Annotated in this window: 53 protein-coding genes and 2 pseudogenes (1 of these 55 running past the window's edge); 14 read left to right on the forward strand and 41 right to left on the reverse strand. The window is 56.7% G+C overall.

The annotated features are described in order from the left end of the window. Nucleotides 1-1028: 1028 nt before the first annotated feature. Both HQN82_RS13625 and HQN82_RS13630 read right to left on the reverse strand, forming a co-directional pair. A complete protein-coding gene (locus tag HQN82_RS13625) occupies nucleotides 1029-1217 on the reverse strand; it encodes a hypothetical protein (protein WP_173615025.1) in 189 nt (62 codons plus the stop codon). A 32-nt stretch (nucleotides 1218-1249) separates the two neighbouring features. Then, nucleotides 1250-2020, reverse strand: a complete 771-nt coding sequence (locus HQN82_RS13630) for a DUF1963 domain-containing protein (RefSeq protein ID WP_173615026.1) — start codon at nucleotides 2018-2020, stop codon at nucleotides 1250-1252. A 279-nt stretch (nucleotides 2021-2299) separates the two neighbouring features. Between HQN82_RS13630 and HQN82_RS13635 the strand changes: the two genes are divergently transcribed. Beyond that, on the forward strand, nucleotides 2300-2959 hold the full coding sequence (locus HQN82_RS13635) for a DUF6892 domain-containing protein (protein WP_173615027.1): 660 nt from the start codon (nucleotides 2300-2302) through the stop codon (nucleotides 2957-2959). A 56-nt stretch (nucleotides 2960-3015) separates the two neighbouring features. Here HQN82_RS13635 and HQN82_RS13640 read toward each other — a convergent pair whose 3' ends face one another. The 9 genes and pseudogenes from HQN82_RS13640 to HQN82_RS13680 form a co-directional block, all read right to left on the reverse strand. Then, entirely contained in the window at nucleotides 3016-3369 is a 354-nt protein-coding gene (locus HQN82_RS13640; RefSeq protein WP_234904896.1) for a hypothetical protein, read from the reverse strand. A 41-nt stretch (nucleotides 3370-3410) separates the two neighbouring features. Then, nucleotides 3411-3845: a hypothetical protein gene (locus HQN82_RS13645; RefSeq protein ID WP_173615028.1), complete on the reverse strand. Its 435-nt coding sequence runs from the start codon at nucleotides 3843-3845 to the stop codon at nucleotides 3411-3413. 61 nt (nucleotides 3846-3906) lie between these two features. Continuing rightward, a pseudogene (locus HQN82_RS13650) lies at nucleotides 3907-4085 on the reverse strand (transposase domain-containing protein); the annotation flags it as partial. Nucleotides 4086-4107: 22 nt separating this feature from the next. Then, nucleotides 4108-4770: a GAD-like domain-containing protein gene (locus HQN82_RS13655; RefSeq protein ID WP_173615029.1), complete on the reverse strand. Its 663-nt coding sequence runs from the start codon at nucleotides 4768-4770 to the stop codon at nucleotides 4108-4110. 140 nt (nucleotides 4771-4910) lie between these two features. Then, nucleotides 4911-5438: an SMI1/KNR4 family protein gene (locus HQN82_RS13660; RefSeq protein ID WP_173615030.1), complete on the reverse strand. Its 528-nt coding sequence runs from the start codon at nucleotides 5436-5438 to the stop codon at nucleotides 4911-4913. Nucleotides 5439-5656: 218 nt separating this feature from the next. Next, a complete protein-coding gene (locus tag HQN82_RS13665) occupies nucleotides 5657-7222 on the reverse strand; it encodes a DUF1963 domain-containing protein (RefSeq protein WP_173615031.1) in 1566 nt (521 codons plus the stop codon). Between the two features lie 354 nt (nucleotides 7223-7576). Beyond that, nucleotides 7577-8248, reverse strand: coding sequence for a hypothetical protein (locus tag HQN82_RS13670; RefSeq protein ID WP_173615032.1), 672 nt, complete (start codon nucleotides 8246-8248; stop codon nucleotides 7577-7579). A gap of 885 nt (nucleotides 8249-9133) precedes the next feature. Next, nucleotides 9134-9583, reverse strand: coding sequence for a hypothetical protein (locus tag HQN82_RS13675; RefSeq protein WP_173615033.1), 450 nt, complete (start codon nucleotides 9581-9583; stop codon nucleotides 9134-9136). 55 nt (nucleotides 9584-9638) lie between these two features. Next, the gene (locus tag HQN82_RS13680) at nucleotides 9639-10277 is read right to left on the reverse strand and encodes a hypothetical protein (protein WP_173615034.1); all 639 of its coding nucleotides are present in this window, start codon (nucleotides 10275-10277) and stop codon (nucleotides 9639-9641) included. Between the two features lie 347 nt (nucleotides 10278-10624). On the opposite strand from HQN82_RS13680, the gene HQN82_RS13685 reads away from it, so the two are divergent. Next, nucleotides 10625-10903, forward strand: coding sequence for a hypothetical protein (locus HQN82_RS13685; protein ID WP_173615035.1), 279 nt, complete (start codon nucleotides 10625-10627; stop codon nucleotides 10901-10903). Nucleotides 10904-11140: 237 nt separating this feature from the next. Here HQN82_RS13685 and HQN82_RS13690 read toward each other — a convergent pair whose 3' ends face one another. The 4 genes from HQN82_RS13690 to HQN82_RS13705 form a co-directional block, all read right to left on the reverse strand. After that, entirely contained in the window at nucleotides 11141-11599 is a 459-nt protein-coding gene (locus HQN82_RS13690; RefSeq protein WP_234904897.1) for a hypothetical protein, read from the reverse strand. Between the two features lie 94 nt (nucleotides 11600-11693). Continuing rightward, nucleotides 11694-12287, reverse strand: a complete 594-nt coding sequence (locus HQN82_RS13695; RefSeq protein WP_173615036.1) for a hypothetical protein — start codon at nucleotides 12285-12287, stop codon at nucleotides 11694-11696. A gap of 202 nt (nucleotides 12288-12489) precedes the next feature. Then, nucleotides 12490-13185, reverse strand: coding sequence for an MOSC domain-containing protein (locus tag HQN82_RS13700; protein WP_173615037.1), 696 nt, complete (start codon nucleotides 13183-13185; stop codon nucleotides 12490-12492). 85 nt (nucleotides 13186-13270) lie between these two features. Continuing rightward, nucleotides 13271-14956 (reverse strand): FAD/NAD(P)-binding protein, encoded by a 1686-nt coding sequence (locus HQN82_RS13705; RefSeq protein WP_173615038.1) that lies wholly within the window; start codon nucleotides 14954-14956, stop codon nucleotides 13271-13273. Between the two features lie 387 nt (nucleotides 14957-15343). Here HQN82_RS13705 and HQN82_RS13710 point away from each other — a divergent pair, with 387 nt between their 5' ends. Then, nucleotides 15344-15526 carry a hypothetical protein gene (locus HQN82_RS13710; protein WP_173615023.1) on the forward strand — a complete coding sequence of 61 codons (183 nt, stop codon included), beginning with the start codon at nucleotides 15344-15346 and terminating at the stop codon, nucleotides 15524-15526. 259 nt (nucleotides 15527-15785) lie between these two features. Here the strand turns inward: HQN82_RS13710 and HQN82_RS13715 are convergent, their stop codons facing one another. From HQN82_RS13715 to HQN82_RS13750, 8 genes are all read right to left on the reverse strand, one after another. Beyond that, the gene (locus HQN82_RS13715; protein WP_173615039.1) at nucleotides 15786-18182 is read right to left on the reverse strand and encodes an aldehyde dehydrogenase family protein; all 2397 of its coding nucleotides are present in this window, start codon (nucleotides 18180-18182) and stop codon (nucleotides 15786-15788) included. An 11-nt stretch (nucleotides 18183-18193) separates the two neighbouring features. Next, nucleotides 18194-19153, reverse strand: coding sequence for a deoxyribose-phosphate aldolase (gene deoC, locus HQN82_RS13720; protein ID WP_173615040.1), 960 nt, complete (start codon nucleotides 19151-19153; stop codon nucleotides 18194-18196). Nucleotides 19154-19172: 19 nt separating this feature from the next. Beyond that, nucleotides 19173-20111: a ribokinase gene (gene rbsK, locus HQN82_RS13725; RefSeq protein ID WP_173615041.1), complete on the reverse strand. Its 939-nt coding sequence runs from the start codon at nucleotides 20109-20111 to the stop codon at nucleotides 19173-19175. A 24-nt stretch (nucleotides 20112-20135) separates the two neighbouring features. Then, a complete protein-coding gene (locus HQN82_RS13730) occupies nucleotides 20136-21218 on the reverse strand; it encodes an aldose 1-epimerase family protein (RefSeq protein ID WP_173615042.1) in 1083 nt (360 codons plus the stop codon). A gap of 4 nt (nucleotides 21219-21222) precedes the next feature. After that, nucleotides 21223-22221 carry an ABC transporter permease gene (locus HQN82_RS13735; protein ID WP_173615043.1) on the reverse strand — a complete coding sequence of 333 codons (999 nt, stop codon included), beginning with the start codon at nucleotides 22219-22221 and terminating at the stop codon, nucleotides 21223-21225. Between the two features lie 14 nt (nucleotides 22222-22235). Further along, nucleotides 22236-23213 carry an ABC transporter permease gene (locus HQN82_RS13740; protein WP_173615044.1) on the reverse strand — a complete coding sequence of 326 codons (978 nt, stop codon included), beginning with the start codon at nucleotides 23211-23213 and terminating at the stop codon, nucleotides 22236-22238. A gap of 13 nt (nucleotides 23214-23226) precedes the next feature. After that, the gene (locus HQN82_RS13745) at nucleotides 23227-24726 is read right to left on the reverse strand and encodes a sugar ABC transporter ATP-binding protein (protein WP_173615045.1); all 1500 of its coding nucleotides are present in this window, start codon (nucleotides 24724-24726) and stop codon (nucleotides 23227-23229) included. 71 nt (nucleotides 24727-24797) lie between these two features. Next, nucleotides 24798-25844, reverse strand: coding sequence for an autoinducer 2 ABC transporter substrate-binding protein (locus HQN82_RS13750; protein WP_045531774.1), 1047 nt, complete (start codon nucleotides 25842-25844; stop codon nucleotides 24798-24800). 336 nt (nucleotides 25845-26180) lie between these two features. On the opposite strand from HQN82_RS13750, the gene HQN82_RS13755 reads away from it, so the two are divergent. Further along, the gene (locus tag HQN82_RS13755) at nucleotides 26181-26912 is read left to right on the forward strand and encodes a DeoR/GlpR family DNA-binding transcription regulator (RefSeq protein WP_173615046.1); all 732 of its coding nucleotides are present in this window, start codon (nucleotides 26181-26183) and stop codon (nucleotides 26910-26912) included. Nucleotides 26913-27457: 545 nt separating this feature from the next. Here HQN82_RS13755 and HQN82_RS13760 read toward each other — a convergent pair. The 5 genes and pseudogenes from HQN82_RS13760 to HQN82_RS13780 form a co-directional block, all read right to left on the reverse strand. Next, nucleotides 27458-28136 (reverse strand): annotated as a pseudogene (locus HQN82_RS13760) (ROK family protein). Between the two features lie 31 nt (nucleotides 28137-28167). Next, complete coding sequence (gene zwf, locus HQN82_RS13765) at nucleotides 28168-29553, reverse strand: glucose-6-phosphate dehydrogenase (RefSeq protein ID WP_173615047.1); 1386 nt, start codon at nucleotides 29551-29553, stop codon at nucleotides 28168-28170. Beyond that, nucleotides 29550-30554, reverse strand: coding sequence for a phosphogluconate dehydrogenase (NAD(+)-dependent, decarboxylating) (gnd, locus tag HQN82_RS13770; RefSeq protein ID WP_173615048.1), 1005 nt, complete (start codon nucleotides 30552-30554; stop codon nucleotides 29550-29552). The genes zwf and gnd overlap by 4 nt, the downstream gene beginning before the upstream one ends. 36 nt (nucleotides 30555-30590) lie before the next feature. Then, nucleotides 30591-32993, reverse strand: a complete 2403-nt coding sequence (locus HQN82_RS13775) for a glucan 1,4-alpha-glucosidase (protein ID WP_173615049.1) — start codon at nucleotides 32991-32993, stop codon at nucleotides 30591-30593. 672 nt (nucleotides 32994-33665) lie between these two features. Then, a protein-coding gene (locus HQN82_RS13780) for an IS3 family transposase (protein WP_113344534.1) occupies nucleotides 33666-34879 on the reverse strand; the annotation gives its coding sequence in 2 pieces (ribosomal slippage) (nucleotides 33666-34543 and nucleotides 34543-34879; 1215 coding nt in all). 110 nt (nucleotides 34880-34989) lie between these two features. On the opposite strand from HQN82_RS13780, the gene HQN82_RS13785 reads away from it, so the two are divergent. Beyond that, nucleotides 34990-36039, forward strand: coding sequence for a hypothetical protein (locus HQN82_RS13785; RefSeq protein ID WP_234904898.1), 1050 nt, complete (start codon nucleotides 34990-34992; stop codon nucleotides 36037-36039). Between the two features lie 65 nt (nucleotides 36040-36104). Continuing rightward, entirely contained in the window at nucleotides 36105-38039 is a 1935-nt protein-coding gene (locus HQN82_RS13790; RefSeq protein ID WP_234904899.1) for a DKNYY domain-containing protein, read from the forward strand. A 40-nt stretch (nucleotides 38040-38079) separates the two neighbouring features. Here the strand turns inward: HQN82_RS13790 and HQN82_RS13795 are convergent, their stop codons facing one another. Then, nucleotides 38080-38880 (reverse strand): hypothetical protein, encoded by an 801-nt coding sequence (locus tag HQN82_RS13795; protein WP_234904900.1) that lies wholly within the window; start codon nucleotides 38878-38880, stop codon nucleotides 38080-38082. A gap of 393 nt (nucleotides 38881-39273) precedes the next feature. On the opposite strand from HQN82_RS13795, the gene HQN82_RS13800 reads away from it, so the two are divergent. Continuing rightward, the gene (locus tag HQN82_RS13800) at nucleotides 39274-39552 is read left to right on the forward strand and encodes a hypothetical protein (RefSeq protein ID WP_173615052.1); all 279 of its coding nucleotides are present in this window, start codon (nucleotides 39274-39276) and stop codon (nucleotides 39550-39552) included. A 430-nt stretch (nucleotides 39553-39982) separates the two neighbouring features. Here HQN82_RS13800 and HQN82_RS13805 read toward each other — a convergent pair whose 3' ends face one another. From HQN82_RS13805 to tssH, 12 genes are all read right to left on the reverse strand, one after another. Continuing rightward, nucleotides 39983-40432, reverse strand: a complete 450-nt coding sequence (locus tag HQN82_RS13805; RefSeq protein ID WP_173615053.1) for a hypothetical protein — start codon at nucleotides 40430-40432, stop codon at nucleotides 39983-39985. Nucleotides 40433-40434: 2 nt separating this feature from the next. Continuing rightward, complete coding sequence (locus HQN82_RS13810; protein WP_173615054.1) at nucleotides 40435-40983, reverse strand: hypothetical protein; 549 nt, start codon at nucleotides 40981-40983, stop codon at nucleotides 40435-40437. Next, the gene (locus HQN82_RS13815) at nucleotides 40980-42197 is read right to left on the reverse strand and encodes a hypothetical protein (protein WP_234904901.1); all 1218 of its coding nucleotides are present in this window, start codon (nucleotides 42195-42197) and stop codon (nucleotides 40980-40982) included. Before HQN82_RS13815 ends, HQN82_RS13810 begins: the two co-directional genes overlap by 4 nt. 1 nt (nucleotide 42198) lies before the next feature. Beyond that, nucleotides 42199-42576 (reverse strand): PAAR domain-containing protein, encoded by a 378-nt coding sequence (locus tag HQN82_RS13820; protein WP_173615056.1) that lies wholly within the window; start codon nucleotides 42574-42576, stop codon nucleotides 42199-42201. A gap of 16 nt (nucleotides 42577-42592) precedes the next feature. Next, on the reverse strand, nucleotides 42593-43126 hold the full coding sequence (locus HQN82_RS13825; RefSeq protein WP_234904902.1) for a hypothetical protein: 534 nt from the start codon (nucleotides 43124-43126) through the stop codon (nucleotides 42593-42595). Between the two features lie 5 nt (nucleotides 43127-43131). Beyond that, nucleotides 43132-44097 carry a hypothetical protein gene (locus HQN82_RS13830; RefSeq protein WP_173615057.1) on the reverse strand — a complete coding sequence of 322 codons (966 nt, stop codon included), beginning with the start codon at nucleotides 44095-44097 and terminating at the stop codon, nucleotides 43132-43134. Next, nucleotides 44094-44570: a hypothetical protein gene (locus HQN82_RS13835; RefSeq protein WP_173615058.1), complete on the reverse strand. Its 477-nt coding sequence runs from the start codon at nucleotides 44568-44570 to the stop codon at nucleotides 44094-44096. Before HQN82_RS13835 ends, HQN82_RS13830 begins: the two co-directional genes overlap by 4 nt. Next, nucleotides 44567-46720, reverse strand: a complete 2154-nt coding sequence (gene tssI, locus HQN82_RS13840) for a type VI secretion system tip protein TssI/VgrG (protein WP_173615059.1) — start codon at nucleotides 46718-46720, stop codon at nucleotides 44567-44569. Before tssI ends, HQN82_RS13835 begins: the two co-directional genes overlap by 4 nt. Before the next feature lie 13 nt (nucleotides 46721-46733). Next, on the reverse strand, nucleotides 46734-47234 hold the full coding sequence (locus tag HQN82_RS13845) for a type VI secretion system amidase effector protein Tae4 (protein WP_045531759.1): 501 nt from the start codon (nucleotides 47232-47234) through the stop codon (nucleotides 46734-46736). Nucleotides 47235-47245: 11 nt separating this feature from the next. Next, complete coding sequence (locus HQN82_RS13850; protein ID WP_173615060.1) at nucleotides 47246-47635, reverse strand: Rap1a/Tai family immunity protein; 390 nt, start codon at nucleotides 47633-47635, stop codon at nucleotides 47246-47248. Between the two features lie 108 nt (nucleotides 47636-47743). Beyond that, nucleotides 47744-48220, reverse strand: a complete 477-nt coding sequence (locus HQN82_RS13855) for an Hcp family type VI secretion system effector (protein ID WP_004431488.1) — start codon at nucleotides 48218-48220, stop codon at nucleotides 47744-47746. A 57-nt stretch (nucleotides 48221-48277) separates the two neighbouring features. Beyond that, nucleotides 48278-50947, reverse strand: coding sequence for a type VI secretion system ATPase TssH (gene tssH / locus HQN82_RS13860; RefSeq protein WP_173615061.1), 2670 nt, complete (start codon nucleotides 50945-50947; stop codon nucleotides 48278-48280). A gap of 221 nt (nucleotides 50948-51168) precedes the next feature. Here tssH and tssA point away from each other — a divergent pair, with 221 nt between their 5' ends. The 7 genes from tssA to tssF all read left to right on the forward strand — a co-directional run. Beyond that, complete coding sequence (tssA, locus tag HQN82_RS13865) at nucleotides 51169-52224, forward strand: type VI secretion system protein TssA (protein WP_173615062.1); 1056 nt, start codon at nucleotides 51169-51171, stop codon at nucleotides 52222-52224. Nucleotides 52225-52289: 65 nt separating this feature from the next. Continuing rightward, nucleotides 52290-52799 carry a type VI secretion system contractile sheath small subunit gene (gene tssB, locus HQN82_RS13870; RefSeq protein WP_010973761.1) on the forward strand — a complete coding sequence of 170 codons (510 nt, stop codon included), beginning with the start codon at nucleotides 52290-52292 and terminating at the stop codon, nucleotides 52797-52799. Between the two features lie 96 nt (nucleotides 52800-52895). After that, nucleotides 52896-54377, forward strand: a complete 1482-nt coding sequence (gene tssC / locus HQN82_RS13875) for a type VI secretion system contractile sheath large subunit (RefSeq protein WP_173615063.1) — start codon at nucleotides 52896-52898, stop codon at nucleotides 54375-54377. Nucleotides 54378-54433: 56 nt separating this feature from the next. Continuing rightward, nucleotides 54434-55828: a type VI secretion system contractile sheath large subunit gene (gene tssC, locus HQN82_RS13880; RefSeq protein WP_173615064.1), complete on the forward strand. Its 1395-nt coding sequence runs from the start codon at nucleotides 54434-54436 to the stop codon at nucleotides 55826-55828. Beyond that, nucleotides 55825-56646 (forward strand): type VI secretion system accessory protein TagJ, encoded by an 822-nt coding sequence (locus HQN82_RS13885; RefSeq protein ID WP_173615065.1) that lies wholly within the window; start codon nucleotides 55825-55827, stop codon nucleotides 56644-56646. Before tssC (HQN82_RS13880) ends, HQN82_RS13885 begins: the two co-directional genes overlap by 4 nt. Continuing rightward, complete coding sequence (gene tssE, locus HQN82_RS13890) at nucleotides 56639-57148, forward strand: type VI secretion system baseplate subunit TssE (protein ID WP_173615066.1); 510 nt, start codon at nucleotides 56639-56641, stop codon at nucleotides 57146-57148. Before HQN82_RS13885 ends, tssE begins: the two co-directional genes overlap by 8 nt. Then, on the forward strand, nucleotides 57141-57671 hold the 5' portion of the coding sequence (gene tssF, locus HQN82_RS13895) for a type VI secretion system baseplate subunit TssF (RefSeq protein WP_173615067.1). The gene runs 1251 nt beyond the window's last position; only the first 531 of its 1782 coding nucleotides appear in the window; its start codon is at nucleotides 57141-57143; the stop codon falls past the right edge of the window. The genes tssE and tssF overlap by 8 nt, the downstream gene beginning before the upstream one ends.

Genomic DNA, 57671 nt, shown 5'->3' on the forward strand with positions numbered 1-57671 from the left:
TCCGTAAAATCAGTCTTACTCGCAGATTCTCATCCGCACTCAGACAAAAGCACACAATCCATCATCGCATATATTTTATATGTTTTGCGTCGGTTATTGTATAAATATATGTTATGGAAGCCACCAGGATTGTAAAGTCCCTGCTCTCTTTCTATCCGTCGCCGAATCAGAACTCTCCTTCTGGTTGCGTAAATATTGCTTCTTGAGCTTCCGATTTCGAAGCTTTGTCCTGGCATAAACAGATCGTGCCAGCCTCCTCCTCATCAGGGCGGTATCTGCACGAGTAGCAATGACGTACATTTCATAGACATTCATGTGAACACACCTTTCCTGTCACGCGACGCAGTTGCGACCGTGTTGTAAGCTTCATCTCTTTTCCATCAGCCTTTCAGCTTGATGGGCATTGCAAGGGGCACTGAAAATTGCCGCCTGTGGAAAATAAAGACACTTATCAGTGCCCCGCATCAGCGGTTTATACCTGTGAGAGCTTGTCCTTCAGCCAACGCGTTTCGGAGAAATAAAAAGGCCCACCACAAACCGGATTCTATCTCTCCTCCAGTCATTGCAAGAGGGCTTTGCCTGTCAGACCCCGAAACATGAGAGTGACGTCTTTCTCTCACAGCCGGCGCTGGTTCCGCTTCAAAACCGGAACGTTTCCCGTTCATCGCGCAACAGGGTCAGTATAAGTCAGCCAAACAGGGTGGGGATGAAAGGGGAAACAAAAATCTTTCCCAAAAGCTAAAGAAGCTAGAGGAACAGCGTCAATTCGTTGAAAACACACATCCTTTCAAATCGAAATATGCAGGCGGCAACCACCGCAGCCAGTTAAAACAATTTTTCACTTTAGCTTCATCATCAAGCTTAGCTTGATAATGTCCACTTATGGCCCAAAGCAGTCAGTACGCCATCACAGATGGTGTTCGGTAGGATCATGCCTCTTTATCACAATTGGCAAGAGTGCCCGACGTTCATCACCAAGCCACCAGTCTGACGTGTTAGAGGCGCTCTTTTCAGTAGAGTGGGTGTTCTCAGGTGAACTGCGAGGTTCCTACCGCTTGACCAAAGCGGCGAGCTTCGAGTTCACTTTCATCCACGAATATGAACATTGCGCCGTCACCCCATGTCGGCATGAGCCGCCAGAGGTAGGTCTCGGCGTTGATTGTCAGGACATGCCGCCAGCGCTCCCCGGTGGAAAGGACGCTCTCGGCGTGAGCCAATCCGCTGTCTGCTTGACCGCTGGAGATCAATTCTACTTCGCCATGCATTTTTTGTTGAATCGTTGCTCCCATCCCCCAAGCTGATCACCGCCGCCCTCCTTCATCTCGAAGCGCTCATCCGCAAGATCGATATTGACGTACCGGCTGAAACGCGGACTGACCGACCAGCCAGAAACGGGGAGGAGCGGCTCGGACTGGACATCCGCCTCCCAGGGTTCTGACATCAAAGAGCCGTAATCGCTCACGCCCTTCTGCCAGGCGTCTCGCACGACCCGCGGTGTTGCCCGTCTGTCCAATCCACCCTCTTCACTCCACAAAAGAGAAATGCCCCCGCTGGGCGATTGCGCACCATACCAGTCGGCGAAGGGATCATTGAACGCCCACAACATACCGTGATCGGGCAGGGAAGGATCGAAGCCGGGTTCGCGCGCCATGTCCGAAAGATTCACCTGCGCGAGAAAGGCCATGGGTGTCTCATACGCCAGATGCTCGATGATGAATTCCACGCAAGACGCCACGTTTTCATTGCCTCCGCGGTCTGCGAGTATCTTACGGAGCCTCTTCGCAGTGCCATCGGGGTCAGCCAGTGCGGGCCGCATCGGCCAAGCGATTCCCGGCGGGAGATCAGGCTCGCCTCCTACTTTACTTGCCCCAACGCTAAGCGCGGCATCGTCCACCGGATCACCGTGGCGGAGCCAGATTGTCGGGCGGGCAGTATTGACAAGCGCACGCGCCAACGAGGTGTCAAGGTTTAAAGTATTGCAGGCGCGCTGGATGGAGAGGATATCAGCGAATGCGGTCATGTTCCATTCTCTTTCGACGTTCCACGACGATTGCAGAGTAAGGAGTTTTGTCGCAACCGCAATGTCCGCAATTGGCGCTTCAGGGCCATGACGGCCGTCGGCCCATTCCGGGCACCGATCTTGCGCTGGGTCAGTGTAGGCTACTTTCGGTAAACCTGATATTGAAGCAGGTCAGCACGTCAAAACGGCTCAATTTCATGGAGATATGGCACACTTATGCTGAAACGACGTGATTTCGTGGCCGCGGGAGGTATTTTCGCAACTCTTGGATGGTCGCGGATGGCTACTGCATCACGCTACCCTGCGCCTGGAGATATCTCGGGTGCGCCGTTCGGTGATCCTAATCTAAAGCTTGCGATCCTATCCAGCCTCATTGACAAACAACTAATCGATCTCGGGACCCCACAACAGCTTGCCGAGCATGTTCTCGGGCGGCCCGTCGATCTTGAGAACGAAGGCTACAAGCCCATTCCCGCAGTTCGTGCCTACCTGGATCGCTATCCTCTTTCGACCGACCTTTTGAATGAGATCGACGAGCTTGTTCTGGATGGAGGCAGTTCCATCTATCGATATGTCTGGTTCTTCTGGGATGGAGAGGACGATATCTTTGACATCAACAGCCTTGCCGGGATCAAGCACTGCCCGAATATCAAGAGTCTTGATCTGACGTCGATGATCGGGACTGTGGACCCTCGTGACCTCCTGCCGCCATTCAAGATCGAGACCATCAATGCAGGGATTGCGTTAGAGAACATCCCGGCTCTGCTCGACATGCCCAGTCTACGAAGCGTCCGTGTCCTCGACGACCAGCTTTACGCAGATGTCACGACGCCGGGGCATCCCAATCGACAGGTGATGGAAGCGTTGAAGGCCAGGGGAGTCTCTGTCTGGGTCCATTGGGTGTCCAGTTACGATGAGAACCGCGCCGCATACCAATAACTGTGATCGTGGGTGCGCTTTCGAAAATTGACGCCTAAGGACGATTGGCACGGCGTTTATTTGACCACACCATCGAGATAGAGGTCTTCAACTCGTTGCAGCGGCGTGAAAGTGAAGTTGTCTTTTTTGAGAAAGCGGTCGAACCAGCCCAAAAGATCCTCTTGGGTCGCAGAGTTGCGGTATCCGATCAGCTTGACGGTCAAGGGAGCACTGAAGGCTGTATCAAAGGCAGTGTCGAACTGAGAGGTGCCAGAAAGCTGAACCGAAAACGTGCCACCACCGTCGTGACGAATGGAGATTGCCACAAGGGCGAAGAATTCATCGCTGTAGGTGGTGATAAGGGTAAGCGCTGTTTGCCGGGCACCTTGACCACGACACGTTTTGCCGTTTCGAACGACTTCTGCTGCCAAGGCATATGGCAACAATGCGTCAATTGCAGCGATCAGTGAGCTTATTCGACGATCAGAAAAATTTGCCCAATTTTGATCCTGGGCCTTAACACCGGCTTTATCTCAACGAGGTTCTCTGCCCCGCGAAAAATATCGAATTTTCGTTCGCTCTGGAAAGTGACCTTCGACAGACCCGATGTGAACGAGCACCCCTTTGGGCACTGAATAGTCAAATCTGCCGATTCGACTGTCCCCCGGCGACGCCAGTTAACATTCACTTTGACGCCTGATCCTAAAGCAGAAATGATCTCGCACCTTTTATCGACCCGGCAATGGGCTTCACCGACGATGGGCTCTGCCAGTCCATCCAACATGACAGCGACTTGGATACGCCGCTCATCGGATGCAGCAATTTGAGCGGAAGCGCTAGTCGTTGACTGGGCAACGCACGCCATTGCCCAAAAAACGAAAATATACGACTTTAAGTATGTGGCCATCGCTCCGGCTCCGCCCGCTATCATCGGACAATAGGAGCTGCACATTGTGACCCAATGACGGCTAAGTGCCGACTGAGGTCTTCGGAGCGCATGACTGATCCCTGCAGCCCCATGGCAGCAACTCATCAATACGGTCTGCTTGTGGCCGTTGACGATGGCGGTGAGCGTGGCGGTCAGATAAGCCAGCGGATCGACGGCATTGAGCTTGCAGGTCTCGATGAGCGAGGCGATGGTCGCCCCCGATGCGTTCATTGGGCCGAGCTCATGAACCAATCACGCGCACCGGCCGAGGCGGAAAAGCGGCATTGTCCATCAACTGCATCTCATGCGCCTGCGCCAAGATCGCCATATGCGGCAACGCGTCGTAGATCGCGAGACTTTCCAGGGCTCTGTCGCCGCCAAGCGCCAGAATCGGTTGGAAACCATAGATCTGCCCAAAGCCGAGCTTTCCCAGCTTGGCATATGCCGGTTTGAACAGCTTTTTTACGCTTGCATCATATTCATCGAGGGTAGGATCGTCGATCATCATCAATTGGCTGGTGACGGCCACATCGGGATCGAAGGTCTTGCCGCTCACAAGAGCGGGGCACGACGCCTGGCTGTTCACGAGGTTGATGACGACGTCCTGATACACTTCATTCCATGCGACGATCGTTCCAAACGCGCCGAAGCCCAGGGCATGCGTCTGTTCGGGTCTGATCTCGTTATCGCCATCGAAAACAACCTTCATGATCGAAGCAAATCGAGCAGGATCGCAAAACTGAAAATATCCATCCAATACGATCCCGGTGCCGTAATGCTCCCAAAACTCGATCACAGCGTCTGGGACTTGGCCTCTATGGCGCTCAATGTCGACCGGTTCTCCGCCATTGGGAACACCGAAGTCTTCCACGATCGAAGCAAGTCTGGCCTGGTATTCGTTCATATGGCGATTCCATCACTCCCTTCGAAGAGCAGCAATAAATCAGAACGACCGTGATTTGGGAATCCTAAGAGTGCACGCTTCCTATATGTCGCCATTGCCGCATGACCGCTGTTGCCCCACTGCGGTCATTACTTCGTCCATCAATCCTTTTCGAGGTTTTCAAGCCCAGTCAGGGAAAGAAAAAAATCTGTAAGGCTATCGGCCAACCTTATGATCCCCTTGGAGTTATTACCCGTCCCAAAGGGATCGGTGGCGCGCTGCCACAAGTAGACAGCATTGTTTTCAGAATTGATCCCGTCGGCAAGAAGATAAGAATGCCCTGAATCGGCAGAACCAAAAAAAACCATCGGCAGCGTAAATTGGTCCTCCCAGACGGACTGAGAAATAAAGGTTTCATGGCGCTCCACGATGATATCGAAAGTCGATATGAGAACTTGAACGTCGTGCACGAACCGACCACCATCACGGTCCTCGACAAGAAAGTAGTCGTTATACTCCGTCCCGGATTGACCATATCGTCTCAGCACATCCGCCAATTGGTTCGGGATCGAACAACCTGTGAGCTCTGTGAAGCGACTGAAATCCCCGTCATTCCAAGTTGTGCCTGACACGACTTGAAAGCCGCACTTTTCCTTTAAAACTTCTATGGCGTTGTCGATTTGGCTCATGGATCGGTTGTCTGCCGTTTAAAAGGAACATGCGAGGGAGCATACGTAGAACCCGGTCTGCCGTCGATCGCGCTGAGCGAACCCGAATTCAATGTCCGGTGTTGGCGCATCAGTGCCATGACGGCTATTGGCGCAATTGGCGCGCAACGGACGTTCGACCTGTCGTTTCCATGTTGCGATTGTAAGTGAAGCCATGGCGTCATATCGTGATCTCTTACTCAACCAGAGTCGACAAAGGCGTAGACCCGCGAGAAGTCCGCTCGAGCGGCGTCATTTTGATTGATCATAAAAACGTAGTCGCCGTGATCACTGAAGCTGAAATCCGCTTCCCCTCCGGATGCGAGCTTGACCAAAATGAACCAGCCATCTGGCGCGGAGATATCAGACCAGCCGTTTTGTGCTGCATGGTTCGCAGCCATCTGCTGGATTGCGGCGAGATCACGCACGCCGGTTACTCCGAACATCTGGTGCTGCGGTCCATCTCCAATTTTGAAGCGCTCGCTGACCGCGATAGAAAAATCCGACGGGTCTTCGATCCCAATATCAGCATAGGCCCTCGGGTTGTTGTTGGGGCCACGCTGGCCGAAGGGAGCGCTAAGCGAGCGTTCGAAGCGCAGCGTCTGCGCCGAGCGGCTGAACTCGTATTCGGAGGCGAAAGCCCTGACGGGTACCCCGTCACGGCTGAATGTCAAGCGACCGGCCTCGTCCGTGCTGACCGATAGTCCGTCGACAGCCTGTCCGTTGGGTACAAACCGCTTGAGGTCGCTATCCCTGACGATCATCTGCGATACCGAGATTGCCGTGTCCATCGCGTCTTCCGAAACTGTATGGGGCGTGAGACTTACGTCCGGCGGAGTGTAGAGGACGCGCCAATCCGTGTAGTCCGTTCCCGTGAAGAAGGAGATCAACCCGGATGCCGGTAGTTCTTCCGGGCCATCAGGCAAGTCAGCAAGATTGATCTGGGCAAGATAATTGAGGTGTAAGCCGTTGTCGTCGCGCGGCCAATCCGTGTCGATGGGCAGGTCAGGGCCTCCGCCGATGCGGCTGAGGCCAGTGATTTCGCGGTCGGCGGTATCGCATTCAACCATGGCAACCGTCGGCATGACGATCCGTCGCAGAGCGTCACTCTTATCCTGCAACCCAGCGTCAGCCACTGCCGCGTTGAAGCGCTCCTCGATGCCTGCCACGGGTGCCATCGCGGCGGCTGCATTTTCGAGGCGCCGTTCTTCCTGGCTGTGCTGGATGGCAATGGCTGACACCTTCTCCATGCTGTTCTTCAGTTTTTCAACGACGGCTGCCGTCTCAGCTTCCGCCGCAGCTCTTACCTCATTCGCGGCATTGCCTTCGAGCTTGATGCGGAGGGATTCTAGCAGACGCTTGAAATCTTTCTCGATCTCGGCGAGCTCCGGCTCACTGACCATAGCAGTGGCGTGATACCAGGTAGAGCCATCGGCCGACACCAGAAGCGCACGCAGCCGATACCAGTTGCGTTTCTCCTTCGTCTCCCAGTCCTGCAAACGATCCTTTACTTTGCTCATCTCGCCTGGCATGCCTGCGAAGGTCACGGCTTCGCGCCCAATGATTTTGCCGCCATCATCTTTGAGGCGGTCGCTAAGCCATTTTTCGGGCGATTTTCTCTCACGCTTAGCAGACCACACGCTCATCTGTGGTGAGAACGCCGTCTCCGGATGACGACGCAATCCGATTGACCCTGCAAAGACACGGGTATTTTCAAACATCGGATTTGCTTCAACGGAAAACTCCGGCGTTTCGACCAACTTCATATGAGACTCCCAGCGCGGACATAGTCGCTTCGATACTCGGCCAGATCAGAAACTTGCGCAATCACCAGAAATGGCGTGATCTATTCGCGGCAGGTTCTGGCCCGAAGCGTGCACGGTGGATCGAATGCCGTGAGACGGCTCTGCGCCTTCAATTCGGTCGTGCAGACGAGCCGCGATTGATCCTGAAAGCCGCCGTTGGTTCAGTCGTTAGTCGGAGCTGCCGGAACCACATCGACGATGATGTGTCGCAGACGGATTGAGGACCCATGGCATTCCTGGAATCAACCGGATACCTTGCTGCGAAAGTCGCCAGCTTGATCCCCTAGTCTGGCTCAAAGTGCCGAATCAAGGATTTTAACTCGGCAACAAACTCCCCGTCGTAATTACCCGCATATCCAGCGCCTCCATCAGCCCCTCCTCCGCCATCACCTCGCGGCCAAGACCCAGCCGAGCCGCGATCTCTCGCCAGCTTCTGTTCTCCAACGTCTTGCTAGCCCCATACGTTTGCCCCAGTTCCGGAAAGTTGGTAGCGTAGCCATAGGCATAATCCGCCTCCACCGCGCCGCCGACGGTAACCCCGATATCTGCGCCGATGTAAATAGGCGTCCTAAAATTCCCGCCGACAACAAGGGATGAGTCCTCTCGCCCGGCATACGCCCACTCGTCAATGATCAAGTCGCCGGTCACAATGATGATGCTACCCCATTCATTGATTAGCGTCTTGCACCGCACATCGCCAAAAACAATCAGCGTCGCGTTGCCATCGGCGCCTTCGCCGCCTTGCGTCGAAATGAGTCCGCCAACGACGAGATCGCCATCGACCGCTGTGATCAGGCTCTCAGGCCGAAAGTTACCGTCCACCCGCAAATCGCCCACATGATAGCGAGCATCGATATCTTCCAGCGGCAAACCAGCCGGAGTCAGCTGGAAGCGGCCTATATAGTCACCGAGATGCACCGGCAGCGCGACGGTCCGCCGCTTCACCTGATCGATCCACTCTTCAGCCGAAACCTTTTCCAAAGCCATGATGATGCTCCTGCCTAAACGTATAGAACCGTCTCTACCCAGAACGACTTTTTATCTAGCGGTTGAACACTTAGGGTTCCAGAGGTGAAGATGCCAGCGCGGACAAAACTAACGTACGCCGTGCGGAAGCGCCAATATGATCTGTCTGGGCCGACTGTGGACTTTTAGTTCTGTCGCAAATATTAAAGCGACCTTTGTTCTCCCGACTTTTGCGACGTCACACAACGCGCAGTGTATTGCCAAGGTCCGCTTTTGGCGGATACCGTTGAAAAAGTCGGCGTTGCTGTCAGTGCTAAGTTCTGATTCACTCACTCTACGGACTTAGGAGGATGTGCCCGCGTTGCTCGTTGCCCACCAGTCGCGATTTCAAGGCCAAGCCAAAGGAGATCGAAACCCTCCAATTTCGAGGCAAACCTATTCTCGCATATGATAGAAGGCACGGCGGCTCGCCGGGTGATCGGTGACTAACGAGAACTCATGGCCCGATTGCGGAGCACTACGTTCGCAGTATCCGCTCACCTTCGGCATCGAGCTCATCATGCCGCGCCGGTAAGTGAGCGAGTTGGGCGAGAATTTCGCGGTCTTTAACACGTTCAGTTCTCGCTATCATTTCCCCACCGGCCAGCAGTCGTCGCACTTCAATCGTCCAAGGCACGCAGGTCAGAACCCAGCTGGATTGGGTCTCCGTCTGCGGCCGATGACCCTTTCACACAGAGCATGCGGGTATTCCCGTCACCGACCTCAATATGTCGCAGGCATCTTGCGAAAACAGAATGCTGCGGCGCGCAGCGTATGCGTTGAGACCGCGAACCGCGTCAACCGTTGAACCGAGTGAACAAGCCAGGATTATCGCGGTCTTAACCTCGAACTTGCGCAGCCAGCTGTTCAGGCGATCTCGAAATTCAGATCTGCCCAATAGTTGAATAAAGCCCTGACCTGCCTCTTAGGTTCGACTGTGCCGCTGCGCACGAGGGAAGAATATGTTTTCCCACCGCGGGCTGATATTTCGGTGATCAACGTTGCAAGACGCTCGCTCGATGCGGCAACGAGGTAAACATCGCGATCATCGCTTACATAAATCAACGCGTCATTCGGTGAGAGAATATACTTGTCGCTATCCACAAATTCACTTTCCAGATTCACAGCCTCGGAAAACGAGGAGGCGGGCGATTGCTCAAGTGGTTTATCCCCGCTTGAGACGAACAATCGACGCGAGCCGAAAAATGCCTTGATGGCTTCAAATTCGGCGTCATCCAGCCAATCCACGCCAAAGAAGATGCTACAACCGTTCCTGCGGCAGAATTCCTTGTCTATTCCATATCGATTGGATTTCATCGTTGCCTCATGTCGACGGCCTGCCGGGATATTGGTAATATAGACATATTCTTTTTTATTTCGGCTCTTTGATCACCGCACGGTCTATTTGCCTATCACTGAGCCGATGTACGACAAATCCCTCACCCGCGATTTTGGCGGCGCCAATATTCATTATTTCGTTCGATGAGATCCTGATCGATCGGCTAAAACTCTCATCAACGTCCGGCCCATAGATGTGGATCGTTGAAACTTCGCCCCAGTCCACTCGCGTTCCTGTCTTTTGATCGGTATAATATCCGCTGCCCACAAAAATGCGCTTCGTGCGCAGGGCAGACGGCCTTGTGTTATCGCCGGGAACCAGATTAAACCCGTAAGTCCCATCGGCTGGATAGTCGAACTCGACAACGGAAACCTTGCTGGAGACCCTCACCTCCAGCAATTTATCCGCGTCCCCGATCACCCGAGATTTCGGATTATTCCGAAGCAGGGAATTCTCCGGTCGCTTGGGCAGTCTATCCCAGACGTCCCGGGAGACCTTTTGGGGCACCACGAGAACCGTTCCGCCGGTTTGAAGCACAGCATTATCGACGATTATCGTGACCTGAGTTTTTACTGGCTTTATTACCTCAGCATTCGCCGCCGCCCCGGACGTCTCCGAGAAAATAGGCAATGCAACCGCAAGAATTATTAGTCTAACAAACACGCCAATCATGCTAAATTCATTTCTATTTTTGCCGACATCATCTCGATTTTCTCGTCTTCCTCGACGAAATTTTGGTTTTTATATTTCCGTCTATCTACTTAGGGCGCAATCCGATGCTCTAATATGCGGCCTCCCATGACAGTTTATTCCTGTGTCCGCATCAAGCTCGTGGAAGCCCACCTTTCGCCTGTCCAAAATACCGCTCCACATCATTGTCAGATACTGGACGAAAAAATCGACATTGCGTAGTTTTGAACAACAATTGCATCCACTGAAGCGGTTTCGCAATTCGTCTCCCACGATTTGATGCACATCCGGATACGTCGCCGTTTCAACTGATTGTAGTGGAGAAACGCTTGCTGATACTTAAGATCGTCATTTTTTCTGCGGCTCTTATCGCGGTTGGCCTTCTGGCTGTGCAACAGATTATCGCGCAGGTTCGGGAGTATAATTTCTACAAGAAGAACGGTGGCGATTTTTCTGTCGACAGCAACATGGATCACGTCAGACTTGACAGATCCATGCACTACAACGACCTCCGCCTCACGAACTGGCAGCGATTTTATCTCTTCCGCCCGGCCTGTATCGCCATGCTCGTCTTTTTTTGGGCGATGATGATAGTCGATCTGCTTTAACCAAAGCGCCGACCTCCTATGTCAGCGGAATTGCGAAAAAGTTTTCTTCTCCCGAGGCGTTGCTTCATGCAGAACAGCTTACGCTGCTCCAACATCTAAAATCTGCTTCCAGGCACAACACGATCGGTTCGTAAGGTGTCATCGTGAAATGAGCTTTGGTTACCCTTGTGCCGGCCAGAGAACACATTCGCGGACCCTTCCAGCACATCCATGATCCGCCATCAGCAGGCTCGCCCGCTATTCCCCGATCGTATAGTTCGATGCTACGCCGCGAAGATGTGTGACTGTCGCTTGCGACAAACCACCACTGCCCAGATATTCAGTAAAGCTGTAGGAGAATATGTCACTTCGTTCTATCGCCTGGACCAAATTGGTATCACCAAAGACAACGAGGTATTCGTGATCCTCCGGCGCCCAGATCCAAAGATCATGACCTGAAAAATGGATCAGAAGGTTATAGGGCGAATTTTCAAACAGCGCATCAAGCCCCGAGCCGACCGGTTGCGGTGAAAATTGGCACGGAGGCTGACCGAACTCGTAAGCAGCGAAATCAATCTCGTCACTGCCGATACGCGTGGCGACAAGAACGATTTCCTCCCCGCTTGGAAATTCGGGATAAATCCTCGCCGCGAAATTCCTGTTTCGGATGGCCTGATGGTCGAGCGTGCAATCTTTCCCAATGAAGTCCAAAATCACGAGAATCCTCTTCAATCGCCGTGGAAGCCAATACCACCCAGACCGATATCTCTCCTATTGAGAGGAAATGACAGCGATACCGGGAGCAACTGGCTCATTTGGAATCCCTCACAAAGGTTACAATCGCGCTCTGGGATAACGATAAAACACGGCCCGCAGAGAAACGCTCGATAGAGACGGCAGCTTTATCCTCGCTATTGAAAGCCAGATCGAACGTGGAAGCGAATATCCGCGCCCATCCCTCATTATAGGTGGCACCCTCAACATAAATGACGCTCATCGATGGCCAACTCACCTGCTCTTTGGTTTCCGGATCGGCTACCTCAGCGCTTCCAGTTAAAACCTCCCGAGTTTTAAGGGGCGGGGCGTTGCTGCCAGGAAGAGATTGAAACTTAAAACTGTAGGTTACGCTCTCAGGGTAAACAAAATCCACGATAGAGGCAGGCGACGACACGCTTATATGAAACGCCTTTTCGCGAGCGTCCCCAGGTCCCGAATCTGCAGCTAGGGCGCGCCATTCATCATCAGACACCTTTCGACCAGATATGATTACCGCCCCACCTTCTTTATTCAGCGGCTCATCAACGGAAATAATCAAACGAGTCGAGAATTTCGGCTCCTTCGCCTGACTTGATGACGATGATACGGTCAAAGCAAAAAAGACGGCTAAGCTGATAGCATTCTTCACGATTCTCATCCCTTTTTGCGCAGCAGTGGGGAACACGAAATACCACCTACCTCCATCGGGAAAGAGACTACATCTCACAAGCCCTCAATAATAAGCAGTCTTAATTGTTGCGTTGGTCGGCGCGCGCTTTGGCATACCTGCCGAGAGGGACACTTAAATAACCTCTGCGAAAGCTGTGACGCATCTCACCGCAGACAACTCGCTACCCGACGTGTTTTTTCCCAGTAGTGCCGATCTTAATACGGCCTGTTGTCCTGGGCTCACAATAAATGCCAAGCGCGCGCTTGGTGTTTCTCAGCATCGTTCGGAGGATTTCAGGCTGCTCCTTCAGCTCCGGCTGCGCGATAAGTGTCATGCCACAGCGTTTTGTCGTTTCCGTTACCGTGACCTCAACTGAGCCGAAACTGATGGCGTCGCCGATCCAGCCAAATTCTGAAAAGCCGGACATGTCTTCCGTCTCAAGTAGGATGTTGGGACGAAAACGCAGCCGGTCGATAGAGCTTTGTGGCGTCATCCGCTGGAGTTCGCACAACGAGGAGGTAGTCACTAAATGCAGGGGCGATACCGGATAGCGATTTCTGATTTGCGGAAGAGAGGGTGCCAATGGATCCGCCGCGGCATAACTGCCGATCTCCGCTTCAAATCCGAAATGCGCTGACAGCGCCTGCGGCAATTGAGAATCTTCGAGGTATAGCCATCGTCCGTTCGGAAACCCAATACGAACGCCATTCTCATCCATGGCGCTCTTAAGAAAAAGCGCCGGGCGCCAACGAGCGTCTTTTTCCGGCGCAGCGACTACGCCGGACACGGGATCAAAGAGGCCGAAACGCCTATCTCCCGTGATCCCATTCAGACTGATGTCGGCCTCATGGCAGATTTGCCCGCCGAGTGAGCTCACTGGGTATCGCCATATTTCTACGATTTTTCCGATTGCCGGCATTGGTCGAATGCACTCAGTCATCCTCACTTCCCGTCTGCTACTGTCAGGCCGTTAAAAGTCTCGACGGAAATGCGGTTTTGCTCAGGTCTTCCAGAATGGCCTCCGCAGCGGTCTCGCCCAGTTCCGCTGCGCTTGTTATACCCTGAACGAACGGATGCTTGTGCAACAAAAAGGGAATGGCCACACAGTAAAGCCGGTTCGACAGCAGGCCCGTATCGAGCGGACGGTAACTTTCATCCACCGCTATACCACCGGTTCTTCTGACAATTGGGTCGTTCTCTTCAATAGCTAATGGAGTCCCGGACTCCACTGTCATTGCTGGTTTCACAGTCCCGCGCCGCAGCGAAGGGAAAGGCAGGTCCCGGGCGGAGAGGGCAGTCTGGCCAGTGGCATCGATAAAGCTGTCGAATATCTCTTCGGCATCCCTCATCCGTACCCTCGCCCCGCGCGAAAGACCATCGGTATCGATGGAATAATCGTCGCCGAGCCGCATAATCTCGAGCCGGCCGGCATTCCGTAGTGCCAGAAGACGCTTGATCGACAAATGCGGAACTGTCGCATAGTCATCAATAAAGACACTTTTGAACGACTTGTTGAACCGGCCCAGATCCTGTGTGTCCAAATGTGGGATCGCCCGCGCGATAATTTCGTGTGTTATCAAAATGGCGTAGCGCCAGGGTACCGTGAAACGTTCCCGGGCATTATGCTCAACCTCCGCAAGGTTCGCTGCTGCCCAGGCGAATGGATCAGTGGCTGACCGGCGCCCATAATAAGCTTCCGCGAAACTATCGACGGTAAGGCTGTTCAAGCCTATCTCAGAGGCGTAGTCGGGATCAGCAGTCGCGATTTCACGTCGAAAAAGTTCAAACACCCTGTCGAGCAAACCAACCGGTCCTCGTCCAATCTCCTGATCCACGGCCTCCTGCGTACATACTTTTGGCATTGAATATGGAAGCGGGCCGTAGAAGTCAGCCTCCGGCAACAACCCCTTGCGCGACATCATCACGGCCGAGAAATTCTCGTGGCCGGTGGCAGCGTGAAACTGCAATATTCCCGCCTCATCATGGATAAATGAACCGCACGATACCGCGACGGTTAACAGGGCATCGATGCCGCTCAGAGACGTTCCCAATATACCAAGCCGACCGTGGCAGGCAGCCTTAAGAGCTGCCGCCGGCCATGGAGACGCAAAATAACCGGGTCTCACCTCGGTTTTATCTGGCCAGTTGTGGCCGGTCGCCATCACGACATGGTCGAAAATCGCATCAAAACTGCCATCATTCGTATCGACGCTGACGCGGATCTGATCGACACCGAGAACGATATCCCTGACACAATGGCCGGGGCACACATCGACCTCATGCCCGCGGTTCCTCGCATCTCTCACAATGGCTGTGAATTGTGTGTGAAAATAATCGCCCAGAACGAGCCGTGGATAGAATTCGCGCTCATTGATTCCAGATCGCACAATGGAGAAGCGGCTCAGATAATCGTCACTCTGGCTGTACAGCCAGTCGATCAGCGACATGGGCATTGAAGGTATTTCAATGCTGGGGATATTGGACAGCATTACCGGATCGTTGGCGCCCGGAAGATAGGGCGTCCCCTTTCCGGCCAGCATTTCGGCTTCGTAAACGGTGATGGAGAGTGGTGCGGGAGACTGAACCAGACGCTGAAGTGTGAAAATACCGGTGGGACCTGACCCAATGATGCAAACTCGACTGCCCATACGCACGCACTCCAATGCCATCTATTACAGCAGTAGGTCATAACGGCTGGACGGCCGTCGCGTTCCCGCAGCGTTCCGTTTCGTACGGTCTGTGACAAAGATGCCCGTAAACAAGCTTTTCGGACGGCCCGAAGCGCGGTAATGAACCGGTTCACTATCGCTTTGGCACACCGGCACCCACGATGAACTTAATTCTCTTTATCGGAAATGTTACATAGATATATGATATTTATTCATGATATGTCACAAACGTATCGGCATACTCCATTCGACCGCGTGTTCCGCCATGATACACTTGCATCACAGTAGGGCCCCAAAACCGCGGTCCAAAGGCAGCGCTGCCGGACTTTTGTTGACGCCCGTCGGCCGACCCGGCAACCTCATACCATGACCCTGACCAACAGTTTCATTGCCGAGCTCGTCCGTGACGCCAACCTGCTCGATCACCTCGACGATTATCAGAAGCGGCGTTTGCTCGAACGGGCCGTTACAACGATCCGAGACATGCGCGAAACAATCGGAATTCCACCCGGCCCCGGCCGTGATCGTCTCCTCGAGATCGAGAGATGATTGGGCCAACACAGCAATCGCGCAGATTTCGCGATGAATGTGTGGCGGAAGGAACGCGACGAATAAAATAAGCCGTGTCTGGATCTCTTTCGCGAAAGGGCTCACCCGACCCTTGGCTCCCCATCAGGGCAACCGCCAGAGACAACTGGCGGCAGCGGCGTGTAACAGCGGTCGCGAGGTGAACTTAACACGAAAATCACAGGGGAACCGATAATTCCCATAAGCAATCTTGTCAGATATCACCCATGCAAGGTGCCGGTCAGGCGCCGTATGGCACCCAGATATTCTTCACTTGAATCGCCCTTCGCAAATAGTCACGTCCCTGCCCTTGTGTACGGTCAAGCCAATCGGGCTGTCGCCCATTATTGACCCAAGTGGCCTTCAGGTTGCCCGCAGAAGCTTGCTCGACCATCGCGCTTCCGTCAGCCGATCCGAAATACCAGATGGCTGCAACGTCATCATGCTCGGCCAGCGTCTTTGCAAGCAGATCGCGTTCGCCAGTGACAATATTGATGACGCCACCGGGCACATCCGACGTGTCCAGCACCTGGTAGAAATCACCGGCAATCAATGGATGGCGCGATGACGGGATGACGACGACGCGATTGCCCATGGCTATTGCTGGCAGCACCAGCGACACCAGCGAGAGAAGCGGCGCCTCATCAGGGCAAACGATACCGACGACGCCCCACGGCTCGTTCATGGCAAGCGTGACGTGACGCGGCTTGGTGGAGTGCACGGCGCCATCGAACTTGTCGGCATGGGCGGCGTAGTAGGAAATGCGACGCAGAGACGCGTCGAATTCGTCCCTCGCCTTCTTTTCGCTCACACCGGTGCTATCGATGATGCGGGCGACAAACTCGTCACGCCGTGCATTGAGGTTCTCTGCGAGATAATAGAGCACCTGCGCGCGATTATGGGCGGTTGCGGAACTCCAACTGCCAGCCTTGGACGCGGCTTCCACAGCGTTGCGGATGTCCTTGCGGTTACCTATTCCGGCCATGCCAATCACGGCGTTGCCCTTGCCGGTGACCGAATAACTGTAGCCACCGTCGGGGCGTGCTTGCTTGCCGCCGATATAGTTTTTCATAGTCCGATCAAGGCCATCGATCGCCATCTTGCTGTCGGCATTCGGCGATGCAGATGGTGCGAAGGCTTCAGCGGGCTTGCTGACCGGCAGGTTCTTTTCCCAGTCTGCCGCCAGATATTCGTAAAGCCCTTCGCGCGCACCTTCACGGCCGAAACCGCTTTCACGGTAGCCGCCAAAACCTGCACCGGCGTCCAGCATGTTGGTGCAGTTGATCCAGACCACGCCTGCCTTGACCCGGGCAGCCAGATCAAGCGTGACATTGATGTTTTCCGACCAGATCGAGGCGGCGAGGCCGTAACGGATGTTGTTGGCCAGCGAAACGGCTTCATCCGGCGTGCGGAATGTGGATGCCGCAGCGATCGGGCCGAAAATTTCCACCTGGCAAACCGTCGACGCCTGATCAACATCGGTGAAGAAGCCGGGAGCGACATAATTGCCGGTGGGTGGCAACGGGTTGGAACTCTGCCAGAGTTCACCGCCCTCTTCCACGCCCCTGCGAACCAGATCCGTGATGCGTTTCACCTGCGTGGCGGAAACAATCGCGCCGACATCGGTCGACTTGTCGAGCGGATCGCCGACCCGCAGGGTTTCCAGTCGCTTTTTCAGGCGTGCATAAAATTTTTCGGCAATGCCTTCCTGCACCAGCAGCCGGGAACCGGCGCAGCAAACTTCGCCCTGGTTGAACCAGATCGCGTCAACAACACCTTCAACCGCCGCATCAAGATCGGCATCCTCAAAAACGATGAAGGGTGACTTGCCGCCCAGTTCCAACGACAGTTTTTTGCCCGAACCGGCAATCTGCTCGCGAATAACGCGGCCGACCTTGGTCGAGCCGGTGAAGGCAACCTTGTCGACGCCGTCATGGCCGCAGATCGCAGCACCTGTCGAGCCATCGCCCTGCACGATGTTGACGACACCAGCCGGAAGGCCGACCTCGTGGCAGATTTCCGCAAAGGCGACAGCAGTCAGCGGTGTCAGATCGGCAGGCTTCAGCACCACGGTATTGCCGGCCGCAAGCGCTGGCGCGATCTTCCAGGCCAGCATCAGGAGAGGGAAATTCCAGGGGATCACCTGACCGCAAACACCGACGGGCGAGAAACCACGGAACTCATCCTCCACCATTTCGGCCCATCCGGCGTGATGGTAAAAGTGACGCGCGACGAGTGGGATGTCGATATCACGGGTATCGCGAACCGGCTTGCCATTGTCCATCGTCTCCAGAACGGAAAGGAAGCGCTCACGCTTCTGGACATGGCGGGCAATGGCGTAGAGATAACGGGCGCGCTCATGACCCGACAGCTTCGACCATTTTCCGAAGACCGCGCGGGCGGCCTTGACCGCCTGATCCACGTCTTCCTCATTGCCGCAAACGATCTCAGCCAGCTCATCCCCGTTTGCGGGGTTTGAGACGGCAATCGTCTTTCGGCCATCGGGCGATACGAACCGGCCGTTGATATAGTGACCGAACGAGCGTCCGTGAGCGTCGAGCCACTGCTTCACATCACCATTGGCTTCGGGGGAAGGTCCATATTCCATGGTTTCCAAAATGTCCTTAATGGGTCGCATTATTTCAGTCCTTATGCGGCAGCGTGGTGGTGAGCGCTGGAATAGCGGCCGGTTACGAAATGTTCGAGCTGCCGCTCGATATCGCCAAGCATCGAACTGGCGCCAATGCGGAACAGGTCCGGCTCCAGCCAGCGATTGCCCAGCTCCTCTTTCATCAGCGTCAACCACGACAGTGCGTCCTTTGCCGTCTTCAACCCGCCTGCGGGCTTGAATCCCACCATCTGGCCGGTCAGTTCGCCATAATCGCGCAGCGCCCGCACCATGGTCAGACTGACCGGCAGGGTGGCGTTGACCTCTTCCTTGCCAGTCGACGTCTTGATGAAGTCCGAGCCCGCCTGCATGGCCACCATCGAGGCACGATAGACGTTAGTCAGGGTGTTGAGATCGCCCGTCGCCAAGATAGCCTTCATATGGGCGTCGCCGCAGGCTTCCCGCATCGCGGAAATCTCGTCGTAAAGTGCTGTCCAGTTCTGCGTCAGAACGAACTCGCGGGTTATGACGATATCGATCTCCTTGGCGCCTTGCTCGACGGCATAGCGGATTTCAGCTAGCCGTTGCGGCAGCGGCGTCAGGCCGGACGGAAAGCCCGTCGCCACCGATGCGACCGGAATAGCCGTGCCTTCCAGCGCCTTGACGGCGTGGGGCACCATGGTCGGATAAACGCAGACGGCGCCGGTGGTGATACCGGCATCTGCAAGGCCTAGTGCTTCGAGAATGTCTTCCCGGACCGGACGGCGCGCTTTCGCGCACAGTCGGCGCACGCGACCCGGCGTGTCGTCGCCGGACAGCGTCGTCAGATCGATGCAGGTGATGGCCTTGATCTGCCAGGCGACCTGGTATTCCTTCTTGACCGAGCGCCGGGTGGTGATCGTCGCTGCACGCCGTTCGGAAGCGCTGCGATTGACCGACACATCTTCGAACCATTCCGGTTTGAGAGCGGTGCCGTTATTTCTGAGAAATGCTTCGCTCATTTTCTGTCCATTCTTCTGGTCAGGCTGCGCCATTGGCATGGTCGCGGCAGAATGCCTCGAACTCTTCAAGGCTGGCGTAGGCCTTCTGTGTTCCGGGACGGGTGATGGAATGCGCCGCGTAAAGCGAGGCCTTCTTCAGGGAGGATACGACCTCGCACGTTTCGGCGTAAAAGCGGGCGAAGGAGCCAATAAAGGCATCGCCCGCACCCGTGGTGTCCTTCGGCGTTACCTTGACGGGCTCGATGTTGACGATTTCGTTTGACGTAATCATGCGCGCACCGCGCCCGCCCAGCGTCACGATGACGGTGCGAATGCCACGAGCGATCAGCGAACGTGCGGCGCTGACGATGTCTTCGTCGGTGTCGGTCGGCAGCCCCGACAGCAAGGCAAGCTCGCTCTCGTTCGGCACGAGGAAGGTTACCTGGCGGATGCGCTCAGGATCGAGATTGGCAGCGGCTGGGGCGGGATTGAGGATCGTCTCGATACCATTTTTGGCCGCAAGCTCGATGGTGTGATAGACGGTCTCGACCGGCACTTCCATCTGCATCAGGATCAGGCCGCACTCTTTCAGATCGGCGGCCGCCTTGTCGACTTCAACAGGCAAAAGGTCGGCATTGGCTCCCTTGACGATGAGGATGGAATTCTCGCCTGATTGTTCGACGAAGATTGGTGCGACACCGCTGGATTTGCCGGCGACCTTCACCACATGACGCGTATCAACGCCAAAGCTTGCGAGATTGCGGATGGTGTTATCCGCGAATACATCGTCCCCGACCCGGGTGACCATCATCACTTCGGCACCAAGACGCGCCGCGGCAACCGCCTGATTGGCACCCTTGCCGCCGCACCCCATTTCGAAAGTGGGCGCCTCGAGTGTCTCTCCCGGTCCGGGCATACGATCCACATAGGTGATAAGATCGACCATGTTGGAGCCGACGACCCCGATTTTCTTACTCATGCCGATATTCCCTGCTTATCTGTTTTAAAGCGCGCTGATCCTGGCGCCGAACCGATCGGCGGCAGCGTGGTCGAGATAGCCCAGCCGTACCGGGAAGACCCTGCGTTCACCCGGCGATAGTCTCTGCACGTTGTTCTTGGCCTTCTCCGCCAGATAGCCTTCCGGCTCGCAGGTGGATGGGAGGGCAAAAGCGGCAACCTGCGAATCCCCATTGACCAGGATCCAACGCACTGTCTTGGGGAAGGCGGCGAGCGGATAGGAGATGGCAAAGCCATCGCCCTCACGTCGTTGCATCATCAGATGCGTCAGCCCCTCACCGTCCGCCGGCAGGCCGTTTATGTAGAACACCTGTTCGGGGTCGTAACGTTGTGGTTCGTTGAGCACTTCCATGGCCGAAGGCTGCCTTGCCAGCGTCTCCAGCAAGGAAAGGTAATCGGGGTTTGGTGTGACGTGGCCGGGTACGGCCGTTCGCACCTTCACCTGCTCCGGCGTGTAGGGCACCGGCTGAACGATTTGCGCACCCTCGGCATAGGCAAAGTTCACGTGGCACATATACATGAGATCCATGGACGCTGACGACAGGTTCTGGATGTCCATGACCATGTCAAAAAGCGTGTCCTCAGCATGCAAAGTCACGCTGGGTCGGGCCAGATAATTAGCGCCGAAGCCCATGACATATTCAACTTCGCCTGTTACCCGAACATAGGGGCCGCGCGCATCGTGACCGATGACGAAACCAGCCTTGTCCATGGCGGCACAGGGCATTTCGCCATGCAGGGCATGACTATCCTGCGGCGACGGGCAGCCGTTTCGCAGCATGCCGCTATGGAATGCAAAACATCCGTATGTCTCTACGATTGAACCGGCAGGTCGGGGCATCGAAAAGCGACTTCCCATAGTGAGGTCCACACCGTTGAACTCAACGCTCCAGATCATCTGCCCCATGAATGGCAATATGACGATCCGGCCGTAGCGGTTCTCCAATTGCAGCGCCTCAATGCCGGTGGCGTAGCGGAAGGTGGTAACCTTCAGCCCATCGGTTGCGGCTAGAAGATGCGGAAGATCGGTGAAGTCCTGTCTGCGAAGTTGAAATTCTGTCGCCTGCATGGGATCACCTGCCCGGGTTTCGCCACGCATTGATGGCGATGACGAGAATGAGGAATGCGCCCCAGATGAAGTCGATGAGGTGGTTGGAGAACCGCATCATCTGGAAACCGGAAGAGAGCAGCATGAGGGCAATCAGCGCAATGGCGATGCCAAGAACCCGCCCCTTCCCGCCTGCCGGATTTGTGCCGCCGAGAACGGCAATTAGCACCGCCTGCAGCAGATAGGACGCGCCGTAGTCGGATTTCACTGCATTGGTTCGCCCCGACAGAATGATGCCCGCCAGCGACGCCAGAACGCCGGTCAGCATGTAGGAATAGAGCATCATGCGATCCTTGCGGATGCCTGCAAAGACGGCTGCGCGCGGATTGGTCCCGATCAGCATCAGGTTAATGCCGAGCGTTGAGCGCGTCAGCAGGATCGCCACGGTGATGCAGACGCCGATGAACAGCAGAAACGGCGTCGCTATACCCAAGATCTTGCCGTTGCCGATCCAGTTCCACGCGTCAGGGAAGCCGACGATTGCCGGGCCGCCGGTCAATACCAGCGCCAGCCCCATCAGCACCTGACCTGTGCCGAGTGTCGCCAGTATCGGGGTAATACGCAGCTTCGCGACCAACAGGCCGTTGATCAGACCGGCCAGCAGCCCGACCGCCATGGCGAGGACGATGCCGAGCCCGGTGTAGAAGACAACGCCCGAAGTGGAGGATTGTCCCGCCTGAACCATTGTGGAATGGAAATAGACGCCGGCGATGATACCGGCCAGATTGGCAATCCCCACCACGGAAAGATCGATGCCACCGGTCAGCATGGCAATCATCATGGCGATGGAGAGGATCCCCAGTTCGGGCATGATGTAGCTGATGGATTCAAAATTGTAGTAGTTCAGGAACTTGCCGGGGTTCATCCAAGTCATCAGCGCAAAGACGATGACGGTGATGACAAGAAGCTGAATGATGTTGCTGTCGTTGCCGAAAAGCCGACGCATGTCGAACGAATTTTTCATGATGCGCTCTCCCGTCACGCTATGCTTTTACGGTCACGCCATGCCGTGATGGCGGTGGCGATGATGATGATCAGGCCGACAACGACCCGCTGCCAGGTCGTGTCCACTTTCATGATGATCAGCGAGTTTTTGACCATCACCAGCATGAACACGCCCATTAATGTTCCGAGAACCGTGCCGCGTCCGCCAAAGATTGACGCACCGCCCAGAACCACCGCCGCGATCACGTCGAGTTCGAGACCGACAAAATCACGCGGGTTGGCAAGCCAGATCATCGAGGAATGCAGCAGGCCCGAGAAGCCCGCCAGCGCACCGGCGATGCAGTAGACAAAGAAGATTGTCGCACCTGTATTGAAGCCAACACGTTTGGCAGCTTCAGGAGAGCCGCCATAGGCATAAACGCTGCGCCCGATCATGGTGTAGGTAAGGACGAGATGAATGACCAATGCCAGCCCAAGATAGACCAGGAACATCGCGGTCAGGCCGAAAGTCGATCCAGTGGCGGACGTCAGCGAGATAACATCAGTCTTGCCGAACTCGATCAGCTCCTTTGGCATCTTGTTGATGTTGACGATGCTGGTACCGACGAGACCGAGAACCAGACCACGCACAATCGAACCGGTCCCGAGCGTCACGATCAGCGGAATCATCCTGAAACGATGGATAATGAAACCGTTGAAAGCACCGAGAACGAGTCCAATCAGCGTTGCCGCAACAAAGGGAATGATCACGCCATCATAGCCGAGATAGACCATGCTACGCACAGTCAGATACATCGCCGCAATGGCAAAGGCCGTGAACGATACGTCGATACCGCCGGAAATCATCACGAGTAATACACCGAGCGCCATGATGCCGATCACGACATTGGAGCGCAACAGGCCGAAGATGTTGTCGAGCGACCAGAAGGCTGGATTGATGAGACCGATGATGATCATGGCCGCGAGCAGGACGCAGGCTATAATGGATTCTGTGCTTTTCAGGAATTTCATGTCTTGCGGCCCCTCAATTCAGCATCTTGAGCCGGTCGTTAACGGCGTCTTCGGTCATGCTCTCTCCAGACAACTCGTCAACGAAACGGCCGCGATGCATGACCAGCACGCGGTTGCAGTTCTGCACCAGTTCCGGCACATCGTCGGAAATCATCAGCACGGCCAGACCTTCCTTTTCGGCCAGCTTGCGGATGATGGTGTGAATCTGTGCTTTGGAACCGACATCGACGCCGACGGTCGGGCCGTTCAGGATTAGCACCTTGGCACCCGTCAACAACCAGCGAGCCAGAACGACGCGCTGTGCGTTGCCACCGGACAAATGGTTGACCGGCGTGTGCGGTCCTGGTGCCACGATCTGCATTGCCGAGAACATTTCGCGGGTCGTCTCGTCCGCCTTTTTGCGATTGATGAAAAGACCGCGGATGAATTTCTCAATCGACGTGACAATGATATTCCGTTCGATCGATTGCGTCAGGAATAGCCCCTCGGTCAGGCGATCCTCCGGCACATAAGCGACACCGCAGGCAATACCCTCCTGAACGGTCCTTGGGTGAACGTCGCGGCCTGCAAGGCGCACTGAACCGGTAAAATCGGGGCGCATGCCAAACAGCGCCAGCGCAAGTTCGGTACGCCCCGAACCGATCAAACCCGAAATACCGACGATTTCGCCTGGCCTCAACGTCAGGTCGGTGTTTTCCACAGAACCCGGAACCGAGAGGTTGCGGACTTCCAGCACCGGTGTATCGGCACCTTCCTGCGGTGCCCACTGGTAGCTGTGGGCGGTCAACTCCTGCCCGGTCATCGCGCGGGTGATTGCCGGCTCATCGAATTCGGCGATCGGTCCTTCGGCCACCTTCTTGCCATTGCGGAAAACTGTCAGGCGCTCGCTGATTTCGAGCATCTCGCGCATTTTGTGGCTGACGAAGAGCACGGCGATGCCCTGCGCCTGAATATCACGCACAATCTTGAAGAGGGCATCAACCTCATGGCGCGTCAGCGCCGTCGTCGGCTCATCCATGATGATCAGGCGTGCATCGGCCATGACTGCACGGGCAATCGCCACGATCTGCTTTCCAGAGGTCGGCAGGGTTTCGACATCCGTATCAAGATCGATGCTCACGCCAAGGCGGTCCAACGCCTTTTGGGCCAGCTCACGGACATGTCGCCAGTCGACCGTCTTGCGACCTTCCATCAAATAGGTATTGATGGCCAGGTTCTCGGCGACCGTCAGGTTACCGAACAGCGAAAAATCCTGATAGATCACCTGAATACCGTGGTGAACGGATTTTACCGGATCGAGTTTGCCGACAGGCTTCCCGTCGATCAGAATTTCACCGTCCTCGGGTGTGTAAACCCCGGACATGATTTTGATGACGGTGGATTTGCCGGAACCGTTTTCACCGGCAAGGCAATGGATTTCGCCCGGGCGAATGCTCAACGATACGTCATCGAGCGCCTTCACACCGCCAAACCGCTTACCGATGTGGCGCAGCTCGATCAGATTTTCAGTCATAATGGCCTCGTGCAAGGCTGGAAAACACGGGGGTGCACGGAGAGAGGGATGCCCCCCCTCCGTGGTTCGGATCAGAAGTCGTACTTGTCCATGTTTTCTTTGGTCACCCCGACCCAACCTGCGCCGTAGAGCAGGTGTGGCTTGGAGGCGTCAGGAACCAGCAGGCTTTCATAACCGGGCAGACCCATGTTGAGACCCGCCTTGATCTGCTCATTCTTCTTCTCGAGAACCGCGACAGCCAGCATGTTCATGGCATAACCGGCCACGGCCGGATCCCAGAACTGGATGTACTGGATATTATCGTTCTTGATGTATTCGCCGGCAACGGAAACCAGGCCCGTTCCCGAGAAGAAAACCTTGCCCGACAGGCCGCCCTCGGCGATCAGGCGGCCAGCGCCTGCGGACGTCGGCATCGGCGCGCCGAGGATGCCGGTAATGTCCGGATAGGCGGTCATTGCTTCCTTGAGCTTGGTGTAGTCGGTGTTGGCGTCGTCATAGGTTTCCAGCCGCTCGGTCGCCTGCGACATTTCCGGGAAGTTTGCCTTCTGGTACTCGACGGCGCCGTCGATCCATTCCATCTGCGACTTGGACGTCAGACTGCCAACGGTGGCGACATATTTGCCCTTACCGCCCATGGATTTGCCAAGTTCCTTCATCAGGTTGGCGCCGTAGGCTTTGTTGTCGAAGGCTTCGATGTCGAAATCAACGTTCTGGATGTTGGAAGCCTCATGGCTGATGACGACGATGCCGCGATCTCGGGCTTTCTTGAGCACCGGCTCTACCGCTTCGACCGAGAACGGCACGATGGCGATCGCATCAACGCCCTGTGCGATGAGGTTTTCAACGATCTGCACCTGAGCGGCGGCATCAGCCTGGCTTGGGCCAACCATCCAGACATCGTTTCCGGTATCGCCCTTGAACTGCTCGACGCCATCGCGCATGCGGTCAAACCACGCAATACCATCCACCTTCACGACGGTTGCAATGGTGTATTTTTTGCCGCTCGCCGTCGTGATCAGCTCCTTGTTGACCTTCGACGCATCGACGGCGCTTTGCGCAAAGACAGCCGAGGCCGAAAGCGTTGCAGCAAGCGCGATGGTAGTGAAAATCTTGTTCACGAATAACTCCTCCCTTTGAAACCGCAGTGTGCCGGACCAACTCCAGTCGCAGCACCCAAAAATGTTCGATCCCTAGCGCCGGGAACCGCTTCCGCGTCCGACGCCTCCTCATTCTCCCGGAAAGGCCTCCCCCATGCTCCGGTGCATAGGCCACGATGTAGCCTAGAAACCTGTTGTTTTCCTCTCCCGATAATGCGAACTATTATGATACAATCCGATCATTATGTTGCGATCGTTTCATGTTTGTTATTCTCCTGTCAAGCGCAGAGAAGTGCGATTGGGAGCAAAATAACACCGAAATTTGAAGCGAAGCGACGAGCCGAAAGCGGAGACAAGGTGAGCAGAATAAGTGCACACAATGCCAGGTTGGACGCCCTGGCCGGACTGGTTCAGGAAACGGGAATCCTGAGGCTGCGGGATGCCGCGTCCCGGCTTGGCGTCTCCGAAATTACCATTCGCCGCGACATTGCCGCCGATGGCGAGCGGCTAAGCTGTCTTGGCGGATATATTATCCCGGTTCAGGACGGCAGCGTTAGCAGCGACTATGTGCTGGAGCAGGAGAAGGACAGTCACGCGACTGCAAAAGCGCGGGCCTGTACGCAGGCGGCCGCTCTGATCGAACCGTACGATACTGTATTCATCGATTGCGGAACGACGATGCCGCATTTGGCGCGGCAGATTCCGGCAAATTCCCATGTCACCGTCATCTGCTATTCCCTCAATGTTGCAGAGGAGCTGGCGAGAAGAAACGATGTCCGCCTGATCATGCTTGGAGGGGTTTATCACCCGGAAGCGGCTTCGTTTTCAGGTGATGAGGGTATCGAGGTGCTGAAGCGCATCAATATCAATAAGGCATTTTTATCTGCCGGCGGTGTGGACGAACAGCATGGCGTCAGCTGCTCACACTTTCATGAAGTGCCGATAAAACAGATCGTTATGCAACGCTCAATGCAAAAGCACCTTGTGGTGGACAGCAGCAAGTTCAGCAAGGTGCGGGCCGCGCGCTATGCTTCCACAGGCGACTTCAATTCAATTGTTTCGGATCAACCCTTACCTTTTGTAAAATGAGCAAAAAAAGGCGCGCGTTTTCGCTGCTCGTTGAAGAAGGCGGAGGCCACGCGTGACGCTGGATGAGAAGGACAACAGTCAGCCAACGATATCCATCTGGCTGACCTCGACCTCCACTTCCGTCAGGCGTTCTAGGAACGCGGCAGTTTCGTAAACGGCACTGTGGAACATTGAAACATTATTTCCGGCCGTCGGCACGTCGGGCTATGGCGATAAAGCAGCGTTTCCCACATACGAGCGAGAGCATAACCAAGCGCAGCTACAATGCCGGACTCTATGTCTGCCTGCCTCGGACGTTGCCTCCGCGGCACGGCGGTTGTCGTTGCGCTTGCACCTCTTTGGGCTATGCCGATCCTGGCGGCGCCCCTGCCGGTTATCGAATAACTATGACCACCATAAGCGTGACCTGCTTGCCACCGATGTAGCCTTCATGGTCCGTTCAACGCTGTCCTTCGTTACAAAGGCATATCCTGATGCGCGGCAGCAGGTTATCCATGTGCGCGGCGAGCCCTAAACAACATTACCCAAACCCGCAGCCATGATTTTTAAAAGAGAAGAGCTGGATCTTTCCAAAGACGAAATCCGCCCTCAAAAGCAAGAGCATTGTCTCCCCGTCTGCAATTCGGCGGCAGACTATTGAGCTTTTCCACGTTGCCGCCACCGATGACGACCTCATCCGGTTCAAGAGCCGCGCTCAGGCGTTCAACGACGTCGTTTACGCGCTTTTGCCATTTCGCGTTGCCCCTTCTTTTCCCTATAGGCCTCGCTGACATAGTGCTCATAGGTTTTGCCTTTGCGGTAAGGAAGATGGGCAATCTCCATCGGCTGGGCAACATTCTCGACGATCATCGCAGCGCCCAAACCCGTGCCGAGCCCCAGAAACAACATGCGGCCGCCCTTGTAAGAACCAATCGCCTGCATGAGCGCATCGTTGACGACGCGAACAGGACAACCAAAAGCGCCCTCATAATCATAGCCCACCCAGCCTTCGCCCAGATTGACCGGTTCTCGAAGCGGTTTGTTATGAACGACCGGGCCGGGATATCCCATGGCAATGACGTCGTAGGTCATATCCTTTGCCATGGCGGTTACCGCGGCGACCATTTCAGGTCCCGTCATTGTCTTTCCGCTTTCAACCTTGCGTTCTTCGCCACCGGTGGTCAGGCGGATCTTCACGTGGCTGCCGCCGATATCGATTGCAAGAACAGTTTGATCCTGTGCCATATCCTGGCCTTCGTCGACTGTGTTGTGGGTGCTATTCGGGATCAACCCACCCGCCTGGCGGCCCAAACTCTGCCATTTCCGCCGGGCCCCAGCTTCCCACATCGTATGCAGGCGGCACCGCGGGATCATCGAGGATAGGCTCCACGATCTTCCAGGCCAGTTCCGCCGCGTCCTGACGGGTGAATAGCTGACGTTCGCCTGCCATCGCATCACCGATCAGTCGCTCATAAGGCGCCATGTCACCGATACCGTCATCGACTGCGCCGAGTTCTACGGCCTCACCGCGCATGCCATCGCCCGCAGCCTTGCGGCGCGCGCCAATTCCAATTGCAATATCCGGCCCCAGCCGGAATCGCACATAATTGGCGGGGGTTGTCTCGACATCGCCAAAGAGCGCAATTGGCGGCCGCTTGAAGCGGACCACAACTTCGGTTGCATGCGCCGGCAGGTTCTTGCCGGCGCGGATAAAGAATGGCACGCCATTCCAGCGCCAGGTGGCGACGCGAAAGCGCACGGCGGCGAACGTTTCCCGGCTCGAGGCCGGAGCTACACCCGGCTCGTCCAGATAGCCTCTGAACTGTCCGCGCACCACATCACCACGGGTGAGCGGCGGCATGGCTTTCAGTATCTGCACTTTTTCATCGACGAGATCATCCGAGGCGCTTGTAGCCGGCGGCTCCATGGCCAGAAGCAACAGCACATTGATCAGGTGGTTCTGGATCACATCGCGGATACATCCGACCTCGTCATAAAACTTGCCGCGCCCCTTGATGCCAAAATCTTCGGCCATGGTGATCTGCACGCTTTCAACGTGGTCTCGGTTCCACACGGGCTCGAGAAAGGCATTGGCAAACCGGAAATAAAGAAGGTTCTGGATGGCCTCCTTGCCAAGGAAATGGTCGATCCGGAAAATGGCATCCTCTGCGAAAACCGCGTGCAGCGCTTCGTTCAACGCTTCGGCAGAGGCAAGGTCACGGCCGAAGGGTTTTTCAACCATCAGCCTTGCCGAAGCGGCGATGCCGGCCTTGTTGAGGCCGGTTACCACGGTTTCGAAGAGAGACGGCGGAATGGCGAGGTAATAAAGCGGATGCTGGTGCGCGCCGAGCGCCGTGCGCAGCTTTTCGAATGTCGCTTCGTTACGGTAATCGCCGGAGACATAGGTCAACTGTGCGGCGAATTTTTCGAAGACGGCTTCGTCGATCTTGTCCACATGGTTGGCGACCGCATCCCGCGCCCGCGCTATCAACTGCTCACGCGGCCAATCATCGAAAGCGACACCGATGACGGGCGTTTGCAGCGCGCCGCGTTTCACCATGGCGTAGAGAGAGGGAAAGATCATCTTATAGGCAAGATCACCCGTGGCGCCGAACACCACCAGCACGTCCGAACGCTGTCTGTCCGTGGCTGATATCTTCATTTGGCTTTCTCCAGATGGCCACCAAAGGCATTGCGCATGGCCGACAGCACCTTGCCGGCAAACTCGGCCTCGCCGCGTGAGGAAAACCGCTCGAAAAGCGCCGATGCCAAAATGGGGGCCGGCACGCCGGTTTCGACGGCCGCCTGAAGGGTCCAGCGGCCTTCCCCGGAATCGGACACTCGGCCGCCATAATGGTCAAGGTGAGGGTCCTGTTTCAGCGCCTCCGCCGTCAGGTCGAGCAGCCAGGAGCTGATAACAGACCCGTGTCGCCAGACCTCCGTCACAGCGGGAAGATCAAAGTTGAACTGGTAATATTGCGGATGGGCGAGAGGGGCGGTTTCGGCGTCTGCCTCGCGATGTTGCGTGCCCGCATTGGCGGCTTTCAGGATGTTGAGCCCTTCGGCATAGGCGGCCATGACACCGTATTCGATGCCATTGTGGACCATCTTGACGAAATGCCCCGCTCCCGACGGGCCGCAGTGCAGATATCCCATCGGTGCTGTTCCGGTGACCGGGTCAGCGGCGATGCCCAGACCTGCGCCGGGCGCAAGGGAAGCGAAGATCGGGTCGAGACGCTGGACCGCGGCGACCGGTCCGCCGATCATGAGGGAATAACCGCGCTCCAGCCCCCAGACGCCACCGGATGTGCCGGTATCGATGAAATCAATGCCGCGGGACGCAAACTCGGCCGCGAGATCAATCGCATCGCGATAGTTGGAATTTCCGCCATCGATGATGGCATCGCGCGCCTGGAGTTTGCCCGCAAAGTCCCGCGCGATTTTCGGCGTGATGGCGGCGGGCAGCATCAGCCACACGGCGCGTGGCGGTGAGAGCCTAGCAACGAGATCGTCTGGCGAGGTCGCGCCCACGGCACCTTCCTTCACCAACGCCGCGACATTGTCGGGATTGACGTCGAAAACCACGCAATCATGCCCATGTTTCAAAAGGCGGCGCACCATGTTTGCGCCCATCCGACCAAGCCCAACCATTCCAATCTGCATGCTGACACTCCTCTTGTGCAATTCGCTATTGCTGGTTCATTCGCCGAGACGAACGGTAAAATTCTCGTTTTCCCACACTCCAGCATCTCGCCAGTAGAAGGTGAAAACAATCGTCCCGCCGGCCCCCATATCCTGCACGGGCAAGTCCGCAAAATGCGTGCCGAGACCGGAGGCCATCGTGCTTGTATCTGTTGTCGTCGCCCAGCCGTCGGTGCTCCAGTGCACGATGGCATCATCCGCCAGTTCCAGCCGCAGAACCTTGCCGGCGGGCATTGCTGATATCTTGTTGTTGAAGCACCAGATTCGAAGATGCGACGGCGTCTTGTTGCGGATGTAACGCTCCACACCCTGCGGCGGCATGTCGAAAACGGAACCATCGGCGAGCGAACGCAGAAGCTTGATATGTTCTGCATGCGCCCAGACCAGCGGCATCGCGCTGCCCGACGGGTGGCCATAGAACAGCTCCCTGTCGGGAAGATCGGGTTGATCCCAGACCTGCTCGGGGAAAAGGCCGCTCTGCCCCGCCGATTTTTCCATTGTGGTCAGCAAAGCTTCCGCCGTCCCGCGTCTACCCGCAGCAAGTTCGTAATGGGCGCGCTCGCCGGTCAGAAGCGGCCATGGCCTGCCCTGACCCGTGCCGTCAAATGCTGTTCCATCAGCGTGCTCACCATATCCGTCGCCTGTGTATCTGTACCAGACCGGCCCCTGCGGCAGGTCGGCGCGCAGGCAATGATCGATCGCCTTCACCGTTGCGACAATGTGGGGATCATCTGGTGCGCGCAGGCCAAAGCGGACCAGCGCAAGTGCATCCGGGCTGATCACATCGCTTGTTGGCAAGAAAGCGCGATCCGGTGTCTGGTTGAGGATGGGCGTGGTGCCCGAGGGCTGGACGGCATCGGTGGTACCGCGAGAGGCGATGCGAATGTAATGGCCGGAAATATCGAGCTCCGAGCAGAGGGTTGGGTCGCCAGCAAATGTCCACCTTTCGATCTGCTCGTTCCAGCAATCGGCGGTCTGCCGCAGATGCGTGGCTTGCGCCGCGTCGCCCTCCATATCCAGCAGATCAGCGGCGGCAAGCAGCGCAGCGATCTCGACTGCAAGCGTGAACGGGCTGTAGCCGGCATCCTCCTCCCACCTGTCCTCGCCGGTCGTCGGGCCGTTTGCCAGAATATAGGCCGAGGCGCTGCGGATCATCGGCATGTAATCCGCCCTTGCGGCGTGGTCGAGGTGGCCGTGCCGATGCAGCATATCCGCAAGCAGGATCGGAAAGGCGCATTCATCCATCTGAACGCCCGGCCAATAGGGCTTGCCATCCAGCCAGAGATTTTGCGGCCACCGCCCCGAGGGCTGCTGCACCTGGCGCAGATAATCAAGGATGGCCAAAGCCTCCTCGTGATCGCCGGCCGCCAGAAACCCGCCGGCGGCTTCCACCAGATCTCGCGGCCATATCAGATGATATCCGCCAAGATCGTCATCGCCCTTGGAGGCCCCCCATGGGATCGACAGGCTTGCCACGACGGCTCCGGGCCGGTCTGCGGCACGATGCGCGGCAAGCACGGCAGTTGACACGCGATAGGAATTAACGCCGTGATGGGTATCGCGGTCGAGGGGGCGAAGACTGTTCTGCCAGCTGCGCCAGTTGGCAACATAGGCGTCGTGCGCATGCCTGAAGCCGGACTTCAGACTTGCGACAGCACACGCCGCCGCTTCATATTCGGTCTGGCCGAAACCAAGCGCCAATGTCGCCGTATCGTGAGTTTCGCTAAAATCGATTTCCGCCGCCAGCGAAACATTGCCATCATCTGCCCGCTGATATTCCTCGATAAGGCGTCCGACGCGGCGCACTTGCCGCCAGCCATCGGAAACGCCCACGAAACCAGCGCTTGCGGCGCGCCAGGGAAGATCGCAAATAAGCGCCAGATATCGAGAGCGACCAGTCGCGAACAAAATCTGACGCCCTTCATACTCCCCTATCCAGGCGGAGTTGAGATTGCCGGCGTTGACAAGATGCGGCGCCAGAAGGAGGCTTACACGGTAATCCCCCATCTTTCCCTTCAAGGGCGAGAAGGAGACTTGCTGAAGAACACAGGCCCGCGCCGGATCGGTGATGACCTGTTTTTCAATCCGGTAGGATCCATCTGTCGCCGTATTGGCGATTTGGAACGCGGGAATTCCACTCTCGAAAGGGCGGGTAACGGAGGTGCAGTCCCGTTTCTCTTCCGAAAAATATCCGTCGTCTCTAGTGACCACAAGACCGAGATCGCGGGTGCAGGCGCTATCGATACGTGGATAATAAACCTCGTTGAGGATGCCGTGGCTGAGCGTAAACCAGACTGGAGAGGTTTTCGACAGTGCGGTTCCCACACCATTCTTGGCGCTCGACGTCCAGCGTGCGTCAATGCCCGGTGCGCCGGGTGCGAAATCGAGTGCGGCACGCATCGTTACATGCCTCTGGCAGGGAGATGATGAAGGCGAAAGTTAATGGTACTATCGTATTGAAAACTCATTACGGAGATCTCGACCTTGGAGAAAGGGTCTTTCCGGGATAAAACGCGAGACGGGCTGCGGTTCCCGTCCCTCATCTCAAATCCGATACGGCCTCATCATTAAGCTAGGTATTCGCGAAGTGGCGCACAACTAAAGATTTGGTAATCGAGCGTGTGGCGGATTCCTTTGTGTCGGTGGGTCGCAATATGGCCTGGATGCATATGCCCTGCCGGTGGCGTCGCCTTTACCGGTTGGTGGTTTCCAATGTAAGCCGGGTCAACGACAACGTCATAGCCGCCATGTTCGCGCACACGAACATCACATTCCCTTGACATCTGTTCTCGGAGATTTTTGAGAGCTGTCACGATTCCGGCCGTCTGGCGCTTGGTCCAATGACGTTCCATCAGAGTCTTCACCGGTATAAACTCAGAGGTTGTGTCGCTGTACTTTTCATTGCAAGGTTCGGCAGAATTACAATTGATGTTGACCGGGGAGCGGATGGTACACCGAGAGAAATGCCGTTCTTTTGCATGTGTGCTTGTCGCAACTTCGGTCGCCGTTGCGGTGTTCGCCGGAACCGGTTTTGCACAGGTGGAGTGCACCCCATTTCACCGGGCAAGTCGGCTAGATTGATTTAGCCCTGATGAACTGCCGAGGGGAAGCCATCTTGAGCGCGGAATGGGGATGGATTTCGTTGTAGTCCTCGATCCATCCGTCGATGAGCCGGAGCGCTGTTTGGGCGTCCGGTAGAGCTGATATCCGAATATAGTCCCGCTTCAACGTTTTGACGAAGGCTTCCGACATGCCGTTCGACTGCGGGCTGGCTACCGGCGTGAAGCAGGGTGTCAGATTGAGTGCTTGCGCAAACAGCCTCGTGTCCCTCGCGGTGTAAGCAGAGCCGTTGTCCGAGAGATGCTCGATTGCGTGCGGGGCTCGGGTTGCTGCGAAGCGTTTCTCGACCGCCTCCAGCATCATGTCGCGCACGTCAGAGCCGGAGATGCCCGCGTTGGCGACCGCCGTCCAGGCGATGATCTCCCGGTCGAAAGCGTCGATGATGAAGGCGAGACGGATGACCTCGCCGTTCCAGCAAGTGAACTCCAGCCCATCCGAGCACCAGCGCAAGTTCGAGCGCATGACCATGACCTTGCCGTCATGGATGCGGCCCTTGCGAACGGCCGTATGCTTCTCCAGCAACATGGCGTGGTTGCCCATGATGCGGTGAACCCGTTTTGCGTTGACGACAGGCTTATCGGCGGCTCGCCTTTCGCGATTGAGGAGCGCGGCGATCCGCCGATAGCCATAGGTTGGCCTTTGATCTACCAGCCTGCGAATGATGGGCAAAAGCTCTGCATCCTCGGCCTTGTGATAGGAGCCGCGCGGCTTCGATCTGCCTTTCAGCCGCTCGATGAGGTTGGAACGGGATACGCCCAGCGTGTCTGCGACGGCCTTCATCGCGAACCGTCCTTCGGCAACAAGATCGGCCGCGATATCCGTTTTTTTGAGTCTGCTTTGGACAAGGCTTCCCGAAGGATTTCGACCTCCATCGTCTTGCGGCCGAGCATGCGCTCCAGCTCGCGGACGCGATCTTCCAGCTTCTTCACTTCCGAATTGCCGACCACCGGCTCGTCAGAATCCACAGCTGCAGCACCTCCCTCGCTCAAGAGCCTGCGCCACCGATAAAGCAGATTGGGCGCGACGCCATGACGGCGAGCGGTGGACGATACCGTCTCGCCTGGTTCGAAACTCTGCTCAATGATCGTCAGCTTTTGCTCGGTTGTCCACCGCCTGCGGCGAACATCACCCGTCAGCAATTCAACGTGTCGATACTCGTTAGACATAAGCCTATACCCAAGCCTGTGCTTGAGCCTTTCTGCTTATGCCGACTGTCCGGTCGAAATGGGGGGCAGTTCAACAGGATAACGATAGTACCGTTCAAAATGCCGTCCCGGTGACGAGAAAATTCGATTTCTCAGCACCCGCCCTCAATCTTGAGGGGACGCTTTCCCTGAATGCTACGGCCGAAACCGTGCCAATGAGCCCAACGGAGCCTGGCACAATCGGTAATGTGAAAGTCGTTGGAAAAATCACTTCAGATTCCTCCAGTCCGAAAATCGAGACGACCTTTGTCGGCTACAATCTGCAGGCGCCATCGGCAGCGTTCCGGATCTGCGCTTACCAGGCAGACACTGCTGGATACACGACGCGCGTCTCAAAAGTTGCATCGGACCTGACAGAGGCTATGCTTCTGGGCACTAAGGAACAGAGCGGCAAACCACATAGCGCCCTTATCAGCTATTGCTTCTCTCGCGGGAAGCAGGCGCTGGGCATAAATTTCATTGCAGATGTCAGCAACGCGGCGGATGCTGACGCGGCTTATGATCTGGTGGTTCGGGCCGACAAGTACGCCGTTGCGTTCATTGACATCCTGTCATGGGAAAATGGAGAAGAATCAAGCTTTGGGGAAGAGCTGCAATCGGTTCCTGTTCGGATAGGCAACGAGCGGATCACACTCCGCGTCCCGGACCAGTGGGAAATACCGATCAACGATTTTCATGGCGCTTTGCCGGCCGAGTTGCACATGATCAGGCGCAAGGGCGGAAGAGATGTTGGCCTGATATGGCTGCTAGTTCAGGACATGAAGGAAAAACCGGACCTGGAAATGGCCGGAGCCACGATCGTGAGGGATTACTTTGTTAGGCAGACACCTGATGCCCGGCCACCCGCACTGATATCGAGTGAGGCAGACAGTCTGCTTGCAAAACAGGGAATCCCCGCACGCACCTTCCGGTTTTCAGTGACAGACAAAAAAGGTCAGGACAGCGGCGATATAAATGCGACCGTCATATGGCGGAATGGGCGCCTGCATGTACTCACCCTTTGGTCAGCGTGGTCCTCCGGCGCCGATAACAGCAACTTCTTTTCCCGTCTTCCAGCTCTTACTGTCTACGATATCTGTTTCTTTCTGGTATTTTGGGCCGCAAAAAATGGCGCAAGATAGACAGGTAAACTGGCTTGGAACCACGGCTGGCAATGACACCACAGATCGGAGCGGACTCGGGCGGAATGAAGCTGACTGAACTTTTCCCACTACCCTATGCCCATTGGTATGCGGCCACTCTTTTTGCCGAGGCCGGATATGCTGCGTCACAGATATTCGAGCGTCTCAAGATAGATCCCGCGCGCTGGCGACGGTTCAGAGAGCGCTACAGCCAACTTCATTACGCTAATACAAATTGGGTTGCAGCCGCGTTCAGGGGGGACGGACTTCCCGACCCCGAACAGGATCGGGCGCTTTTCCAGCGTCTGACGGGGAATGACGGTATCGGCCTTCCGGTAACGGAACCCTTCAGCATGCGCAGGGAGCTTGAGGCTTTGCGGCGGGCAGTCGAAGCTAATCCTCGTATCGGCCCCTTCGCCGATGTTGACTGGGTCGCGCATTACATCGGAGAAAGACGATTTCCAACCATCCGCTATATCCACAATGGCCATCAGGTCTATGTGGACGGCGCACCAATCCGCGACCGCAAGGGCGTCCCGTTGTCCGGGGTCGACCCCTTCACCTTTCGACAGCTTGGTGACCGCTGGTTTTGCGACGATAGACATGTCTACGGCCAGGGCGAGACGCCAACGAAGCTTTTCTGGTTCACAGCGCGTGGCGCCGATCCGGACAGCTTCACCGTTCTCAACCAACGTTATGGTGTCGACAAGGCCGCCGGTTATTACATTACCAACTTGCGCCTTCCCACCGAGGAGCCGGGTACATTCGGGATCGTCAGCTATTATTACGGCAGCGGCCAGAAACCGGGCATCCGTATCGAAGAGAGTCACTACGGAAAGGACAGTCGCAAAGTCTATGCTTACGGGGTCGCGATTGAAGGCGCGGATGCGGCCAGTTTCCATTCCATCGGCGACGAAGGCAGATATTTCGCTGATAGGAAGCATGTCTATTGGGAGAAGAGCCTCATTCCCGACGCGAACCGAGAGAGTTTTGTCTGCGCATCAGAAGCAGGTCAGTATCGCGCTTATGACAGCGAGCGCCCGTACTATGCAGGGCAACCTCAATCAGTTTCGGCAGAATTTGAGTCCTGGAGTGGCTATTTCGAGAACCATCCCGAGATCGCCGACAGCTGGTGGCACCGGGAGAAGGCACGCCGCGCGGCAAGCGCGTTTGTGGGGAATGAGCCAGTCCCGATCGGCGGCCTCTATTACAGCGATGGAAGCAGGATTTTGGTTAGGCCACGGCGTCCGCAGGAAGCCGAATGGGTCTCACTTGATCATTTCGATCACGGCAGCTTCCGACACATCGTTGATGTGTTCGCACAGGATCGGCACGGACTGCGCTACTTCTTGCCCGGCCTCGAAAGTTACGGAATGGAGCCCGTTAAGAAAGCCGATCCGGCGAGCTTCGAAAAGCTCGACGGCCCCTGGTTCAAAGACAAGCAGCAGGCCTATTACATCGACAGTACAGCCCCTTTACCAGAGCTTGCTGTCGTCAAAGTCGACATGGCAAGCTTCGAGGTTTTGGGCGGCGCCTATGCCCGTGACGCAAAGGGGCTGATCGTGGAAGGTGTGCGCAAGCGCGGCATCGACAATCCAGCAGCGGTGGAATCGCTCGGCTATTCCTTTGCACGGATGGGCGACACCCTGCTTTATCGCGGGAAGCCCATCGGCCGGCCCGGCAAGGTCAACCCCGCCACAGCACGTGGCGTCCACGAGCAGCTTCTGATTGACGCGAGCGGCGAGATGCTGGTCGGAGGCAGTTATCGCAAAAAGATACCGGGAATCGATCCAGCCAGTCTGCATTTCCTCAACCGTGTATTCGCAGTGGACGCACGCCATGTTTACGCGATAACCGATACAGGACTGCTGCGCATTGAGGATATTGAACCGGACGAAGTCGAGCCGACCGACCTCTACTCGGTCCGGGTGGGCGGCACACAGTTCCGCGTTTCCGGTGAAATCGTAAGGCGGTTACGACCCGAAGATACAAGTGGATGAGTAATGCCTGAGATCAAAGCTCCCGGCGAGGCTGGGTGCGTCAGTAGTGACGAGCGGCGTGCGGAGCTGCCAGGGCGGAGAAACCTGCGCCGTTGAAGTCATGCAGGCGCGAGGAAAACTCAATAGGCATGACATCACCGGATCGGAAGTCGCTTTTTGCCAGCCGATAGAGGCACCCGCCGCGTGCAAACACCAGATCGCCGCCATCCCAGTCTGCCCAATCCGTTTCCGGAAGGTCGACAAGCAATGTTCCGTCCCGGTCATACACGCGGTAGTTCAGTCCGTACCACGCCTTTTGACTGCGACCGATCGAATGAAGAACCATCTGAAGGCGCCGGCCGTTTGCACCCGGTTTTTGCAGGACACGCGGCTTATTGAAGCTGTAAAAGGTCGAGGCCTTCAGGCCATTGGTTTGCCCCTCACCGGCGTCGATCACACGCCAACCGTCACGCGCAAGTATGAAGCCGCTGATGGGCTCGTCCTCTCCACGTCCCGACAATATACCGCACGGGTCCACTTGCATGCCTCGCTTCAATCGAAAACCAGGAGCGAGCGAGACGCGGTTATCGTCAAATGAATGGTTGAGAAGCAGTTTGTTCTCGTCCTCGAAAACACCGCCTCCTCCCCACGCGTCTCCTTTTGGCCAAAGCGTCAATGCGGTAAAGAATGGCGGCTTCGATATGGCCGTCCAGCTCCCGTAGGGCGGGCGATTTGTGGCTGCGAAGTAGACCAGAAGTTCCCCGGACGGAGAAAGATCGCAGCGTCTTTCGTAGACCCGCCCCTTCAACCATTGACCATGTTCAAAAGTGTCTGTGCGCAAGTCCCAGCGAATGAGCTGCACCAGCCGGCTCGGGCCGCGCCGAAATATGACACCTGTTCTCGCTGACCGTGCCAGGATCGCATACAGCCTCGGTGCAAGTGCCTTCCGAGAAGGATCCACAGTCTGCTTGCCTTTCTCTACAGCCACCCGAGCTACTTTCTTCCGGCACTATCTGATGCCATCATGTAGGACGTCACTGACAGTTTATCCTGTGTCCGCATCGAGCTCGCGGAATTCCATCTCTCACCTGTCCGAAATATCGCGTCACATCATTGTCAGATACTGGACGAAAAAATCGACATTGCGTAGTTTTGAACAACAATTGCGTCCATTGAAGCGATTTGGCACTTCGTCCCACGATTTAATTCAAACCCGGATACGTCGCCGTTTCAACTGATCGCATAGGAGAAACGCTTGCTGGCACTTGAGATCGTCATTTTTGCTGCGGCTCTGATCGCGGTTAGCCTTCTGACTGTACAACAGATTGTCGCGCAGATTCGGGAGCGTAACTTCTACAAGAAGAATGGTGGTGATTTCTCTGTCGACAGCAACATGGATCACGTCAAACTTGACAGATCCATGCACTATAACGACCTCCGCATCACGAACTGGCAGCGATTTTACCTCTTCCGCCCGGCCTGCATCGCGATGCTCGTCTTTGTTTGGGCTATGATGCTAGTCTCTTTGCTTTAACTGAAACGCTAGGCTTAGGTTGCCCTTGGCATCGCTTGTCGACCAGACTGGTTTCGGCAAGCCCCCTGCCGCGCCTCACCGGGGCCAAGACAATGTGATTTTGTTCGGCAAGCGGTAGGAGGCAATAGCGATCTTAGTCATCCAGTTTAGGCCGAGGTCTAAAATTGACGTGCCTGCGTATTGCGCTGCGGTTGCGCGTGGCCATGCGGGCTGTTCAAAGCCACCTCGACGTTCAGCGGATACAAATTCCTCCTCTGGCTCGGCAAATCTGCAAGATGCGCTTAAACGCTGAACTCGAGGTCCAAATCGTTGACCTTCGCGATCGCATTCGTTCCGCTCTTGGTGTAGATGACCTAGGTACCGGCCAGCGAACACATTCCCAGACCCTTCCCGTACATCCGTGATCAGCCCTCAGTGGGTTCATCCGCCATTACCCGATCGTATAGTTCGACGCTACGCCGCGAAGATGTGTGACTGTCGCTTGCGACAAAACACCACTGCCAAGGTACTCAGCAAAGCTGTATGAGAAAATATCACTTCGTTCTATCGCCTGGACCAGATTGGTATCACCAAAGACAACGAAGTATTCGTGATCCTCCGGCGCCCAGATCCAGAGATCATGAGCTGAAAAATGGATCAGAAGGCTATAGGGCGAATTTTCAAACAGTGCATCAAGCATCAACCCGACCGGTTGCGGTGCAAAACGGCGCGGAAGCTGACCGTACTCGTAAGCAGCGAAATCAATCTCGTCACTACTGATACGCGCGGCGACAAGAGCGATTTCCTCCTCGCTCGGAAATTCGGGGTAAATCCTCGCCGCGAAATTTCTGTTTCGAATCGCCAGATGGTCCAGCGTGCAATCTTTTCCAATGAAGTCCATAATTAAACCCCAGGTCCGTCATTATACCGAATCTCGGTCTGACGACCGTTTGGCCTACGTATCTGCAACGTCGGACGACCGTCAGAGCTTCCCGGACGGACAGTAACTTTGCTGCCGTCTTCCAGTTCCCCCGTGCGGCCCGGCCCGTATTGGGTTTCGATACCTTTCTCCTTGTCCGGTTTCAAGGAATCGAAGTCGCGTTCGGCTTCCGCCATACCGCCATCCTTTTCGCCGTGTTTTGTCTTGCCCTTGGTCTGTTGACTGACGCCCGCTTCATCTTCCAGTTCCTCTTGCCGCTTCTTCTGTTCTTCCGCCTTTGCCGAATCGCAGTTCCCAGTGCAGCTTCCCGCCTCGCCATCGGCGGGTTCAGAATGGCTCTCATTGTACATCTTGTAGAGTTCGTAGCCTTCATAGGCCAGCATGGCGAGGCCGATTGCTGCACCAACTGGCCCAAGAAAACCGAGCGCGGCGCGGGCACCGAGCCTCGTTGCTACGCCTGCAGCCGCACGGCCAAGCAGAACCTCCCCGCCAGCAGCAGCCACGGCAGTCATGCCCCCCCCCGTTCTTTCGCCGCATTCGCCATCAGCCGCATCATTTCATCCAGCCGAGCGTCAGGATTGCGGCCTTTGAGGTTCTGGCGAATATCAGGTGCTTCGATGAAGCGCCCGTTGCTTGCGCTCATAAGGTAGGTCCACTGAAAGAATCCGCGCTCGGTTTTCAACCCGTAAATTCGTGCCTGTGTTTCATATCGTTCCATGAATATGAGCGCCTCGCGCTCGTCCATGCCTTGTAGCAAGTGCGGCGCGGACCTTTGAAAGGCCGCCACTCGGCGGCGACGCGCGGCGACCATTCGCGATGCACTGATGGCCTCAATATTCTCAGGAGTCAGGCGCAACATGCCGCCTTGCGCGACGCCATCAACTGGTCGATGAGCGCGCTTGATGCTCCCACCCCATGCCTCGGACGGAGCGAAGTAGATTTCTTCGGCCGGGCCCATAAGGCGCACCACCTGTTGCGGCGAAAGCGCCGGCAACACCTGCATCATGACATTCGGGTCGGCATGGCGGAAAACAACAATTTCGCTACGCCCCCGCGCCTCTTCAAGATCAAGGGCGAACGATGCCCCTTCTTGCGCATCGCCAGCTGCCAAGGAGATATCTCCGGCTTCTCCGGAAACCGAACCGCTCAATCCCGCGTGCGCGTCTCGCTCAAGCGGCAGAAGGATACGGTTAATACCACGAAGATGCCTGTAGATTTTTTCCTCAGAAAGGGCGCGATCACCGACCCAGAATACCACAGCCGGCCTGTCTGCGATAAGCTTGAGCAGGGCCTCTATTCTGCTCTTTACCCGCCCAGGCAAGTTGATCTCGTCGGCTGGCATCAAGCCGCGGCCACTGTCATCACCATTGGCCACTGCTTTCGCCATGTCATTCGACAATTTCGCTGCCAGCGCCTGCAGTTCCTCGTCGCTTGGCTCCGCCGTCTCGACCAAGCTATCCGGCCCACTTGAGACCGGCGGCGAAAGACTAAGTGAAACGAGCCACGGCCCGCCGAGCACAATTGCGGAATTGGAACCAGCCGACCGATAGAGCGGCCTGTGGCACAAACCAGCCGCCGAAAGATCCGCTGTTAGGTTACCGAAGAGAGCTCCGTCCAGCACCGCATAGATTCGCCTGTCGCAACTGTCCGCAATCCGAGAGAGGCGTTTCAGATAAACCTGACCGACCGCTGGCACCTCCGCTCCGTCGTTAAGCTCACTCTGCATCTTATCCTCTAACCGTCGGAACGGACCGCGCGGCCATGCTTGTCTGGCACGAGGTGGCATCACTGCCGCCCTTTGGCTCACGGTCGCCGATGTAGACGTCGGTCGAACCGGTTTGCGCATTGCCGCCACAGTCTATCGCATCGCCTACTCGACCGGCCCGCTTGCCGTTGATGAAGACGGTGGATGCTCCAGCCGCCAAAGCCCGCGGATGTGAGGGCTTCGGGCAGGATGGGCAGCCATGCGGCAAATAGGCATCCCCGACGCGCATCAGCGGCCGACCATTCACATAGACATTATTACTACCACCGGTCGCCGGTGTGGGTGGAAAATGGCAGGAATGGGAGGAACCTATATCGGCGCGGCGATGAGCTTTGGGCATCGGCTGTATCCCCTTTTCAGCGCGCCTGAAGCATGGCGCGTGTCAGTAACCCAAGCCGTGCTCCCTGCGGCGGGACAAACGATCCAGGGAGCCGTTCGGGCTTCGAGGCCAAGGCGAGCGCAACGGCAAAATCGTCATCCTCGGTGCGCAGAAGCGCACTCAGATCTACCGGAACAATAGCGGGATTGAGCATAAGGGCAGCAAAATCGCTGCCGATTTCAGGGTCGATCTGCCAATGCAAACTTTTGCCGCGTCCTGCGACCTCGGAAAAGGTGACATCCCCCTGACACCACGACAAAGCGGAGCAGCCCACCGGTGTCCAGCCTTGGCCATCGCACAGCATTCTCCATCTGTCGGCAGAGAATTGTGCTAGATTTGCCAACAGCTCATGTTGGGTTCTTATCGCTTTCAGAGCTATGTCACGGCTTGAGCCACCCGCATTGAGCATGCGTACATAGGTATTTTTCCACTGGCGCTCGGTGGAATGGAGCTCTAGCCAAATTCCCGCCGGATTCGACCCGTCGTCAAATTTCACTGGCTTTGATACCATGCGGCTCACCTCCCCTCATAGAATATATGTTGCTTGTCCATAGGTACCCAAGGCATGAACGGGTTACTGTCAGGGGAACGCGCACCCGAATAGAATTTCTCGGTCATTTCTACCGACCTCTGCAGTGCATAGCCGGAATCAGGGAAACCGTATTTAGCGGGATTGACCTGCATGTCCCTAGTGATCGAGTTGATGATACGGTCCTGTTCCGCAATACGATCAAGCTGCTTTTGATAGGTATATTCTTCCGACTTCCATTCACGGAAAAATGGATGAACGTTGTAGGCTTGGAATGGGTATTCCTCGCGTTTTGACCGGGACAACTCGTTCCACAACGAGTACCATTTTTTAACTCGCCAAAAGCCCATCATGGAACCCAGGGACGCGCCAACCAAGGTAGCCTCGGTTTTGACATTGAGGGCCGTCGCCCCTTTGAAAAGATTACGGGCGTCGGCAAGGTAATATGTCCCGACCCCTATTGCCGCATCAACAGACGCCCCTGAGACCCACCCCATGGTGTAATCCAGATCGTTGATACAAAACGGTTTGAGAGCGCTCATTCCGTTCTGTTGCGCAGCAAGAAAACGATAAATTTTTTCAGCGGAATCATACTGGTCTCCCGCTGTCGGGATGTCCGATATGTCCTTTGCGGTTTTCATATCCTCTATCGTCTTGAGTTGTTCGGAAGCACCGCCGCCTTGACCGATCCTCATTGACTGCCCTCCGCCGCGTTCAACGCGCTTAGCGGCATTGGACATGCCATAACCTGCTGAGAGGCCGGCCCCGTAGAACGAGGCGACACAGGCGCACAGGTTCTCCCGGCCGAACAACAAAAAGGTGTGCGCACCAAGAATCAGCGATGCGCCACTGTCATAACCAATCAGCCATGACTGGGATTTGGTATGTGCCAATCCAGCCCAGGAGTCGGGAGTTTTCAAGTCGTTGCCATAGGGAAATGCGCTGTCGCTCATTGCTCCGCCTGACCGTATTTGAATGGCACATAGGGTACGAACGGTTTCGACGGATCGAAGTTCTGCTGTCCCGGATAAAGAAGGCAATAGAGCTTCTGTTTATAAACGACCGCCAGTGGATAACACGCGTCCTTCTTGGCCACGCCGCCCGCGCCACATTGCTGGAGCCCCTCCAGAACCTCCATCGCTCGGCACTTTTCGTCCCTACAGTCGTAGTCCCTGATGTCCTCATAACCTTTAGAATAGAAAATGCGCGTTTTCGTATAGCTGTCTAACGGACCAAGACGGGCCGCAAGCCCTGCATAGGCTCGGTCAACATCCTGCTTCTCTCCGATATTGAAGGTGGATGGCGTATCCGATGTGAAGGCGAATTTGGCCGGATCGGTTTCGCATTCAAGTGCAAAGGAAAAAGAGCTGGAGGCCATAAGGATCACACATGCCGGGGCCAGGATTCTCATCATATTGCTTCTCAATTCAAATCTATCCTTCCGCCATTGACGACAACACGCTGTTCGCCATTGATCTCGATCTCTGCAAAGTCGAGAAAGAGCTTCGTACCGCTCAACGTGACAGTTCCATCCTCATGCATCAAAACATTGGCCTTTCCGCAAGTCAGGTGCAATTCGCCGCCGCTATGTACGGTTGCGCTGTTTTGCGCAGATAGCGACATTGTGTCGTTGCTCATGAGATTGACACGCGTTCCTGCATTGACGCTGTAGGACATACCGACATTGGTAGCCATTCCGGCCCCTACGTTGACGGCTTTGAACACACCCACGCTTTCAGTATTGTTCTTCTCGACGATGACGGACATATTGCCCTCGCCAGGATTGAGAAGCCCTGGGAAACCGAGGTTCTTTGCAACGTCGCCAATCCCGCTCACAAGCGAATTCAGCACCGAATTCACGACCCTTCCGATCCCGCTCGGCCCAACTGTAACCATCATATTGCCACCAATAACCTCGTGGTGGTTGTTGCGAACCTCGATCGACTTATTGTGGCCAACCGACTGGACCCAGTTATTATCAATCCGTTCGCTGTGATTGTTTCGGATTTTTTCATTGCGGTCTTTCTGGGCGTGAATGTAAATTTCCTCGCGGCCATTCTCGTCTTCGAAAGTGAGTTCGTTGAAGCCCGAACCTTTGTGCGTGTTAGTCCGGAATGTACTCTTGGTCTTGTTGGCAGGGAGGTCATAAGGCACCGTCTGACGCGCATTCGGCACCACGCCGGTCACCAGTGGCCGGTCCGGATCGCCATCGACAAAGGCAACCATCACTTCCATGCCGATGCGGGGGATGATTTGACCGCCCCAGGTGGAGCCCGCCCAGTTCTGTGCTACCCGCACCCAGCACGTATCCGTACCATCCTTCTTCGCCTTGCGATCCCATGGAAACCACAGCTTGATGCGGCCATATTGATCGGGGTGGATTTCCTCACCCTCGGGGCCAGCGACGATCGCCACCTGCGTGCCTTCGATACGTGGGCGCTTCGTCACCCGGTGCGGCGTCAATGGCACGCGGGCCGGAATTGCCTCGAAGTGGTTGCGATACTCAGGCTCGTTACTGTTTGTCTCATAGGAGAGATCGACAATGCTGTGGCTTGCCCTGATGATCACATGCTCTTCATAGGAATGTTCGGGATGGGCGACCTCGTAAGGCGTAAAGCGACGGCCGGCTTCGAGAATGCGTGAGGTCGAGGACCCGAATACCCGGTCGTGGTCGGCCTCGATCGCCTGGGTGCGCAGTTTCTGCGCCCGCTCCGCCTCCTCCACTGTCCTGATGCGAGCCGGATATTCGTAAAGCTCGCGCTTCATCGCATCCGGCATTTGCACCAGTGATGGCGTCATCGTGCCCGGCACCATGCCCGGCGTCTCGAAATTCCAGTCCGCACCCGCCCGCTGGCCGGAGACATAGGAGAACCGCCGCGCCCAGTCATTGATGTGGTTGCGATCCGACGAACCCTGCGCCAGACGCACCGTTCCCTCCCCCTGGGCAGCCGGAGACGGCCCGAGCCAACCGCTGGCGCTGTCGGCCACATGCAGCTTGTGGGAACCGTCCTCGTGGCTGAACCAGTAGAACAGGCCGTCCTCTTCGAAACGGCGGGTGAGATAATCCAGATCGGTCTCGTTAAACTGCACGCTGTAGTGCTGTGCAGGCGGCGGCGAAATAATGCCTGACGTATCGGGTGCGGGAATGCCGTGTTCGGAAAACAGCGTCTCGACGATCTCCACTGCCGTCTTGTCCATCCAGATACGGCAGTCGGAACGCCGCGACAGAAGCCACATCTGTGGCCGGATGGTCATCGAATAAGAACGCAACCCACGCGTGATCGGAGGACCTTCATGGAGCTCTGTTACAAGGCCATTAAAGGGACGGCGGATGCCGCCGCCCTCACCCTCGCCCTGGCTGATTTCGATCGAAACATCGACCAGCCGTCCGATCAGTTCCTCGGGCTTGACCGCTTCCTTCTTGGCACGCACCGTCAGGCGAATGTCAAAGAGCTGCGACACGCCTTCCTCGACGGTCAGACGCTCCGGCAGAAGCTGATCCTCGCCAAGGGGCGACTTGACCTTGAGGACGCGGCTTGCCTGAACGAAATCAGAAAGTGACGACTGGTCGTCCATGGAACACTCCTAATCAGGACCCGCGGCTGGACTGAAGTGGCCAGAACCAGATCGTTTCCGAATTGTAGTAGCAGGCTGATGCGCATTGGGTGGCCTCTGAGCCACCCCGCACAAGATCGATATGGCCGCCGCCGGTGTAACCAGGGATATTGTTGAACGCCACAACACCGTTACGCGCGCCGATGCCATTACGCGCTGTCGCGGGGGTAAACGGCTCGGGCTCGCCGAGATAGCTCGTCCGTTTCATCAGATTTGCAAGGCGGCGCATGTTGACCTCAATGCCCTTCCCCGCATAGGGACCTTTCTGGATGCGATGCGAGGATGGCACGATGTTGATCCCCGATTTCACGAAAGCGATGCTGACGCGGATGGCACAGGTATTGTGATAGTTCGGGTTACCGATAAAATCATCCCAGCCAATTTCCGTGAAAAGATCACGCTGGCTGAGATAGTTCGGATGCGACGGGTCGCTGCTCGGATAATTCTTGTAGAGAGTGTCGAAGTTAACGCGCATGGTTCGTCCCACTAGTTACTTTTCTGCTCACAGGGAAAGGAGACCTTGAGCGCCTCCCGCACGAGAGTGGCTGCCTGTTCATCCAGTTTTTCCGCAGGAAGATCGCCGAGATAGGTGTAGATCCGGTCGGTGAGTTCATGGGGCGCCACGGCGCCTGCACCACACCAGTCCGATCCGCTCGTCAGATCGGCCACGCCGGCGATATAGGCGCTTGATTTTGCAACGGAAACCAGCCGCCGCATTTCCGGATCGGTTACCTCCGGGGCAAGCTTACCCTCGATGGCCTGCTTGAGTTCGGCAGCAGAGAATATCCATGTCCGTTCCGCTGCGTTGACCGGCGAAAGACCGGACGATGCCAGAACAACCGGCACGGAAACAAAAAACGCATATAAGGAGCGCATCAAAAAACCGCCTCGACCAAAGTCGACGTGAAACATCACGACGTGAGCTGCAAAACTGCAATGAAAACGTTCCGGTGCCGGCAACGCCGGCACCGGGTCGCGTCACGATCAGGCAGCCTTCGTCGTCGCCAGATCGTAGGAGGCGATCATCGGAGACTGCGGCGAGTTGTTGTCGTCGAACGGCGTGTACTTCACTTCCATCTTCGTGAAGTTGAGCTTGACGGTTTCCACCGGACGGTCACCGCTGGAATCCACCGAGTAGCTGGCGATAAGCGTGTTTGTCAGCAGATACTCGATATAGGTGTTGCCCGGATTACCCGTGGTCACCAGATGAATGGTTGCGAGCTTGCCGGTCCGGCCGGCGCAGGCTTCCTGGAAAAGCTTGGTGGAAGAAGAATCGCTAACCTTGGTCAGAATGACTTCCGAAATGGTCGGTTCGGATGCCTCGCGGTTTGCAGCAGAACCAGCAGAGGTGTTCATGTTGCGGGCCACGTTCCAGTGAATGGCTTCAATATCCATCCACTTACGATGTTCCTCATGGGTGGCGTCGCCCTGGATACCGTCAATCTGCAGATAAATTGGCATGCTGTAAGCTCCTGTAGCTAAAATGACCTCTTGCTCCGAGGCCGAGTTACCCTTCGTTTAATGCCGCATGCGTCGGGTAGCCCCATCCGACGCGGCAACTTTATCCACCCCAACCTCTTCGGTTACGGCGAATTCATCTGCTTCCCCAGCCTCTTCGGCACGAATGCCGAACCCGTTTTCACCAAAATCGACAACAATCTTCCCGACACGCTCTCCCGCGATGACCTTTTCGAGGAAAAAGCTGGAAAGAGGCGGCAGGAGATCCTTGCCGATCATGATTTCAATGGCGCGTGCGCCAATCTCACTTGCACCGGCGCGCGCCACCAGGGCATCTCGCGCCGTATTGGACAGGGTCAGGCCGGTGCCATATGTTGCGAGCACACGTTCCCTGATCTTGCCAATCTGAATATCCACGATCCTTGCAAGCGCCTCAGTCCCAAGCGGCATGAAGGGCAGAATGATCGTGCGCCCGAGGAACGCGGGCTTGAACTGTTTGGTAAGCTCCGGCATCAGTAGCGCTTCCAGCGCTTCGCCTTCCGGCATCGTGTCGGGATCGGCCGACAGCGCCGAGAGCAACTCCGAGCCTGTATTGGCCGTCATGAAGATAGTGGTGTTCTTGAAATCCACGTCGCGGCCTTCGCCATCGCGCAACACGCCCTTGTCAAACACCTGATAGAAAATATCCTGGACGCCGGGGTGAGCCTTGTCGATCTCATCCAAGAGCAGAACGCCGAACGGCCGGCGGCGCACCGCTTCCGTCAACACGCCGCCTTCGCCGAAACCGACGTAACCGGGCGGCGAACCGAGAAGCAGCGAAACCTTATGCTCTTCCTTGAACTCCGACATGTTGATTGTCGTCAGATGACTGTTGCCGCCGTAGAGCATATCGGCAAGCGACAGCGCGGTTTCGGTCTTTCCCGTTCCGGACATGCCGACAAGGAAAAAAACGGCCGGCGGGCGGCGCGGATCGGATAATCCGGCCCGCGCCGTGCGCATAGCATCGGCGATCCGGGCAATTGCAGCATCCTGCCCGACCACGCGCTGCCGCATCCGCGCATCGAGTGTCCGGGCACTTTCGATCTGGTCCGCCAGAAGTTTGCCAAGTGGAATTCCGGTCCATCGCGAAACGACGGCGGCGATCGCCTCACGATCAACAACTGTCTGGACAAGTCTTTCGGCATTTGCCGGTCTCGTCTCGACCGCAGGCCGCAGGGGCGAGACATTGGAAACATCGCCTTCAACCGGCTGGTCTTCGCTTAGCTGAGCCATCTCCGCGTCGTAACGGCTGCGCAGATCATCGATCCCGCTCTCAAGCTTTTCGACTTCGCCGCGTATCGACTGAATACGGCTGTCAATCTCATCATCCTGCGGTTCACGCAGAAGCCAGTTCAACTCATCGGTGAGAAGGCGCCGTTCGCTTTCCATAGCGCGCAGCCGCTCCGGCAGGGTCTGCCGTGCCAGTGAGACGGCGGCCGCGGCCGTATCGAGAAGGCTGACGGCCTTGTCCGGCAACTGACGCGCGGGCATGTAGCGTGCGGATAATTGCACCGCGGCCACGATCGCCTCGTCACGAACGACAACGTTGTGATGGCAAACGAAGCTGTCAGCGACACCGCGCAACATGCGTATGGCGGTCTTCTCATCCGGCTCGCGCACGTGCACAGGCTGGAAACGGCGGGTTAGCGCCGCATCCTTTTCGAAATATTTCTTGTATTCGCTCCAGGTCGTCGCCGCGACAGTGCGCACTTCACCGCGCGCCAGAGCGGGCTTGAGAATATTGGCCGCATCGCCCTGCCCGGCCGCACCACCCGCACCAACGAGGCCGTGGGCTTCATCGATGAACAGGATGACCGGTTCGGCCGAACGTTTGACCGCATCGATCACGCCATGAAGGCGGCGCTCAAACTCACCCTTCACGCCGGCACCGGCCTGAAGCAGCGAAATATCGAGGTTCAGCAGGCGGACATTGCGCAACTTTTCCGGAACGTTGCCAGACGCGATTTCCAGCGCCAGCGCCTCTGCAACCGCCGTTTTGCCAACGCCCGCCTCACCTACCAGGATGGGATTGTTCTGTCGGCGGCGCGTAAGAATATCTACGAGCTGGCGCAACTCGTCATCGCGGCCGATAACAGGGTCAACCTTGCCATTGCGGGCATCTGCGGTCATGTCCTGGGTGTAAAGGCGCAAGAAATCACTCTGGCCAGCAGACTGTCCGGTCCCTGCCTGCCCTGAGCCTGCCAACGCGGACGGAACATCCAAGCCTGCGCCGTTTTCGGTTGAGCTGCGAAGACGCTCTAGCGAGGTGCGATCCATCGCCTTGAGAGAGGGAAATGCCGAACGGAAATAAGAGCGAAGTGAGGTTTCCTCATCCATCGCCAACAGCAGATCGCAAAGCGTGACACGGTCGCGGCCAGCCTCCAGCGATGCGAGAATCCACGCCTCCCGGGTCGCCGTGAGGATGTTCTGGGAGAGCGATAAAGCCTCTCCGTCGCCGATGATGGCCTCCTCCAGACTGCGGCTGATTTCAGCCTGCAATACCGGAAGTGGAATTTTTAATTCTTCGAACGTTTTCGCGTAGATGCCGGAATCCACAACCGCAAGCAGCCAATGCGGGATATCCACGTATCGGTGCCCCATGCGCACCGCAACAGAAGCCGCAGCCTCAAGGGTAATGCGCAGGTCTGGCTCAAGCGCTCCAACAAGGCGGTTGAGATCGATATGCGACATGCAAATGAGCCTCCTGCCCGGGTTCATTCCACAACGTTACGTGGAGTAAATATGATGATGAAACCAACTTGTCCACCCCGAAGTTGATTTTTTGTCAGGTGAGATTAACCACTAGACGCCACAATTTAGACACATTTAGAATAAGTCTGTCTTATGAATAGCCTTACGTAAGGGAAGTAACTACAAAAAATCCATTACTATTTCTCGGAGATAGACTGACGTTGACTGCGCCAAACGTTAAGACAGATATAGAATTTTTGAATGATTGCGGAGAAAATATCCGGGTCAATGCAAGAACGCGTGAAATATACTATAGAATTAAGGACGAAAGAAACCATGCTCGTACAGAAGAGCGGGCCGCTTCTCCGGAGGATAACCTGAAAATATCCAGTAGCTGGGATAATGTCAGCAATCTTGGATTGCAGATTATATATTCCGAAAGCAAGGATGTAGAAATATTGGCGTGGCTTGCGGAAGCATCGCTGCGCTTGCGTGGCTTCCATGGTCTGCGCGAAATCTACGATCTCGGAAAAGAGCTATTTTACAACCACTGGGACTCGCTGCGGTCGATCAGCGACGATAATGACGAAGAAAAATTTGCACCTTTAGCGGGACTTAACGGTGTCGGCAGCGAAGGAACTCTTGTTCAGCCTTTGCGCCTCGCCTCATTGATCCCGGGCGGCAAATTTGGCGAACACAGCCTCTGGGACTTTCAACTCGCGCAGCGCCCAAATGAGAGCAAACGTCGCGAAGAGCTATATCGGCTTGCATCTGAAACTGGCGTTGCGGCCATGTCATCCCAGTTGGCAGAGGTGACTGCGTGCCTCTCCTCGTTTGATGCCATCATGTCCATCCTTGCCGAGCGCTGCGGGCAATCCGCACCCCCGAGTTCCCATATCCGCAACACGCTTGTCGAAGCAGCGTCTGCAATTCGCTCGCTCGGCGGGCGTGACCAGGAGCCGGCACCCGTCGTACAGGAGCCTGTGGGCATCAGCGGTTCAGACGAGAGCGGCCTGGCGACCGTGCGTCCCGCCGTGCCCGCACCGGAAGGCATATTTTCGCGCGACGAAGCATTTGAAACTCTTCTCTCGGTTGCGCGTTACTTCCGCCGTACCGAGCCGCATTCACCGATCTCCCTTGCCATAGAGACACTGGTGCGCAGGGGACGCATGGATTTTTCGGAACTGCTGGCCGAGCTTTTGCCGGAAGCCCAGGTCCGCAACGCGGTCTTAACCGCCGCCGGCATCAAGCCAAGCGGAGAGAACAACGGAAAATAGGAAGCACGGAGCGCGACGCCGCTCCGTAACAGTCGTCTGTGCCAGGGGGCACCAAGGAGGTTGAAATGGCAAGTGTACATGAGAAGCTGGAGCGTGTTCGCAAACCACGCGTTCATATCAAATACGAAGTCGAAACCGAAGGCGCGATGGTGGTCAAGGAGCTGCCTTTCGTGGTCGGTGTACTCGGTGATTTCTCCGGCAATCCCACCCAGCCGCTCAAGCCGTTCGGGGAGCGGAAATTCGTTCAGATCGACCGCGACAATTTCGACGAAGTCATGCGGCGCATGACGCCCGGTCTCAATATTTCCGTTGCCAATACGCTACAGAAAGATGGCACGGACATGCAGGTCAACCTGAAGTTCGAAAGTATGGATGATTTCGAACCCGGCGCTGTCGTGCAGCAGGTCCCGGCGCTCAAGGCGCTTCTGGATGCCCGCAATGAACTGCGCGACCTTCTTTCCAAGGCCGACCGTTCGGAAGATCTGGAGCGGATGCTGGAGGATATTTTGCAAAACAAGACCGACCTCGCAACGCTGGTTTCCGAACTCAAGGAAAAGAACGGCGCGAGCGAATAATCGCCTGTGCGGAGGAAAACCTCCTCGAACGGCCCCGCCTGGGGCTTCCAACTGTTCAAGCGGCATTTGCAAGGCCGCATGTGGAAGGACTGAAACATGAGCGCTGAGAGCCTGCTGAAAAATGAAGCACAGGCAACGACCGCCGAAGATCAGGGACTGCTGTCCAAGGTGGTTGCCGCTACCCGCCAAACCGAACCGGACCGCGCGCAGAACCTCCTGCGTACGCTGACCGATCAGGCACTGAAGGGGACGGTAAAATATGACCGCAACCTCACCGTCACCCTTAACCACGCGATCGCGGAGCTGGACCGCACGATTTCCGAACAGCTCGCCGCTATCATGCAGGCACCCGAATTCACCAAGCTTGAGGGCACATGGCGTGGGTTGAACTATCTCGTCAAGAACTCCGAAACGAGCGTCAATCTCAAAATCCGCGTCATGAATGCCGGCAAGCGTGAACTGGCGCGCGATCTCGAAAAAGCCGTCGAATTCGATCAGTCCCGCCTCTTCAAGGCGATTTATGAAGACGAATTCGGCACCCCCGGCGGCGAACCGCTCGGTGCCATCATCGGCGATTACGAATTCGACAATTCCTTCGATGACGTCCAGCTGCTGCAAGGCGTATCATCGATCGCGGCGGCAGCCTTCGCGCCCTTCATCTCGGCTGCCAGCCCGCACATGTTCGGTTTCGAGGACTATCGCGATCTCGCCCGACCGCGCGATCTGGAGAAGATTTTCGACACGGTCGAATATGCCAAGTGGCGCAGCTTCCGCGAAAGCGACGATTCCCGTTTCGTCACTCTCGCTCTTCCGCGTGTGCTGGCGCGTATGCCCTATGGCCCGAAAACCAACCCGATCGATGACTTCGCCTACGACGAAACCACGGGTGCGGTGAATGGTGACCTTGAACATGACGAATACTGCTGGATGAACGCCGCATACGTGATGGGCACCAAGCTGACCGATGCCTTCGCAAAAAGCGGCTGGTGCACGGCTATCCGTGGGGCTGAAAACGGCGGCAAGGTCGAGAACCTGCCCATGCATGTCTTCTCCAGCGATGACGGCGACCTCGATCTGAAATGCCCGACCGAAGTCGGCATTACCGACCGCCGCGACGCCGAACTCGGCAAACTCGGCTTCCTGCCGCTCTGCCACTACAAGAACACGGACTACGCGGTGTTCTTCGGCGCCCAGACCGCGCACAAGCCGAAGCTCTACGACAAACCGGAAGCCACGGCCAACGCAGCCGTTTCGGCCCGCCTGCCCTACATCATGGCGACGTCGCGTTTCGCGCATTATCTCAAGGTCATGGGTCGCGACAAGATCGGCTCCTTCATGGAAGCGTCCGATTGCGAAGTCTGGCTCAATCGCTGGATCGCCAACTATGTCAACGCCAATGACGAGGCGGGTGAGGAAAGCCGCGCCAAATATCCGCTGCGCGATGCCAAGGTGACCGTGCAGGAAGTGCCCGGCAAACCCGGCGCCTACAATGCGGTCGCATGGATGCGGCCCTGGTTGCAGATGGAAGAACTGACGACCTCGCTTCGCATGGTCGCCCGTATTCCGTCGAAGAACTGAGCCTGGTCCGGGGGTGCTCCGCCACCCCGGCCCCGTTCATCATCCGGAGCCCGCTCATGGCGCATCAGTCCTTTCCGGACGCCCGCATTTTCGCCGACCAGCTCATCGCCCTCATCGACGATGCGCTGACCGGCCAGGTGAACGCCATTCTCCACCATCCCGATTTTCAGGCGATGGAGGCGAGATGGCGCGGGCTTGCCATGGTCGTGCGCGAGGCGGGCCGCAGCACCGACGTGAAGGTGAAACTGCTGAACGCCAGCTGGCGCGACCTTGCCCGCAACACGGAACGCGCCACCGACTTCGACCAGAGCCACCTTTTCGAGGTCGTCTATAACCGCGAATTCGGCATGCCAGGCGGCGAACCGGTCGGCCTTCTGATCGGCGACTACGCCTTCTCCCCTGATGATCTTGATGGTGCCGATTCCATCACAACGCTGTCACAGATCGGCATGGTGGCTGCGGCCGCTTTCTGCCCTTTCGTGGCGGCGGCTTCGCCCTCCACCGTTGGGCTGCAGGACTTTTCGGAACTCAGCCGGGTCCATGACTTTTCCTGGCTGAAACAGGAGAAATCGCGGCTACGGTGGAATGCGCTTCGCACACGCGACGATTCACGCTTCGTAGGCCTTGTCGCACCGCGCGTTTTGTTACGCTCTCCCTATAAGCCCTATGCGCGCGGGCGGGATGACGGATTTCCATTTCGCGAGCATGTGGCGGAAAGCGGCGAGACCCTGCTGTGGGGCAACGCCGCCTTTGCCTTCGCAGCGGTTGTGGTGCGCAATTTCGTCGATTCCGGCTGGTTTGCGGATCTGCGCGGCGTGACACAGGACGCCGTGGATGGCGGCATGCTCTCTGCCCGGCAATTGCCGCCGCTCGATCTCGGCATCGAGAGCAACGGCCTGTCCGCTCAGCCACCCGTTGAAGTGCAACTGACGACGGGACAGGAACAGCAATTTTCCGATCTGGGCATCGTACCCGTCTCCACCACCTATCTTTCCGGCATGGCGATCTTCAACGCCAACCAGTCCCTGCATGCACCCGGCCATTACTCCACCGAAGCGGCGAGGCAGAACGCCCGCCTTGCTGCCATGCTGCAATATGTGCTGTGTGCCTCCCGGTTCTCGCATTACCTGAAGGTCATCATGCGCGATGACATCGGCCAGCTCAGCGATGCCACGACGATAGAGCGCAAACTGGAAGGCTGGCTTTCCTCGTATACGCTCGGCAACGACGATGCGGATGCGGCGTTGCGCACGCGCTATCCGCTGCGCTCTGCGGGGATCAAGGTCTTCGAGGTTCCCGGCAAGCCCGGAACATTCTCCTGCACCGTGCGCCTTCAGCCGCATTTCCAGCTCGATGACGTTTCCACGAGCTTCCACCTCATTGCCGAAACCATGGTGCCGACCACAGCCGCATCCCGGTCTTCAGCCGAGCCGCAAAGGATATCCGCATGACGCTGCGCGACGATATTTCCCGCCTCCTGGACGACAACCAGCTGCAAGACGCAATCGGGCTCGCGCGGGACCATGTGAAAACCAGGCCGACCGACAAGGATGGCCGCCATTTCTACATCGACCTGCTGGTCCTCGCCGGCGACTATGAAAAGGCCGATGCGCAATGCAATCTGGCCGCAACATTTTCACCGCAGGACAGCGTCGGTTTTTCCCTCTTCCGCCACCAGCTGCGCGCCATGGCCGCACGCAATGCGTGGTTTGAAAGCGGCGCCGTACCGGATTTCCCCGGCGGCCCCTCCGAACTTGACCAATTGGCCATCCGGGCGAACATTGCCGCGCGCAGTGGCGATGTCGCGGGCGCGAAAGACGCGTTGAATGAACTCGACGAAAAACGCGGCAATGTGCCAATCGGTCACGACGGCAAGAGCGCCGGCGACATCCGCGATCTGGACGATCGGGTTCCGCATGCGCTGGAAGTCCTGACCAATGGCGGCCGCTATCTCTGGATCGATTACGGACGCATCGAGAGCCTCAGCATCGACCCCATGAGCCGCCCGCGCGACCTCGCCTTTCGCGGCGCCGAACTGACGTTGCGCGACGGGGCAGTCGCATCCGTGCTGCTGCCGGCGATCTATCACGGTGCGGGCGACGATGTCGGTCTACTCCTCGGTCGGGAAACGCACTGGAATGAGGGTGAACCACTGATAACGGGTCTCGGCCAACGCTGCCTGCTGATTGGCGACGATGTGGTGCCGTTCCACGAAATCGGCGCGCTTTCCGCCCTGTCCGACGAAGAAAGGCAGATCGCCCGTGGTTGAACCGCTTGAGCAATATCGCGCACGGCAAAGAACGCTGTCGCGCTCGGTTCTGGACCGGCTGCTCGATGACGCGCCAGATGCGGAAACGGATATGCTCGTCAGCCTGAAGGATCAGGCCCGCGAGATGCGCGAGGTGATCCGCCGCGACCTCGAGGCGTTGCTCAATACCCGCCGCAACCCAGCCGGCCCGCCGGCAGCACTCAAGGAATTGTCCGATGCGCTCGTGAGCTATGGCGTTGATGGCATTCTTTCAGCCAATCTGGTGACGGATGCATCCAAGGCACGACTTGCTCGCAGCATCGAGCGGCGGATTTCCCTGTTCGAAACACGCCTTGCCGACGTGCATGTGACGATCCTGAAAAACCGCACGGATGGTGACCGGGCGCTTCGCATGCGCATACAGGCAAGCTTCCGCCTACAGGAAGGCATGCCCCCGATCAGCTTTGAATCCCGGATCGATCCTTCCACGCAGCAATTCCTGGTGGAGGCGACGAATGGCTGAAGGCTTCCTCGAAAAATACAATGACGAGCTTTTTGCGCTGCGAAAGCGCGCATCCCGTTTTGCGGCGGCTTTTCCGAAGATCGCCGGCAGGCTGCGGATGACGGGCGATGTCGCCGACGACCCGCATGTCGAGCGTCTGATCCAGAGTTTCGCCTATTCTGCCGCCCGGGTGCGCCAGAAGCTGGATGACGAATTTCCCGAACTATCGGACAGTCTGCTGGAAACGCTCTATCCACATTATCTTGCCCCGATCCCTTCGATGAGCGTTGTGCAATTCGCTCCGAGCCCGGCGCTGGCAACCGTGCAGACGCTTCCCCGTCACAGCGAAATTCTCGCCGAACCGGTTGGCGGCGAAAGCTGCCGTTTCCGCACCACGCAGGACGTCGAGATCGTTCCACTGGAGATCGCAGCTGCGACGCTCACCGGCCAGCCGATCGACGCCCCTTTTTCGGCGTCCTTTACCGGCACGGCCAGCTGTTTGCGGCTTTCGCTGCGCAGTACGGCCCCGCGCGGCGGTACTTTC

Origin of the sequence: Agrobacterium pusense (assembly GCF_013285525.1) — a bacterium.
Taxonomy (GTDB): domain Bacteria; phylum Pseudomonadota; class Alphaproteobacteria; order Rhizobiales; family Rhizobiaceae; genus Agrobacterium; species Agrobacterium pusense.

Bases quoted from the DNA above. Each gene is read 5' to 3' on its own strand.
- HQN82_RS13630 (WP_173615026.1), bottom strand. From the start codon at position 2,020: ATGACCGCATTCGCTGATATCCTCTCCATCCAGCGCGCCTGCAATACT.
- HQN82_RS13635 (WP_173615027.1), top strand. From the start codon at position 2,300: ATGGCTACTGCATCACGCTACCCTGCGCCTGGAGATATCTCGGGTGCG.
- HQN82_RS13645 (WP_173615028.1), bottom strand. From the start codon at position 3,845: ATGGCCACATACTTAAAGTCGTATATTTTCGTTTTTTGGGCAATGGCG.
- HQN82_RS13655 (WP_173615029.1), bottom strand. From the start codon at position 4,770: ATGAACGAATACCAGGCCAGACTTGCTTCGATCGTGGAAGACTTCGGT.
- HQN82_RS13660 (WP_173615030.1), bottom strand. From the start codon at position 5,438: ATGAGCCAAATCGACAACGCCATAGAAGTTTTAAAGGAAAAGTGCGGC.
- HQN82_RS13665 (WP_173615031.1), bottom strand. From the start codon at position 7,222: ATGAAGTTGGTCGAAACGCCGGAGTTTTCCGTTGAAGCAAATCCGATG.
- HQN82_RS13670 (WP_173615032.1), bottom strand. From the start codon at position 8,248: ATGGCTTTGGAAAAGGTTTCGGCTGAAGAGTGGATCGATCAGGTGAAG.
- HQN82_RS13675 (WP_173615033.1), bottom strand. From the start codon at position 9,583: ATGAAATCCAATCGATATGGAATAGACAAGGAATTCTGCCGCAGGAAC.
- HQN82_RS13680 (WP_173615034.1), bottom strand. From the start codon at position 10,277: ATGATTGGCGTGTTTGTTAGACTAATAATTCTTGCGGTTGCATTGCCT.
- HQN82_RS13705 (WP_173615038.1), bottom strand. From the start codon at position 14,956: ATGGGCAGTCGAGTTTGCATCATTGGGTCAGGTCCCACCGGTATTTTC.
- HQN82_RS13710 (WP_173615023.1), top strand. From the start codon at position 15,344: ATGACCCTGACCAACAGTTTCATTGCCGAGCTCGTCCGTGACGCCAAC.
- HQN82_RS13715 (WP_173615039.1), bottom strand. From the start codon at position 18,182: ATGCGACCCATTAAGGACATTTTGGAAACCATGGAATATGGACCTTCC.
- deoC (WP_173615040.1), bottom strand. From the start codon at position 19,153: ATGAGCGAAGCATTTCTCAGAAATAACGGCACCGCTCTCAAACCGGAA.
- rbsK (WP_173615041.1), bottom strand. From the start codon at position 20,111: ATGAGTAAGAAAATCGGGGTCGTCGGCTCCAACATGGTCGATCTTATC.
- HQN82_RS13730 (WP_173615042.1), bottom strand. From the start codon at position 21,218: ATGCAGGCGACAGAATTTCAACTTCGCAGACAGGACTTCACCGATCTT.
- HQN82_RS13735 (WP_173615043.1), bottom strand. From the start codon at position 22,221: ATGAAAAATTCGTTCGACATGCGTCGGCTTTTCGGCAACGACAGCAAC.
- HQN82_RS13740 (WP_173615044.1), bottom strand. From the start codon at position 23,213: ATGAAATTCCTGAAAAGCACAGAATCCATTATAGCCTGCGTCCTGCTC.
- HQN82_RS13745 (WP_173615045.1), bottom strand. From the start codon at position 24,726: ATGACTGAAAATCTGATCGAGCTGCGCCACATCGGTAAGCGGTTTGGC.
- zwf (WP_173615047.1), bottom strand. From the start codon at position 29,553: ATGAAGATATCAGCCACGGACAGACAGCGTTCGGACGTGCTGGTGGTG.
- gnd (WP_173615048.1), bottom strand. From the start codon at position 30,554: ATGCAGATTGGAATGGTTGGGCTTGGTCGGATGGGCGCAAACATGGTG.
- HQN82_RS13775 (WP_173615049.1), bottom strand. From the start codon at position 32,993: ATGCGTGCCGCACTCGATTTCGCACCCGGCGCACCGGGCATTGACGCA.
- HQN82_RS13790 (WP_234904899.1), top strand. From the start codon at position 36,105: ATGAAGCTGACTGAACTTTTCCCACTACCCTATGCCCATTGGTATGCG.
- HQN82_RS13805 (WP_173615053.1), bottom strand. From the start codon at position 40,432: ATGGACTTCATTGGAAAAGATTGCACGCTGGACCATCTGGCGATTCGA.
- HQN82_RS13810 (WP_173615054.1), bottom strand. From the start codon at position 40,983: ATGACTGCCGTGGCTGCTGCTGGCGGGGAGGTTCTGCTTGGCCGTGCG.
- HQN82_RS13815 (WP_234904901.1), bottom strand. From the start codon at position 42,197: ATGCAGAGTGAGCTTAACGACGGAGCGGAGGTGCCAGCGGTCGGTCAG.
- HQN82_RS13820 (WP_173615056.1), bottom strand. From the start codon at position 42,576: ATGCCCAAAGCTCATCGCCGCGCCGATATAGGTTCCTCCCATTCCTGC.
- HQN82_RS13825 (WP_234904902.1), bottom strand. From the start codon at position 43,126: ATGGTATCAAAGCCAGTGAAATTTGACGACGGGTCGAATCCGGCGGGA.
- HQN82_RS13830 (WP_173615057.1), bottom strand. From the start codon at position 44,097: ATGAGCGACAGCGCATTTCCCTATGGCAACGACTTGAAAACTCCCGAC.
- tssI (WP_173615059.1), bottom strand. From the start codon at position 46,720: ATGGACGACCAGTCGTCACTTTCTGATTTCGTTCAGGCAAGCCGCGTC.
- HQN82_RS13845 (WP_045531759.1), bottom strand. From the start codon at position 47,234: ATGCGCGTTAACTTCGACACTCTCTACAAGAATTATCCGAGCAGCGAC.
- HQN82_RS13850 (WP_173615060.1), bottom strand. From the start codon at position 47,635: ATGCGCTCCTTATATGCGTTTTTTGTTTCCGTGCCGGTTGTTCTGGCA.
- HQN82_RS13855 (WP_004431488.1), bottom strand. From the start codon at position 48,220: ATGCCAATTTATCTGCAGATTGACGGTATCCAGGGCGACGCCACCCAT.
- tssH (WP_173615061.1), bottom strand. From the start codon at position 50,947: ATGTCGCATATCGATCTCAACCGCCTTGTTGGAGCGCTTGAGCCAGAC.
- tssB (WP_010973761.1), top strand. From the start codon at position 52,290: ATGGCAAGTGTACATGAGAAGCTGGAGCGTGTTCGCAAACCACGCGTT.
- tssC (WP_173615063.1), top strand. From the start codon at position 52,896: ATGAGCGCTGAGAGCCTGCTGAAAAATGAAGCACAGGCAACGACCGCC.
- tssC (WP_173615064.1), top strand. From the start codon at position 54,434: ATGGCGCATCAGTCCTTTCCGGACGCCCGCATTTTCGCCGACCAGCTC.
- HQN82_RS13885 (WP_173615065.1), top strand. From the start codon at position 55,825: ATGACGCTGCGCGACGATATTTCCCGCCTCCTGGACGACAACCAGCTG.